Source organism: Dactylosporangium darangshiense, assembly GCF_039537565.1.
GTDB classification, from domain to species: domain Bacteria; phylum Actinomycetota; class Actinomycetes; order Mycobacteriales; family Micromonosporaceae; genus Dactylosporangium; species Dactylosporangium darangshiense.
Genome location: NZ_BAABAT010000007.1, coordinates 230687 through 286684, shown reverse-complemented (window position 1 = coordinate 286684; position 55998 = coordinate 230687). Strand labels below are relative to the sequence as shown.

56 protein-coding genes (2 of these 56 only partly in view) are annotated in these 55998 nt (G+C 73.0%); 32 read left to right on the top strand and 24 right to left on the bottom strand.

All coding sequences use genetic code 11. From position 1 onward, the window contains the following. Window positions 1–270, top strand: the 3' portion of a protein-coding gene (locus tag ABD901_RS16875; RefSeq protein ID WP_345127803.1) for a DUF6582 domain-containing protein. Its footprint begins 30 nt before the window's first position; the window shows 270 of its 300 coding nt (coding positions 31–300); the start codon falls outside the window, past its left edge; its stop codon occupies window positions 268–270. Here the strand turns inward: ABD901_RS16875 and ABD901_RS16870 are convergent. Continuing rightward, window positions 267–1391: an FAD-dependent oxidoreductase gene (locus ABD901_RS16870; protein ID WP_345127802.1), complete on the bottom strand. Its 1125-nt coding sequence runs from the start codon at window positions 1389–1391 to the stop codon at window positions 267–269. The genes ABD901_RS16875 and ABD901_RS16870 overlap by 4 nt on opposite strands. A gap of 101 nt (window positions 1392–1492) precedes the next feature. Between ABD901_RS16870 and ABD901_RS16865 the strand changes: the two genes are divergently transcribed. Next, entirely contained in the window at window positions 1493–2344 is an 852-nt protein-coding gene (locus ABD901_RS16865) for a helix-turn-helix domain-containing protein (protein WP_345127801.1), read from the top strand. Here the strand turns inward: ABD901_RS16865 and ABD901_RS16860 are convergent. Continuing rightward, window positions 2301–3521, bottom strand: a complete 1221-nt coding sequence (locus ABD901_RS16860; protein WP_345127836.1) for an MFS transporter — start codon at window positions 3519–3521, stop codon at window positions 2301–2303. The genes ABD901_RS16865 and ABD901_RS16860 overlap by 44 nt on opposite strands. Window positions 3522–3569: 48 nt before the next feature. Next, window positions 3570–5075 carry a CehA/McbA family metallohydrolase gene (locus ABD901_RS16855; RefSeq protein WP_345127799.1) on the bottom strand — a complete coding sequence of 502 codons (1506 nt, stop codon included), beginning with the start codon at window positions 5073–5075 and terminating at the stop codon, window positions 3570–3572. A gap of 75 nt (window positions 5076–5150) precedes the next feature. On the opposite strand from ABD901_RS16855, the gene ABD901_RS16850 reads away from it, so the two are divergent. From ABD901_RS16850 to ABD901_RS16825, 6 genes are all read left to right on the top strand, one after another. Next, entirely contained in the window at window positions 5151–5693 is a 543-nt protein-coding gene (locus tag ABD901_RS16850; RefSeq protein ID WP_345127795.1) for an SMI1/KNR4 family protein, read from the top strand. A gap of 59 nt (window positions 5694–5752) precedes the next feature. Continuing rightward, complete coding sequence (locus ABD901_RS16845) at window positions 5753–6025, top strand: GlsB/YeaQ/YmgE family stress response membrane protein (RefSeq protein ID WP_345127793.1); 273 nt, start codon at window positions 5753–5755, stop codon at window positions 6023–6025. Between the two features lie 86 nt (window positions 6026–6111). Continuing rightward, the gene (locus ABD901_RS16840) at window positions 6112–8172 is read left to right on the top strand and encodes a phosphocholine-specific phospholipase C (protein ID WP_345127792.1); all 2061 of its coding nucleotides are present in this window, start codon (window positions 6112–6114) and stop codon (window positions 8170–8172) included. Window positions 8173–8502: 330 nt separating this feature from the next. After that, window positions 8503–10071, top strand: coding sequence for a nucleotidyl transferase AbiEii/AbiGii toxin family protein (locus tag ABD901_RS16835; RefSeq protein ID WP_345127791.1), 1569 nt, complete (start codon window positions 8503–8505; stop codon window positions 10069–10071). Window positions 10072–10256: 185 nt separating this feature from the next. Beyond that, entirely contained in the window at window positions 10257–10607 is a 351-nt protein-coding gene (locus tag ABD901_RS16830) for a PadR family transcriptional regulator (RefSeq protein ID WP_345127790.1), read from the top strand. 56 nt (window positions 10608–10663) lie between these two features. After that, complete coding sequence (locus ABD901_RS16825) at window positions 10664–11671, top strand: hypothetical protein (RefSeq protein WP_345127789.1); 1008 nt, start codon at window positions 10664–10666, stop codon at window positions 11669–11671. Window positions 11672–11813: 142 nt separating this feature from the next. Here the strand turns inward: ABD901_RS16825 and ABD901_RS16820 are convergent, their stop codons facing one another. Then, window positions 11814–12221: a nitroreductase family deazaflavin-dependent oxidoreductase gene (locus tag ABD901_RS16820; protein ID WP_345127835.1), complete on the bottom strand. Its 408-nt coding sequence runs from the start codon at window positions 12219–12221 to the stop codon at window positions 11814–11816. A gap of 84 nt (window positions 12222–12305) precedes the next feature. On the opposite strand from ABD901_RS16820, the gene ABD901_RS16815 reads away from it, so the two are divergent. Together ABD901_RS16815 and ABD901_RS16810 are read left to right on the top strand one after the other, a co-directional pair. Next, window positions 12306–12755 (top strand): hypothetical protein, encoded by a 450-nt coding sequence (locus tag ABD901_RS16815; RefSeq protein WP_345127788.1) that lies wholly within the window; start codon window positions 12306–12308, stop codon window positions 12753–12755. A 20-nt stretch (window positions 12756–12775) separates the two neighbouring features. Then, window positions 12776–13729, top strand: a complete 954-nt coding sequence (locus ABD901_RS16810) for a hypothetical protein (RefSeq protein ID WP_345127787.1) — start codon at window positions 12776–12778, stop codon at window positions 13727–13729. On the opposite strand, the gene ABD901_RS16805 is transcribed toward ABD901_RS16810, so the two are convergent. Continuing rightward, entirely contained in the window at window positions 13726–14424 is a 699-nt protein-coding gene (locus ABD901_RS16805; RefSeq protein ID WP_345127786.1) for an SMI1/KNR4 family protein, read from the bottom strand. The two genes, ABD901_RS16810 and ABD901_RS16805, sit on opposite strands and share 4 nt — an antisense overlap. A gap of 139 nt (window positions 14425–14563) precedes the next feature. On the opposite strand from ABD901_RS16805, the gene ABD901_RS16800 reads away from it, so the two are divergent. From ABD901_RS16800 to ABD901_RS16790, 3 genes are all read left to right on the top strand, one after another. After that, entirely contained in the window at window positions 14564–15703 is a 1140-nt protein-coding gene (locus ABD901_RS16800; protein ID WP_345127785.1) for a glycoside hydrolase family 12 protein, read from the top strand. Window positions 15704–15852: 149 nt separating this feature from the next. Next, window positions 15853–18024, top strand: a complete 2172-nt coding sequence (locus tag ABD901_RS16795; RefSeq protein ID WP_345127784.1) for a discoidin domain-containing protein — start codon at window positions 15853–15855, stop codon at window positions 18022–18024. Between the two features lie 103 nt (window positions 18025–18127). Beyond that, a complete protein-coding gene (locus ABD901_RS16790) occupies window positions 18128–19165 on the top strand; it encodes a LacI family DNA-binding transcriptional regulator (protein ID WP_345127783.1) in 1038 nt (345 codons plus the stop codon). Here the strand turns inward: ABD901_RS16790 and ABD901_RS16785 are convergent, their stop codons facing one another. Further along, the gene (locus ABD901_RS16785; RefSeq protein ID WP_345127782.1) at window positions 19166–19534 is read right to left on the bottom strand and encodes an Mth938-like domain-containing protein; all 369 of its coding nucleotides are present in this window, start codon (window positions 19532–19534) and stop codon (window positions 19166–19168) included. Between the two features lie 40 nt (window positions 19535–19574). Between ABD901_RS16785 and ABD901_RS16780 the strand changes: the two genes are divergently transcribed. Beyond that, a complete protein-coding gene (locus tag ABD901_RS16780) occupies window positions 19575–20072 on the top strand; it encodes a pyridoxamine 5'-phosphate oxidase family protein (RefSeq protein WP_345127781.1) in 498 nt (165 codons plus the stop codon). A 25-nt stretch (window positions 20073–20097) separates the two neighbouring features. On the opposite strand, the gene ABD901_RS16775 is transcribed toward ABD901_RS16780, so the two are convergent. Together ABD901_RS16775 and ABD901_RS16770 are read right to left on the bottom strand one after the other, a co-directional pair. Continuing rightward, window positions 20098–21696: a serine/threonine-protein kinase gene (locus tag ABD901_RS16775; protein ID WP_345127779.1), complete on the bottom strand. Its 1599-nt coding sequence runs from the start codon at window positions 21694–21696 to the stop codon at window positions 20098–20100. A 284-nt stretch (window positions 21697–21980) separates the two neighbouring features. After that, the gene (locus tag ABD901_RS16770; protein WP_345127778.1) at window positions 21981–22907 is read right to left on the bottom strand and encodes a LysR family transcriptional regulator; all 927 of its coding nucleotides are present in this window, start codon (window positions 22905–22907) and stop codon (window positions 21981–21983) included. 93 nt (window positions 22908–23000) lie between these two features. Here ABD901_RS16770 and ABD901_RS16765 point away from each other — a divergent pair, with 93 nt between their 5' ends. The 6 genes from ABD901_RS16765 to ABD901_RS16740 are packed head-to-tail and all read left to right on the top strand — an operon-like array spanning window position 23001 to window position 29160. Continuing rightward, a complete protein-coding gene (locus ABD901_RS16765) occupies window positions 23001–23972 on the top strand; it encodes a cyclase family protein (protein ID WP_345127776.1) in 972 nt (323 codons plus the stop codon). A gap of 12 nt (window positions 23973–23984) precedes the next feature. After that, a complete protein-coding gene (locus ABD901_RS16760) occupies window positions 23985–25115 on the top strand; it encodes an FAD-dependent oxidoreductase (RefSeq protein ID WP_345127775.1) in 1131 nt (376 codons plus the stop codon). Between the two features lie 8 nt (window positions 25116–25123). Beyond that, the gene (locus tag ABD901_RS16755) at window positions 25124–26062 is read left to right on the top strand and encodes a VOC family protein (protein WP_345127774.1); all 939 of its coding nucleotides are present in this window, start codon (window positions 25124–25126) and stop codon (window positions 26060–26062) included. 13 nt (window positions 26063–26075) lie between these two features. Then, window positions 26076–27008 carry a fumarylacetoacetate hydrolase family protein gene (locus tag ABD901_RS16750; RefSeq protein WP_345127773.1) on the top strand — a complete coding sequence of 311 codons (933 nt, stop codon included), beginning with the start codon at window positions 26076–26078 and terminating at the stop codon, window positions 27006–27008. An 11-nt stretch (window positions 27009–27019) separates the two neighbouring features. Beyond that, window positions 27020–28189, top strand: a complete 1170-nt coding sequence (locus ABD901_RS16745; protein ID WP_345127772.1) for an alpha/beta hydrolase family protein — start codon at window positions 27020–27022, stop codon at window positions 28187–28189. After that, window positions 28186–29160, top strand: a complete 975-nt coding sequence (locus ABD901_RS16740; RefSeq protein ID WP_345127771.1) for a hypothetical protein — start codon at window positions 28186–28188, stop codon at window positions 29158–29160. Before ABD901_RS16745 ends, ABD901_RS16740 begins: the two co-directional genes overlap by 4 nt. Here ABD901_RS16740 and ABD901_RS16735 read toward each other — a convergent pair. Continuing rightward, window positions 29144–29995, bottom strand: coding sequence for an SAM-dependent methyltransferase (locus tag ABD901_RS16735; RefSeq protein WP_345127770.1), 852 nt, complete (start codon window positions 29993–29995; stop codon window positions 29144–29146). The two genes, ABD901_RS16740 and ABD901_RS16735, sit on opposite strands and share 17 nt — an antisense overlap. A 64-nt stretch (window positions 29996–30059) precedes the next feature. Between ABD901_RS16735 and ABD901_RS16730 the strand changes: the two genes are divergently transcribed. The 4 genes from ABD901_RS16730 to ABD901_RS16715 all read left to right on the top strand — a co-directional run bounded on the left by ABD901_RS16730 (window position 30060) and on the right by ABD901_RS16715 (window position 36365). Continuing rightward, the gene (locus ABD901_RS16730; RefSeq protein ID WP_345127769.1) at window positions 30060–31112 is read left to right on the top strand and encodes a LacI family DNA-binding transcriptional regulator; all 1053 of its coding nucleotides are present in this window, start codon (window positions 30060–30062) and stop codon (window positions 31110–31112) included. A 114-nt stretch (window positions 31113–31226) separates the two neighbouring features. Beyond that, complete coding sequence (locus ABD901_RS16725; RefSeq protein WP_345127767.1) at window positions 31227–33422, top strand: ricin-type beta-trefoil lectin domain protein; 2196 nt, start codon at window positions 31227–31229, stop codon at window positions 33420–33422. A 14-nt stretch (window positions 33423–33436) separates the two neighbouring features. After that, a complete protein-coding gene (locus tag ABD901_RS16720; RefSeq protein WP_345127765.1) occupies window positions 33437–35626 on the top strand; it encodes a carbohydrate-binding protein in 2190 nt (729 codons plus the stop codon). A gap of 214 nt (window positions 35627–35840) precedes the next feature. Further along, complete coding sequence (locus ABD901_RS16715; protein WP_345127763.1) at window positions 35841–36365, top strand: hypothetical protein; 525 nt, start codon at window positions 35841–35843, stop codon at window positions 36363–36365. A 4-nt stretch (window positions 36366–36369) separates the two neighbouring features. On the opposite strand, the gene ABD901_RS16710 is transcribed toward ABD901_RS16715, so the two are convergent. The 4 genes from ABD901_RS16710 to ABD901_RS16695 are packed head-to-tail and all read right to left on the bottom strand — an operon-like array spanning window position 36370 to window position 40109. Beyond that, window positions 36370–37365 carry an amidohydrolase family protein gene (locus ABD901_RS16710; RefSeq protein WP_345127762.1) on the bottom strand — a complete coding sequence of 332 codons (996 nt, stop codon included), beginning with the start codon at window positions 37363–37365 and terminating at the stop codon, window positions 36370–36372. Continuing rightward, entirely contained in the window at window positions 37362–38315 is a 954-nt protein-coding gene (locus ABD901_RS16705; protein WP_345127760.1) for a VOC family protein, read from the bottom strand. The genes ABD901_RS16710 and ABD901_RS16705 overlap by 4 nt, the downstream gene beginning before the upstream one ends. Before the next feature lie 17 nt (window positions 38316–38332). After that, complete coding sequence (locus ABD901_RS16700) at window positions 38333–39412, bottom strand: 4-oxalomesaconate tautomerase (protein ID WP_345127758.1); 1080 nt, start codon at window positions 39410–39412, stop codon at window positions 38333–38335. After that, the gene (locus ABD901_RS16695; protein ID WP_345127757.1) at window positions 39405–40109 is read right to left on the bottom strand and encodes a 4-carboxy-4-hydroxy-2-oxoadipate aldolase/oxaloacetate decarboxylase; all 705 of its coding nucleotides are present in this window, start codon (window positions 40107–40109) and stop codon (window positions 39405–39407) included. The genes ABD901_RS16700 and ABD901_RS16695 overlap by 8 nt, the downstream gene beginning before the upstream one ends. 190 nt (window positions 40110–40299) lie before the next feature. Here ABD901_RS16695 and ABD901_RS16690 point away from each other — a divergent pair, with 190 nt between their 5' ends. Beyond that, window positions 40300–41988, top strand: coding sequence for a tannase/feruloyl esterase family alpha/beta hydrolase (locus tag ABD901_RS16690; protein ID WP_345127755.1), 1689 nt, complete (start codon window positions 40300–40302; stop codon window positions 41986–41988). Here ABD901_RS16690 and ABD901_RS16685 read toward each other — a convergent pair. After that, complete coding sequence (locus ABD901_RS16685) at window positions 41985–43175, bottom strand: RNA polymerase sigma factor (RefSeq protein WP_345127753.1); 1191 nt, start codon at window positions 43173–43175, stop codon at window positions 41985–41987. The genes ABD901_RS16690 and ABD901_RS16685 overlap by 4 nt on opposite strands. Further along, window positions 43165–43509 (bottom strand): YciI family protein, encoded by a 345-nt coding sequence (locus ABD901_RS16680; RefSeq protein WP_345127751.1) that lies wholly within the window; start codon window positions 43507–43509, stop codon window positions 43165–43167. The genes ABD901_RS16685 and ABD901_RS16680 overlap by 11 nt, the downstream gene beginning before the upstream one ends. 155 nt (window positions 43510–43664) lie before the next feature. Here ABD901_RS16680 and ABD901_RS16675 point away from each other — a divergent pair, with 155 nt between their 5' ends. After that, window positions 43665–44117, top strand: a complete 453-nt coding sequence (locus ABD901_RS16675) for an SRPBCC family protein (RefSeq protein ID WP_345127750.1) — start codon at window positions 43665–43667, stop codon at window positions 44115–44117. Here ABD901_RS16675 and ABD901_RS16670 read toward each other — a convergent pair. Further along, entirely contained in the window at window positions 44112–44630 is a 519-nt protein-coding gene (locus tag ABD901_RS16670) for a TrmH family RNA methyltransferase (protein ID WP_345127749.1), read from the bottom strand. The genes ABD901_RS16675 and ABD901_RS16670 overlap by 6 nt on opposite strands. Before the next feature lie 90 nt (window positions 44631–44720). Then, window positions 44721–44951 carry a hypothetical protein gene (locus ABD901_RS16665; RefSeq protein ID WP_345127748.1) on the bottom strand — a complete coding sequence of 77 codons (231 nt, stop codon included), beginning with the start codon at window positions 44949–44951 and terminating at the stop codon, window positions 44721–44723. Here ABD901_RS16665 and ABD901_RS16660 point away from each other — a divergent pair. Continuing rightward, complete coding sequence (locus ABD901_RS16660) at window positions 44950–45066, top strand: hypothetical protein (protein WP_345127747.1); 117 nt, start codon at window positions 44950–44952, stop codon at window positions 45064–45066. The two genes, ABD901_RS16665 and ABD901_RS16660, sit on opposite strands and share 2 nt — an antisense overlap. Before the next feature lie 30 nt (window positions 45067–45096). Further along, on the top strand, window positions 45097–45483 hold the full coding sequence (locus ABD901_RS16655; RefSeq protein WP_345127746.1) for a hypothetical protein: 387 nt from the start codon (window positions 45097–45099) through the stop codon (window positions 45481–45483). Here the strand turns inward: ABD901_RS16655 and ABD901_RS16650 are convergent. Beyond that, complete coding sequence (locus ABD901_RS16650; protein WP_345127745.1) at window positions 45470–46432, bottom strand: glycoside hydrolase family 43 protein; 963 nt, start codon at window positions 46430–46432, stop codon at window positions 45470–45472. The two genes, ABD901_RS16655 and ABD901_RS16650, sit on opposite strands and share 14 nt — an antisense overlap. A 59-nt stretch (window positions 46433–46491) precedes the next feature. Here ABD901_RS16650 and ABD901_RS16645 point away from each other — a divergent pair, with 59 nt between their 5' ends. Beyond that, the gene (locus tag ABD901_RS16645; RefSeq protein ID WP_345127744.1) at window positions 46492–46980 is read left to right on the top strand and encodes a flavin reductase family protein; all 489 of its coding nucleotides are present in this window, start codon (window positions 46492–46494) and stop codon (window positions 46978–46980) included. Here the strand turns inward: ABD901_RS16645 and ABD901_RS16640 are convergent. Both ABD901_RS16640 and ABD901_RS16635 read right to left on the bottom strand, forming a co-directional pair. After that, window positions 46977–47993, bottom strand: coding sequence for a zinc-binding dehydrogenase (locus ABD901_RS16640; protein WP_345127743.1), 1017 nt, complete (start codon window positions 47991–47993; stop codon window positions 46977–46979). The genes ABD901_RS16645 and ABD901_RS16640 overlap by 4 nt on opposite strands. Then, a complete protein-coding gene (locus ABD901_RS16635; protein ID WP_345127742.1) occupies window positions 47990–48214 on the bottom strand; it encodes an ATP-binding cassette domain-containing protein in 225 nt (74 codons plus the stop codon). The genes ABD901_RS16640 and ABD901_RS16635 overlap by 4 nt, the downstream gene beginning before the upstream one ends. A 1092-nt stretch (window positions 48215–49306) precedes the next feature. On the opposite strand from ABD901_RS16635, the gene ABD901_RS16630 reads away from it, so the two are divergent. Further along, window positions 49307–49813: a hypothetical protein gene (locus ABD901_RS16630; protein WP_345127741.1), complete on the top strand. Its 507-nt coding sequence runs from the start codon at window positions 49307–49309 to the stop codon at window positions 49811–49813. Between the two features lie 140 nt (window positions 49814–49953). Further along, window positions 49954–51366 carry an aldehyde dehydrogenase family protein gene (locus tag ABD901_RS16625; RefSeq protein WP_345127740.1) on the top strand — a complete coding sequence of 471 codons (1413 nt, stop codon included), beginning with the start codon at window positions 49954–49956 and terminating at the stop codon, window positions 51364–51366. 2 nt (window positions 51367–51368) lie between these two features. Here the strand turns inward: ABD901_RS16625 and ABD901_RS16620 are convergent, their stop codons facing one another. The 4 genes from ABD901_RS16620 to ABD901_RS16605 are packed head-to-tail and all read right to left on the bottom strand — an operon-like array spanning window position 51369 to window position 55655. Beyond that, window positions 51369–51716: an STAS domain-containing protein gene (locus ABD901_RS16620; RefSeq protein WP_345127737.1), complete on the bottom strand. Its 348-nt coding sequence runs from the start codon at window positions 51714–51716 to the stop codon at window positions 51369–51371. Between the two features lies 1 nt (window position 51717). Beyond that, the gene (locus ABD901_RS16615) at window positions 51718–54126 is read right to left on the bottom strand and encodes a SpoIIE family protein phosphatase (protein WP_345127736.1); all 2409 of its coding nucleotides are present in this window, start codon (window positions 54124–54126) and stop codon (window positions 51718–51720) included. Between the two features lie 2 nt (window positions 54127–54128). Beyond that, complete coding sequence (locus ABD901_RS16610) at window positions 54129–54929, bottom strand: alpha/beta fold hydrolase (protein WP_345127735.1); 801 nt, start codon at window positions 54927–54929, stop codon at window positions 54129–54131. Window positions 54930–54986: 57 nt separating this feature from the next. Further along, complete coding sequence (locus ABD901_RS16605; RefSeq protein ID WP_345127734.1) at window positions 54987–55655, bottom strand: pentapeptide repeat-containing protein; 669 nt, start codon at window positions 55653–55655, stop codon at window positions 54987–54989. A 90-nt stretch (window positions 55656–55745) separates the two neighbouring features. Between ABD901_RS16605 and ABD901_RS16600 the strand changes: the two genes are divergently transcribed. After that, on the top strand, window positions 55746–55998 hold the beginning of the coding sequence (locus tag ABD901_RS16600; RefSeq protein ID WP_345127733.1) for a patatin-like phospholipase family protein. The gene runs 575 nt beyond the window's last position; 253 of the gene's 828 nt are visible here — the first part of the coding sequence; the start codon lies at window positions 55746–55748; the stop codon falls past the right edge of the window.

The following is a 55998-nucleotide window of genomic DNA, read 5'->3' as shown; positions in this document are numbered from 1 at the left end:
GAGCTCGACGCGGCCGAGCGCAACGCGATGCCGGCGCGCGAGTACGCGTTCCCGCGCGTGCGCAAGGAGCCGCTCAACGACGCGTCGCACGTGCGCAACGCCATCGCGCGGTTCGACCAGGTGCGTGACGTCTCCGACGAGGAGCGGCGGGAGGCGTTCGGGCGCATCCAGCGGGCCGCGGACCGCTTCGGGGTCGAGATGACCGCGTCGCGGTGGCAGGACCTGGGCAAGCCGGCGACCGGCAAGCCCAGATCCAAGTCGCAGTCCTAGGAGCCCGACGGGAGCATGGCCGCATCGGCGGCGCCGAGCAGGTCGAGGTAGCCCTCGATGAAGAAGGTCGCCTTGATCTGCGCGGTCTCCTGCGGGCCGAGCACGCCGGCCTCCGGCGCGTACGACATGCCGCCCGCCGGGCCGAGGGGCAGGACGATGGCGTCGGGCTGCGGGGCGTACACCTGCAGCTGCGAATCGCCCTCGATGAGCCGGCGGATGTTCGCGGCCGCGACCTCGGCGTGCTGCTGTGCCAGTCGGCCGGTCTTCATCTCCGGTACGCCGGTGACGTCGCCGACCGCGAAGACGGTCTCCTGCCCGGCGACCCGCAGGTGCTCGGTCACCTCGAGGCGCCCGTCGGCCCTTCGCGCCCCGGCCAGCTCGGCGCCCAGGTAGCCGGTGCCGGTCGCGGCGCCGTGGCAGGCGAACCACAGGTCGGCCGCGACGACGTCGCCGGACCGGGTGCGCACCGTGAACGGCGCGACCAGGCCCGGCGCGGTCGCGGGCGGCTCGGCCAGGCTCGTGCCGAGCAGCAGCCGCACGCCGAGGCCGGCCAGCTGCTCGCGCAGCCGGGCGCGGAACTCGCCGGGGAAGCGCCCCGACACCAGGTCCGCGTGCGGGTCCACGACCGTGACCGGCTTGCCGGGCCACTCGGCGGCGATCTCGCCGGCGAACTCCAGGCCGACCGGGCCGGCGCCGAGCAGTAGCACGCCGGAGGCGCGCTCGAGCTCGCCGCGCAGCCGGTGCAGCCGGTCCGCGGCCGCCGCGGCGTCCGTCGTGTCGATCTTGGCCGGGAAGGGGTACGTCGTCCCGGTCGCCAGCACGATGTAGTCCGCCGGCAGCACCTCGCCCGACTCCAGCTCGACCGCGCCCGGGCGCACGCTCGCGGCCCGGTCCCGCACGACCCGCCCGCGGGCCAGCAGCCCGTCGTACCGGATGAACAGCCGCGGCACCCACTCCGGGCGCACCGCCGCGCGCAGCGCGGCGACATTGTGCACGAACGTCTCGCGCGGCTCGACCAGCGTCACGTCCGCGACGTCGTCCAGCGCCTTCGCCGCCGTGATGCCCCCGTACCCGCCGCCCACCACGACAATTCGACTCGAGAGTCGCTTCGATAGCTCCATGCCCTCGACCCTCGCCGCGCGCCGGGCTTTCGGGGAGGCCGAGCCCAGGGTGGTACCGCGGGGGCCACCATCGCGGCGGCGGGCGCTGTTACGGTCGGTTCATGAGTGAGCTCGGCCTGTTCCTGCGCACCCGCCGAGAGGCGGTCACCCCCGCCGAGGCGGGCTTGCCGGCGGGACCGCGCCGGCGCACGCCGGGGCTGCGCCGTTCGGAGCTGGCGGGGCTGTCCGGGGTGAGCATCGAGTACGTGACCCGCCTCGAGCAGGGCCGCGACCGTCACCCGTCGGCGCAGGTCCTCTCCGCCCTCGCCGACGCGCTGCGCATGACGACGTCGCAGCGGCTGCACCTGTACCGCCTGGCCAAGGGGGCCGACCCGGGCTTCTCCTGCCGCGGGAAGGGCGCCGAGGCGCCGCGCACGGTCCGCCCGACCGTCCGCGCGCTGCTGGACCGCCTGGGCCCGACGCCGGCCGCGGTGCTCAACCGGCTCGGCGACGTCGTCGCGCACACCGACGCGTTCGAGCGGCTGGTCGCGCCGCTGGGGCTGCTGGACGCCCCGGCGCCGAACCTGGCCCGGTTCGTGCTCGCCGACGCCCGCGCCCGCGAGGCGTTCCCCGACTGGGAGCACGTCGCCGACGAGCAGGTCGCGGCGCTCAAGCACGGGCCGTTCCGCGCCGACCCACAGGTCGCGGCGCTGGCCGACGAGCTGACCGTGGTCGCGGGGCCGGCGTTCACCGGGCGCCTGGAAACGGTGCCGGGGCTGCCCCGCGCCTCGGGCGTGCTGCGCCTGGCGCACCCGGAAGCGGGGGCGCTGCGCCTGGCCTACGAGACCCTCGAGCTGCCGGCCGACGACGATCAGCGCCTGATGGTGTACCTCCCGGCCGACGCCGCCACCGAGGCCGCCCTCGCCGAGCTCACGGCCCCGCCACGGCAGCCGCTGCGGCTGGTCGCCGGCTGAGCGCGGGCCAGGTCGCGGCGAGCAGCAGCAGCATCAGCCCGCCGCCCAGGCCCAGCCCGGCCCGCGCCGACACCTGGGCGGCCGCGCCGGCGAGCAGGCCGGTGAGCGGGTTGCAGCCCGGCAGCGCCATCGCCCAGATCCCCATGATGAGCCCGCGCATGCCCGCAGGCGCCGCAAGCTGCACCAGGGTGTTGGCCGTCGCGATCAGCCAGATGGAGAAGAAGCCGACGACGACCATGCCGGCGAACGCGCCCGCGGCCACCGGCGTCAGGCACGTCGCCAGCACCGACAGCGAGGTGGCCAGGGCCAGGTTGCGCACCAGCCGCGGTGCGGGCGCGCCGTTCGTGCTCGCGGCCATGAACGCGCCGGGCAGGGCGCCCAGGCCGAAGCAGGCGGTGAACGCGCCGTACCCGCCGCCGCCGAGGTGCAGCGCCCGCGTGGCGAACAGCGGCGTGGTCACGGCCAGGTTGAACACCATGCCGCTCACGGCGGCCAGCACGATGCAGGACAGCAGCACCGGGTCGCGGCGCACGAGGGCCAGCCCGGCGCCGATGCGCCGCGGCTCCCGCGCGGGCGCGGTCCGCGGCGGCGGCGCGGCGGCCGGGCGCAGCCACAGCAGCAGTGCGGCCGTCGGCAGGTAGGTGGCGGCGTTGAACGCCAGGCACGAGGCGATCCCGGTGGTGGCCAGCAGCACCCCGCCGACCGCCGGGCCGAGCGCACGTGAGGCGTTGAGCACCACCTCGTACAGGCCCACGGCGCTGGTCAGGCGGGCCGGGCCGACCAGCTCGAAGACGTACACCTGCCGCGCCGGCTGGTCGAGGGCGAACACGGCGCCGTTGAGCGCGGCGAACGCGTAGAGCATCCAGAGCCGGATGCCGCCGCCGGCGATCAGGCCCGCCTGCGCGGCGGCGAGCGCGGCGAACGCGACGTTGGTGGCCAGCAGCAGCCGGCGCACGTCGACCCGGTCCACGAGAGCGCCCGCCCACGGGCCCGCGATCAGGGTCGGCAGGAACATCAGCGCCGTGATGAGGGCGATGTCGACCGCGCGGCCGGTCATGTTCAGCACCAGCCAGGACTGCGCCACCGCCGAGGTCATCGTCCCGGACGCCGACAGGATCTGGGCGAGGAACCACCAGCGGTACCGCGGATCGCGCAGCGACTCGAACGCTCGGAGCATCACGGCCGGGGACTCTACCTTACCGGTAAAGTCCCCGGCCGGCTTCGGTCAGTTGCCCAGGAAGATGGGGTTGGTCAGGGCCACCATCGTGTCGGCGGTGGTCGGGGTGGGTGTCTGGCGGCGGACCTCGGCGCGCACGTAGCGCGAGTTGCGCGCCACCGTCGTCCACGTCACCGCCGCCGTGCCCTCGGCCGGCAGCACGGTGGCGAAGCGCTGGCCCTGGTCGGTGACGATCCGCGCGGCGCAGCCGGGCGCGCCGGACACCTGCAGGGTCACCGTCACCGGGGCGTCGTCGGCGACCCGCAGCCGCTCGCCGATGCCGGCGCCGCGGCCCGCGGCCGTCGCCGTGAACGACAGGTCGACGGCGGCGGACTCGGCGATCCACAGCCGGCCCGCGCGGACGCCGTCGAGGATCGCGCGGCGGTCCAGGCCCGAGGCGTTGACCACGTTGTGCGGCAGCCCGACGACCTGCGGCTCGCTGTGCGCGTCGCTGTCGCCCACCGCCGGCAGCCAGTCCTCGCGCCGCTCCCGCACCGACGCGACCAGCAGGTTGTCCCAGCCGGCCAGCACCGCCTCGTCGTCGAGGGTCCACGGGCCGTTCCACACCTCGACGGCGTCCAGCCCCGCGTAGCCGAACTTCCAGCCGCAGGCGACGCAGGTGGCCAGCGGGTGCGCGGCGACGGCGAGGCCGCCGGCGCGGTGGATCTGCTGCACGAAGCGGGCCAGGGCGCCGTCGACCGCGCGGTAGCGCCAGTCGATCCACGTGCCGGGCGGCAGGCCCAGCGCGGTGAAGTGGCCGTTGCGGGTGGTGATCTCCTCGCCGTCGATGATGAGCAGGTCCGGGCCGGCGAACTCGCCCCAGACGCCGGCGGCGCTGGACGTGTTGTGCTCGGTGGAGACGATGAAGTCGAGCTTCGCGGCGCGCGCGGCGGCGGCGAGCTCGGCGGGCTGGCGCCGCCCGTCGGAGTGCACGGTGTGCAGGTGCATGTCGCCGCGGTACCAGGCGGCACCCCGGCCGGTCGCGCGCGACGGCGCCGGGTTGGGCCGGAACGCGGGGCCGTCGGGGCCGTACTCGAGCGTGATCGTGGCGGTCCAGTTCAGGCCCTGCGGGTGCACGGTGTACGGGCCGAAGATGATGTGCCAGGTGCCCTTGCGCACCGGGCCGGGCAGGTAGCCGGGCGTGGCGTCGGAGGCCGAGACGGTGAACCCGGTGCGGAAGCCGCCGGACCAGCCGCGGAAGCCGCGGTCGTCGCCCAGGTCGATGCCGTGCTCGTCGAACAGCCCGATGTCCAGGGCGTTGCCGTTCTGGCCGGGCGGCGCGGGCGGGCGGTCGTAGGAGTACTCGACGGTGAGCCGGTTGACCCCGGCCGGCACCTCGATCGGGACGTACACCCAGTCGGGCGCCCCGTACGCGATGTGGCCGGTGATCGTTCGCGACTGGCTGGTGGCGGCGGCCGCGGGGAACGCGACGGGGTCGAGGACGACCGCGCCGCCGGCGACACCGGCCGCGGCGCCCACCTTCGCGGTGCTGATGAGCAGTTGACGACGATCCATGTTCGCAGCCTGCCGCCCCGCGGTGGCCGCGTGGCGTCATCCAGGTGACGATCCACCTATGGCAGACTGCGCCGCGTGTACCCCACCCGCCGGTACCGCGGCCGCACGTTCTTCGGCCCGTTCGAGCCGGTCGACCCCGCCGATCTCGCGGCGGTCGAGGCGGACCTCGGCGGCCCGCTCCCGCCCGGCTACCGGGCGCTGCTGGAGGCGGTCAACGGCGGCACCGCCCACTACACGATCGACATCGGCGGCGAGCCGCTCGGCTTCGAGCTGTTCTCGGCGGCGGCCCTGCGCCGGGAGGTGCCGCGCCGCCCGCCGGGCGCGGACCTGATGCCGATCGCGGCCGACGGCGGCGGCTCGCTGCTGTTCCTCGCGCCGGACGGCCGGGTGGTCGCCTTCGTGCACGGGCTGCCGGCGTGGACCGGGCGCTCGCCGCAGGACGCGATGCACGAGGTCGCCGGCGACATCGAGCAGTACCTCGACCGGCTGGCGCTCGACGACGACACCGTCGAGCTGCTGTGGCAGGACGCGGAGGACCTGGAGCCGGACGACGAGTGGCGCATCGCCGTGGAGACGTTCCTCGACGCGGAGTCACAGGGCTGGCGTAACCGGTTTTGACGGCGCAGACCTGGGCAGGTGCAGGTCGTCCCCACGTTTCGCACCGCAGGAGGCACCAGGTGACTGTCGGCGGCATTCTTTCCGCGATCGTGGTCGGGCTCATCGTCGGCGTGCTCGGACGGCTCGTCGTGCCCGGCAAGCAGCACATCCCTATCTGGCTCACGATGGTCGTCGGCATCATCGCCGCGCTGATCGGCACCGCGATCGCGCGCGCGATCGGCGTCAGCACCTCGGGCTTCAGCTGGATCCAGCTCGCCATCCAGGTCGTGCTCGCGGCGGTCGGCGTGTGGGCCGTCGCAGGCTACTGGGGCCGGCGATCCGTCAGCAGATGAGCCAAACCCACAGTTTCCGCATCGCATGACAAGGGCGCCCCGAAAGGGCGCCCTTTGTACACCTGCCGGCCCTAGCGTGCCGGGTCATGGCCAACGTCGATCGTCGTACGTTTCTGCAGATGGCGGCGGCCGCCGCCGTCCCGCTGCCCTTCGAGCAGGCGCTGTCGATCCCGGCGCACGACAAGCACGGTTCGATCGAGGACGTCGAGCACGTCATCTTCCTGATGCAGGAGAACCGCTCGTTCGACCACTACTTCGGCACCATGCGCGGCGTGCGCGGCTACGCCGACCCGCACCCGGTGCGGTTGCCCTCGGGCAAGAGCGTGTTCCACCAGCCGGACGGCTCCGGCGAGGTGCTGCCGTTCCGCCCCGAGGTGCGCGACATGGGCAAGACGTTCCTGCCCGACCCGCCGCACGGCTGGAACGACACCCACGCGGCCTGGAACGGCGGGCGCTACGACGGCTGGGTGCCGAACAAGGGCGTCACGACGATGACCCACCACACCCGCCAGGACCTGCCCTACCAGCACGCGCTCGCCGACGCGTTCACGGTCTGCGACAACTACCACTGTTCGCTGCTCGGGCCGACGGACCCCAACCGGTACCACATGTGGACCGGATGGGTCGGCAACGACGGCAAGGCGGGCGGCCCGGTGATCACCAACGCCGAGGCCGGCTACGACTGGTCGACCTACCCCGAGCGGCTCGAGCGGGCCGGGATCTCCTGGAAGGTGTACCAGGACGTCGGCGTCGGCCTGACCGCCGAGGGCTACTGGGGCTGGACCGAGGACCCGTTTATCGGCAACTACGGCGACAACTCGCTGCTGTACTTCCACCAGTACCAGAACGCCGCCCCCGGCTCGCCCCTGGCGAAGGCCAAGCTCGGCACCGAGGTGAACAAGCTGGGCCGCAGCCCCGACGCCCTGCTGGCCGACTTCCGCGCCGACGTGCGCGCCGGCAAGCTGCCGCAGGTGTCGTGGATCGTCGCGCCCGAGGCCTACACCGAGCACCCGAACTGGGAGCCCGACTACGGCACCTGGTACGTCTCCCAGGTCATCAACACCCTGGCGGCGCACCCCGAGGTGTGGAGCAAGATGGCGCTGTTCATCACCTACGACGAGGAGGGCGGCTTCTTCGACCACCTCGTGCCGCCGACCCCGCCGGCGACCCGGGCCGAGGGCCTGTCCACCGTTGCGGTGACGAACGAGATCTTCCCCGGCTCGCCCGACCACCCCGCCGGCCCGTACGGCCTCGGCGTCCGCGTCCCGATGATCATCGTGTCGCCGTGGACCCGCGGCGGCTGGGTCAACTCGGAGCTGTTCGACCACACCTCGCTGATCCGCTTCCTGGAGCGCCGCTTCGCCCGCGGCCGCGCCGACCTGGTCGAGTCGAACATCACCCCGTGGCGGCGGGCCGTCACCGGCGACCTGACCTCGGCGTTCGACTTCAAGACCCCGAACGCCTCGCGCCGCGTCGACCTGCCCGGCACCGGCGACCTCAAGCCGGCGGACCTGACCCGCCAGCCCGACCAGGTCCCGGTCCCGCCCGCCGACGGCAAGCTGCCGGCGCAGGAGCGCGGCGTGCGCCCGGCCCGGGCCCTGCCGTACACGCTGCACGCCGACGCCCGCCCCTCGGCCGGCGCGTTCGCGCTGGAGTTGCGCAACAGCGGCGCGGCGACCGGCGTGTTCCAGGTCCGCTCGGCCGACCCGGCGCAGGACCCGCGCTCCTACACCGTCGAGCCGGCCAAGCAGGTCACCGACGTGTGGCCGGCCGACAAGGGCGCGGACCTGTCCGTGCACGGCCCGAACGGCTTCTTCCGCCGCTTCGCCACCGGCGCGGCGCACCCGGGCGTGGTGGCGCGCGCCCAGTACGACGCCCGGCACCTGACGCTGACGCTGGAGCTGACCAACCGCGGCGCCAAGCGGGTCGAGCTCGCCGTCGAGGACCGGTACACGGGCGACCACTCGCGCGTGGCGCTGCGCCCGGGCGAGACGCGCAGCGTCGACTTCGGCCTTTCCAAAAGCCGCGGTTGGTACGGCGTGACGCTGACCCTGCCGGGCGACGACCACTTCGCCGTGGAGTACGCCGGCCACCTCGAGAACGGCGAGCCCTCGATCAGCGACCCCGCGATGGGCGGGCTGCTTTAAGCTCGCTGCGCTCGCGGTGGGGCGCTGCTCCTAGGCTCGCTGCGCTCGCGGTGGGGGAGCTTCGCTCTACCCACACCCCCTCAAACCCGCAGCGGCGCGCCGGGAGGCGAGCGGGTTCGCTGTGCTCATCGGACCGGCTCGACGTATCGGCAGGAGATGCAGAACGATGGCCGTCACGCCCAGTGGCGGCCATCGTCCACAACGGTCGCCGAGGTCCTCAAGGGCTAGGTCGCCGCAATGGATGCAAGTCCCGAGCGCACATTCCCGCCTGATCCGAACGGGCAGCCTAGGCCCCACTGGGCGACGACTGTCGGCGGCTACGCTGGCCCGGTGGCCGAGATCACCGGGACGTTCGAGATCCATGTGACCGTCGAGGCGCGCCACGGCACGGACCTCGCCCGGTTCGCCGGGGAGCACGATGTCAAGTTCCTGCACATCGTCCTGGACCGCGGCCGGTTTCCGTCCCAGCCGATGCTCACCCTGCCCGCGCACGGCACCCTCGCCCAGGCGCGGAAGACGGCCGCCGAATGGCGGGAGCGGCTGCTCAAGCGCGGGCTCGCCCCGGCCCGGCTGAAGATCGAGGCGGCGCCGTGGTGCGACGGGCTGCCGCAGACCGACGACGAGGCGGCCGGGGAGCCGGCGGGGCGCTACTTCGAGCATCACGTGAAGCTTGCCCTGCCGGCTGCCCCGGTCGCCGCCATGCAAGCGGCCGCCGAAATCGGCGCGGCTCACGACGCCCGCCTGTCGCGCAACGCGCGGCGCCGCCACGACGGCGGCGGGCAGGAGCGGTTCCTCACCCAGCGCTGCCACCACGTCGGGCTGGACACCGCGACCCAGCGGCTCCAGCGGCTCACCACCGCGCTCCGCGACGCGGGCCTCGACGTGGTCAAGGTCGAGCAGGAGTACGTCGTCGAAGACTCCAACCTCGGCCACGACCGCGGCTGGATGACCCGCGAGACCGAGTCCTGGCGCGACGACGCCCGCGAGGCCACGATGCGCTCCGCGCCGGGCGGCTCCCCGCGCTACCCGCCCACCTACCTGCCGGTGCCGGCCGTCGGGCCGGTGCGGCAGACGGCGGCGTTCGATCCGGCCATGCGGCAGTACCAGAACGCATACCGGGCCGGTGAGCCCGCCTTCGCCGACGAGGGCACCGGCCGGCGGTGGCGGCAGGCCCGCCGCGCCGCCCTCGAGCACGCCCTCGGCGCGATCGCCCGCAGCCGCTGGGCCGGTCACCTCGTGCTGCGCGGCAGCGTCACGATGGCCGCGTGGGTCGGCGACGCCGCGCGCGACCCCGGCGACCTCGACTTCGTCGTCACCCCGCACACCATCGCCAGCGGCAGCGACCAGGCGCGGGAGCTGCTCGACGGCATCACCGACGCGCTCGCTGCAGACCCCGGCGCCGGCCTGCGGCCCGACCTCGTCGTCCACGCGGAGATCTGGACCTACGAACGCGCCGACGGCCGCCGCCTCGCCGTACCGTTCACCACCGGCGACCGCGGCCCCGGAGGCAGCATCCAGATCGACGTGGTCTTCGGCGAGCCGCTGCCGCTGCCGCCCGAGCCGATCACGCTGCCCGGCATCGAACGGCCGGTGCCGGCCGCGCCGCCCGAACTCGCCCTGGCGTGGAAGCTGCTGTGGCTGGCCACCGACACCTACCCCCAGGGCAAGGACCTCTACGACGCGGCGCTGCTGGCCGAACTCGCAGCACCCGAACTGCACTTCGTCCGCGACCTGCTGCGCCCCGAGCTGGGCGCCGAGGCCGACACGTTCTGCGCCGAGAGCGTGCTGGCGCTGACCGTCGACTGGCCGAACTTCACGGACGAATACCCCTGGGCCGACGGTACGGCGGAGCAGTGGCGCTGGCGCCTCGCGCTCGCCCTGGAGCGCGCCTGGGGGTAACGCCGCGGACTGGAACGCCCGCCGTGCCCTCTCGCTCATTGATCTTGAGGTCGATCTACCTGTCGGTGGTGCCGCGGTTGGGGACCAGTGCCGGCCACAGCATGTCGAGGGCGTCGGGCAGGATTGTCCGGTCGCAGGCGGTGGCGATGTTCCGCCATGCCTTCGCAGCCGATATATTGTGCCGCGTGGAAACCCCACTGCGTGAACCCACATTCCTGATCCTCACCGCCCTCGCCGGCGAGCCGATGCACGGCTACGGCCTGATCGCCGAGGTGGCCCGGCTGTCCGACGGCCGCATCTCGCTGCGGCCCGGCACGCTGTATGGCGCGCTGGACCGGCTGGTCGACGCGGGCCTGGTGGGCGTCGATCACGAGGAGATCGTCGCCGGCCGGCTACGCCGCTACTACCGGCTCACCGAGCCGGGCGGCGAGGTGCTGGCCGCCGAGACCGAACGCATGCGCCGCAACGTCAAGGCGGCAACCACCCGGCTGCGCGCCGCCAAGGCCGCGCCCCGCCTGAGTCGAGGACTCGCATGAGCCCGCCGGAAAGCCGTCCGGACCGCCCGGAAGGGCATGGCCGAGAAGGCCCTGCGATGACCGATCTCGAACGGCGCTATGCGCGCTGGACGGCGCTGTTCTATCCGGCCGACGATCGGCGGAGGCGTGGCTCGGAGCTGGTGGACACCTACCTGTCCCTGGCCGCGCCCGACCGCAGGAGACCCTCGCCGGCCGACATCGCGGACCTCGCGGCCGGTGGGCTGCGCCGGCACCTACGGACCGCACCCGGCCTCGGCCCCGGCTTCCGGCTCGCCGGCCTGCTCGCACTGACGACCACGAGCGCGTTCGCGAGCGGGTGGGCGATCTTCGAGGCGCTGGCACCCATAGTGTTCCGGTCTAGGTATACCGGGCCTTTCATGTCCCTCGGGGTAGCGGCGTGGGCGGTCTGGTTGCTGACGGCCGTCGTGTACGTCGTCGCTCCCGGCCGGTGGTTTCGTCGCCTGGCGGTCCTCGCCGTGCTGGTCACCGCCGGTGTCGTGCCGGCCGCGATGCTGACCGGAATACCCCGCCCACCGCTGATCGTGCTGCTGCCCCAGCTCGTCCTCGGTATCGTCGCGGTGGGCGCCGCCACACGGCACCGCCGGTGGGTTCGGCTGACGCCGCTCGCCGCCGCAGCATTGACCATGCCGGTCACCGTTGCCGCGGAACTGCGCCTGAACTTCTACGGCGACTACTATCTGCCCGCCGTAACAGCATCGCCGGCCGCCGGGGTGGCGCTGCTGATCGGCGCGACGCTGCTCGCGCTCGGCCTGGCCGCCCGGCACGACTACCGCGGTGTCTGGGCGCTGCTGATCCTGCTCACGCCGATCGGCATGCTCGCACTGAACCCGCTCGGCGCGATGCTCGACGACGCCGGCCCCGGCCGGCCCCTCGTCCCGGCGTGGTCATCCATGGCCGCCGCTGCGACACTGGTCGCCGCGGTGGGACCGGCACTGCTGCTCCTGGCCCTCGCCGCAAGTGGTCGACGCTCAGCAGGTCGCCGGCCGCTGCCCGCCGAGGCGGCCCATTGCCCAACCTGCGGCGCCCCGTCAAATCCCGCGTAGTCCACGACACCTGAGCCGGACGTTGGTCGGAGGCCGGCGGGGACACGACAACGGTGGTTGACCGGAGGAACCGATCAACCACCGTTCGGCACCGGTCACCTGGACCGGCAGGTCGCATGGCGCGGGCGGCCGTGCGCCTCTGCTACCGCGCCGGCTCGAGGATGACGACCGGGATCTGGCGGGTCGTCTTGGCCTCGTAGTCGGCGAAGCCCGTGTACGCGGTCTTCTGGGCGGTCCAGATCCGCTCGCGCTCGTCGCCCTCGGCGACCCGGGCGACCAGGTCGACGGTGCCGGTGCCGATCTCGGCCGTGACCTGCGGGTTGGCCAGCAGGTTGTGGTACCAGTCGGGGTTGGTCGGCGCGCCGCCCTTGGACGCGAACACGGCGTAGCCCCCGTCCACCTTCTGGTACATCACCGGGCTCACGCGCTCGGCGCCGCTCCTGGCGCCCACCGTGTGCAGCAAGAGCAGCGGCGCACCGGCGAACGGGCCGCCGACCTTGCCCTCGTTGGCGCGAAACTCCTCGATGATCTTGTCGTTCCAGTCGCTCACGAACGTCTCCTGTTTCATGCATCCGGTTGTCCCGATCTTCATTCTGGCGCACGATCGGGGCATCAACAGCCGATTGGGGCGCCCATGCCGCGGATCGAGTTCGAGCTCACCACCACCGTCGCGCCGGCCCGCTTCATCGCGGCCCTGACGGACTTCTCCCCGGCGCGCGCCGAGACCTGGCCCAACGTCGACGAGGAGCACCTGAAGGTCCACGAGGTCGGCCCCACGTGGGCCGACGTCACCGAGGGGTCCTCGCTCGCCGGCGGGGTGTGGGAGCGCAACCGGTACGACTGGTCGACGCCCGGCACGGTCCGCGTCGAGACGAGCGAGTCGAACACGTGGCTGCCGGGCAGCTCGTGGCTCTACGTGGTCGCGCCGGCCGGCACCGGCAGCCACATCAAGGTCGCCGTCGACCGCCGCCCGGCCAACCTGCGCGGCCGGGTCGTCGCGCTGCTGCTGCTGGTCGCCGGCAAGCGGGCCCTGCGCGGCGCCACCGAACAGGTCCTGCGCAAGCTGCAGCAGCCCGCCGCCTGAGGTCGACTATCATCGCCCGCGTGATCGATGAGCTGGTCCGGCGGGCCGGGGAAGACGACGAGGAAGCGATCGACGAGCTGGTCGCGATCGCCGATGCCGAGCCCGAGCGGCTCGCGCCGCACCACCTGCGGATGCTGGAGCTGGACGTCATCTATCCGCCGAAGTTGTACCGCAAGGCCGGCGACGACGTCGTGCGGCGCATCGTCGAGCAGGTCGACGGCGGGCAGCCGGGCGGTCGGCTCAACCACCTGCTCGTCGCGCTGGCGCACAGCGGCCACCCGCTCGCCGAGGAGGCGTTGCGGCGGTGGGCGGAGGCGCCGGCGCCCGGGTGGGAGGAGCTGTTCGTCGGCGCGCTGTCCTACGCGCGCGAGGGCGGCTGGACCGTCGACCCGGACGGCCGGCGGCGGGCATTGTGCGGTGACGTCGCCTACGAGTGGCTGCTGCGCCAGGCGCCCGTGCGAGCGGACCGGGGCACCTGCCCGTGGTGCGCGTCGCCGCTGTGGACCGCGGCCGAGCTCGACACCGCCGACGCGGACGTCGCCGCCGCGCTGGCGCACACCGGGTGGAGCGGGCGGCTCACGCTGGAGACCTGCCACTTCTGCTCCTGCTACACGACGCTCTTCAGCCGCGTCACCCCGGACGGCGGCGCCGCCTGGTGGGACGGCAATGTCCGGCCCGGCTACATCGGCAAGACCGACGAGCCGGAGGAGCCGCCGGCGCTACTGCCGGTGGTGGGCCCGGCCCGGCCGACCCCGTTCCAGGCCAGCGCCTGGGAGGACGGCGGCTCGACGCTGGGCGGGCAACCCGAGTGGATCCAGGACGCCACGCACCCCGACTGCCCGGGCTGCGGGCTGGCGATGGCCTACGTCGGGCTGATCGGCGGCTCCGACCTCGACGAGTACGGCGAGGGCGCCTACTACCTGCACGTGCACGAGCCGTGCGGGTTCGCCGCGGTGAACTACCAGCAGAGTTAGGCGTACGGGTCGACGGCCTGGACGCCGCGCAGCCAGGCCGGGCGCTCGCCGGTGAAGTTCGGGCCCGTGCCCCACTCGCAGGCCGGGCCGGCGCCCTGGCCGATGTCCAGCGCCGAGCCGGCCGGGTCCTCGAGGTAGCGCTCGAGGTCCTCGGCGTAGGCGAGCAGCAGGCCGGCCCACGACGGGGCCAGGACGTCCCACATCGAGCACTCGACGTCCACCCGGACCACCTGGCCGGGGGCGCCGCCCGGCGGCGGGTCGAGGTCGAGATACCAGTGGACGTCGCCGTTCATGGTGCCGACCGGGACCTGGCCCGGCGCGCCGACGAGGGGGCGGACCGGGCCGTTGACGTGCAGGTCGGACCGGTCGATCCGGTACGCCCAGACGCCCGGCGTGTCGAAGACCGGGTCGTCGGAGGCGTTGTCGCGCCAGTGCCCGGTCCACTCGACCAGCTCCGCCGCGTCGTAGATCTGGTCCAGCGGCACCGGGCTCGGCTTGCCCCAGGTGGTGCCGTTGTGCACGAGCAGGCTGGCGCGGAAGTCGGCCGGCAGCCGCACCCCGAGCGCCGCCTCGGCCGCGTCCACGTCGGCCGCGGCGGCCGGTGCGGGCAGGAACTCGAGCGACTCCGGCAGCGCCCGGGCCAGCGCGGTCTCGATCCGCGCCCAGGCGGCGGCGACGCGCTCATCGTCGGGCATGCCGCGCAGTCTGCCACGGCCCGGGGCATCTTCGCCTGTAAGTTTCCGGGCTCTTGAGGTACAAAATCCGCCAAAACGCCCGTCGAAAACGCCCTCCCTTCGTTCAGCACTCATGGTGCTCGATGGAAGGGAGACACCTATGCGAGGAAGAGTCAGGGCCGCGTTGGCCGCGGCGGGGCTGCTGGTGGCGACGGGCGCCGCCATCGTGCTCACCACCGGTGCGGCGCAGGCCGACACCACGATCTGCGAGAAGTACGGCTCGACGACCATCCAAGGTGGACGGTACGTCGTGATGAACAACGTCTGGGGCACCGACCAGCCGCAGTGCATCAACGTCACCAGCACCGGGTTCAGCATCTCGCAGGCCAACCACAACGTGCCGACGAACGGCGCGCCGGCCTCGTACCCGGCGGTCTACTACGGCTGCCACTACGCCAACTGCAGCTCGGGCAGCATCCTGCCGCTACGGGTCAGCGACTCGCGGTTCGCCGGCATCCAGACCTCGGTGGGCATGAGCTTCCCGGGGTCGGGGCAGTGGGACGCGGCGTACGACATCTGGTTCGACCCGACGGCGCGCACCGACGGGCAGAACACCGGCGCCGAGATCATGGTGTGGGTCAACCACGCCGGGGCTCCGCAGCCGGTCGGTTCCAGGGTCGGCACGGCGAACATCGCCGGCGGGACCTGGGACGTGTGGGAGGGCAACATCGGCTGGAACGTCATCTCGTACGTGCGCAACCCGGGCACGAACTCGGTGAGCTTCGCGCCGTCCGCGTTCTTCAACGACGCGGTCTCCCGCGGTTACGCGCAGACGAGTTGGTACCTCACCAGCATCCAGGCCGGCTTCGAGCCGTGGACCGGCGGTCAGGGCCTGGCCGTGAACACCTTCAGCGTCACCACGAACGGGCAGCCGCCGGTCTCCACGCCGCCGGTCTCGACGCCGCCCGTGTCCACTTCCCCGTCGACTCCCGGTGGCGGGGGCGTCGGCAAGTGCTCGGTGACGTACACGAAGAACGACTGGGGCAGCGGGTTCACCGCTGACGTCAAGGTCACCAACACCGGCTCGTCGGCGCTGAGCGCCTGGACGGTCGGCTGGACCTTCTCCGGCAACCAGCACATCACCAACTCGTGGAACGCCAACGTGACCCAGTCGGGCAGCGGCGTCACCGCGAAGAACATGCCGTACAACGGCACCATCCCGCCGGGCGGATCGACGACGTTCGGTTTCCAGGCGACGTACTCCGGATCGAACCCGGTGCCGTCGCTCACCTGTTCGTAACCGGTTACGGAGAGCGCTCCCCGATCATGGAGAGCGCTCTCCGATTTATTCCAAGCCATTGACAGGTCTTGACCGAGGCTTCATTGTGGCTTCCTGAGAGAGCGCTCTCTCACACCGCTGTAACACCCCCGCCACGAAGGAGTCATCCAATGGACTGGTCGGTCTCCGCCCCCGGCCATCGATCCGGCAGATCGCTGGCGAGCAGGCGCACGCTCCGTTACGGCATCATCGCGCTCGCGGTGGCCGCCATGCTGTGCGCGTACATCGTCGCGGTCGTGACCCGCGCCAATGCCGCCGAGACCCTGTTGTCGCAGGGCAAGCCGACGACCGCCTCGTCGGCCGAGAACGCGGCCACCCCCGCCTCGAGCGCCACCGACGGCGACGCCGGCACCCGCTGGTCCAGCGCCTTCACGGTGCCGCAGTGGCTGCAGGTCGACCTCGGCTCCCAGCAGCAGATCACCCGGGTCGCGCTGAACTGGGAGGCGGCGTACGCGACCGCGTTCACCATCCAGACGTCCAACGACGCCGCCAACTGGACGAACATCTACTCCACCACGACGGGCGCCGGCGGCAACGTGAGCCTGCCCGTCACGGGCACCGGGCGCTACGTGCGGCTCAACGCCACGGCGAAGGCCACGCAGTACGGCGTGTCGCTGTGGGAGTTCCAGGTCTTCGGCGGCACCCCGACCACGCCCGGCAGCTGCGGCAGCGCCAACGCCGCGCAGGGCAAGCCGGCCAGCGCCTCCTCGACCGAGAACGCCGGCACCCCGGCCGCGTCCGCGTTCGACGGCAACACCGGCACCCGCTGGTCCAGCGCGGCCGCCGACCCGCAGTGGCTGCAGGTCGACCTGCAGTCGGTGCAGCAGATCTGCGGCGTGACGCTGAACTGGGAGGCGGCGTACGCGACCGCGTTCTCGATCCAGACGTCGACCGACGGCACCAACTGGGCGACGGCGTACACCACGACCACCGGCACCGGCGGCGTGCAGAACCTCAACGTCACCGGCACGGGGCGCTACGTGCGGATGAACGGTACCGCCCGGGCCACGCAGTGGGGCTACTCGCTGTGGGAGTTCCAGGTGCGGGTCACCGGCGTGCCGTCGACCACCAACGACACCCCCAGCAGCCCGAGCCAGTCGCCGTCCAACCCCGGCAACGCGGTGCTGCTGTCGTACAACAAGCCGGCCGTCGCCTCGACCTTCCAGAACGACGCCAACTGCAACCCGTGCACCGCCGACAAGGCGTTCGACAACGACCCGGCCAGCCGCTGGGCGACCAGCCCGACCAACGGGTGGGTCGACCCGGGCTGGATCTACGTCGACCTCGGCGCGCAGGCCCACATCACGCAGGTCGTCCTGCAGTGGGACCCGGCCTACGCCGTGTCGTACCAGATCCAGACCTCCAACGACGCCGCCAACTGGACGAACATCTACACCACCACGACGGGCAAGGGCTTCAGGGAGACCCTGACCGTCGACGGCAACGGCCGTTACGTGCGGATGTACGGCACCCAGCGTTCCAACGGCTACGGCTACTCGCTGTGGGAGTTCAAGGTGTACGGCACCGGCGGCGCGCCGACCCAGCCCCCGGCCCCGCCGGCCGACCCGATCTTCCCGGCCACCAACCTGGTCTGGAGCGACGAGTTCAACACCGGCACCAACGTCGACACCTCCAAGTGGACGATCGACGCGGGCACCGGCCAGAACGGTGAGATCCAGTACTACAGCAACCTGGCCAACACGAGCATCCAGGGCGGTTCGCTGGTCATCGAGGCCCGCAAGGAGACCGCCGGCGGCCGCGACTACACCTCGGGCCGCATCAACACCAGCAACAAGTTCTCGACCCAGTACGGCCGCGTCGAGGCCCGGATCAAGGTGCCGAAGGGCAACGGCCTGTGGCCCGCGTTCTGGATGATGGGCACCGACTTCCTGACCGGCCGCCCCTGGCCGTACAACGGCGAGATCGACATCATGGAGATCCTGGGCAAGAGCACCGTGGACGTGTACTCCACGCTGCACGCCCCCGCCTACAACGGCGGCGGCGGATACGGCCAGAAGCTCACGACCGTCGACCTGTCGCTGGACTACCACGTGTACTCGGTCGAGTGGGACAGCAAGCACATGACGTTCCGCGTCGACAACCAGGTGATCCTCGTGGCCAACAAGGACACCGTCGAGACGACCCGGGGCCCGTGGGTCTACGACCACCAGTTCTACATCATCCTCAACCTGGCCGTCGGCGGTGACTTCCCCGGCCCGATCGACGCCACCACGCCGTTCCCGTCGCGGATGTACGTCGACTACGTCCGGGTCTACAAGTAAGTCCCCAGGAAACCCTCCGAACCAGCCGCGGGTGGACGTGACGCGCCGAATCCGTCCACCCGCGGCTCCTCATCGCATCGGGGCACGATCTACCGTGGCATCCATGACGGGCAGCGACTCGCGACCGCCCACCCTCGAGCAGGTCGCCAACTACGCCGGGGTGTCCCGGGCCACGGTCTCCCGGGTCATCAACGGCGTGCAGACCGTTGACCCCGAACTTCGCCGCACGGTGGAGCGGGCCATCGCCGCGACCGGGTACGTGCCGAACCTGGCCGCCCGGTCCCTGGTCACCCGGCGTACCGACTCGATCGCGCTCGTGGTCTCGGAGCCGGAGAACCGCGGCTACTCGACCCCGTTCCTGACCCGCATGTTCACCGACCCGTTCCTGGGCCGCGTGACCGCCGGCGCGCAGGAGGTGCTGCGCCCGCTCGGCATCCACCTGGTCATCTTCCTGGCCGACCCGCCCGCGCGGCCGCATCTGCTGCGGTACCTCAGGCAGGGCCACGTCGACGGCGCCCTGCTGATCTCCAGCCACGTCGACGACCCGCTGCCCGCCCAGCTCGTGGAGCTCGGCGTGCCGGTCGTCCTGTCCTGCCGCCCCGGCCACCCGGTGACCATCAGCTATGTCGACGTCGACCAGCGAGCCGGCGTCCGCCTGGCCGTCGACCGCCTGGCGGCCCTCGGCCGCCGCAGCATCGCCACGATCACCGGCCCGCTCGACATGCCGGCCGCACAGGACCGCCTGGCCGCCTTCGAGGAGGCCGCGGCCGCACACGGCCTGACCCCTTCGCACGTCGAGGGCGACTTCACCCGCAACGGCGGCGAGCGCGCCGCGGCTCGCCTGCTCACCGAGCTCCCCGACGTCGACGGCGTCTTCGTCGCGAACGACCTCATGGCCGACGGCGCGCTGCGCGTGCTGCAGGAGGCCGGCCGCCGGGTCCCGGAGGACATCGCGGTCATCGGCTTCGACGACAGCACCGCCGCCCTGGAGTGCCACCCGCCGCTGTCCACGGTCCGCCAGCCGGTCGAGGAGATGGCCGGCGAGATGGCCCAGCTGCTGCTCACCCGCATCCGCGAGCCCGGCCGCTCCCCGCGCTCGGTCATCTTCAACCCCGAGCTGGTCGTGCGCGCCTCCGCCTGACTAGCAGGTGGAGTGGAACAGGCCGCCTACCGCCGTGGTGGCGACCAGGCCGTTGTAGATCTCGACGGCCTGCTTCGTCTCGGCGGTGTGGACCTCGATGCCGCGGGAGCGCAGCAGGGTCAGGGTCTCCTCGGGCACGCCCAGGCGCTCCTGCATGCCGCGGGAGAGGACCAGCGTCGTGGCGCCGGCCTCCAGGAGCTCCTCGACGTCGGCGGGCTGGATGCCGGGGTAGTGGCGGGTGCCGGTCTCGTCCCAGTCCCACTCGCGGGCGCCGCCCGGCCAGCACTTCGCGTCCTTGGCCTCGCCCAGGGATTCCACCTCGATCCTGCCCCACGCTATCGAGAGGATTCGCGGGGACCGTGCGAGCATCGGGCGTACACCACCTTTTTGCGAGCATAGGAGGACTCACGTGCCGAAAAGCATGCTCGACACACGGTACAGCGATCCGTCCGCCGAAGCGGTGCCATGGGGGGTCGTCGCGGAGCGGCTCGAGAGGGCCGGGGTCTACTGGATCACGACCGTGCGTGACAGCGGGCGGCCGCACATCACGCCGTTGATCGGGGTCTGGCTCGGCGACGCGATGTTGTTCTGCACCGGCGGGCAGGAGCAGAAGGCGCGCAACCTGGCCGGGAACCCGGCGGTGGCGCTGACCACCGGGACGGACGCGCTCGATCGCGGGATCGACGTCGTCGTCGAAGGCGACGCCGTGGTGCTGCGCGACGAGGAGGCGCTGCGGGTTGCTGCCGAGGCGTGGGCGGCCAAGTACGGGGAGACGTGGCGGTTCGAGGTGCGCGACGGTGCGTTCCACCACGCCGACGGCGGGGCCGCCGACGTGTACCGGGTCGCGCCGCGGGTCGTGTTCGCGTTCGGCAAGGACCCGTACTCACAGAACCGCTACACGTTCTGACGACGACGAGATCATCCTCGAATGGCTATGACACGAGTGCCAGGTCCGCGTCGCCGCAGACCGTGAGGCCCGGGTCCGGCACGTCGTCGGGGCCGCCGAGGAAGTAGACCTCGGGCACGAAACCCCAACGGCCGGGGTGCTCGTCGCCCTGCGTGAGTGCCCACCACACGTGGTGGGCGTGCGGCCAGCCGTACTGCGGCGGGAAGTCGTAGGAGGCGCCGCTGACGTGGCACTTGAAGTACTGCGCGCCGGCCGAGCGGTACAGCTGGTTCACCGCCGCCTCCGGCCCCAGCCCCTGCGAGGTGAAGGTCGCGAACACCGGGATGCGGGTCATCGCGCCCGAGGTGCGCGAGGAGTCCCACAGCAGCGGGCAGCGGTACGACAGCGCCCGCTTGTTGGCGGGCCGGCTCTCCCACACGCAGGGAGCCTGGTCCCGGTCGGCGGCACCCGCGGTCTCCTGGATGCCGTCGCCGGGGCCGGTGTCGACCGCGGCCGGGGTCTGCTGCGGCGGCGGGGTCCTGGTCGTCTTGACCGTGAGCGGCCGCTCGGGTCCGACGGTCGCGGTGGCGGTCGCGTGTGGCCGGGACGAGAACGTGTCGCCGAGGGCGGCGACGGCGCCGGCCGCCACGACCGCGGCGATGACGGACACGATCAGGGCCGCCCGGGCGGCTCGGCCGAGCGACGGGATCCGGGTCGCCGGTACCGGGGCGGGCGGCGGCGCCGGCTCGAGCATGACGTGCGGCGTCGGGTCGGCGGCCAGCCGCGCCAGCTCGCCCTCGCCGTAGGCGATCCCGGCCATCACGTCGGCGGGCAGCCACGCCGGGCCGAAGACGCTCTCGACCGGGCGGCCGTGCGGCAGCAGTACCTCGAGCAGCCCGTCCGGCGTCGGCCGGCGCTCCGGGTCGGGGCCGGTGCAGGCGAGCACCACCCCGCGCAGCGGCTCGGGCACGTGCGCGAGGGCGGCCGCGTCGATCGGCGTGCCGGGCGTCGCCCCGGTGAGCGCGAAGCTGAGCACGGCGCCGAGCGCGTACACGTCGCCGGCCGGGGTGGGCGGGTCGGCCGGCGCGCCGTAGTACTCGGGCGGCACGTAGCCGGCGGTGCCGTACCGCGGGCCGTCCAGCGGCCGGCTCGCCTCCAGCACGCCCGAGATGCCGAAGTCGATCACCCGGGGCCCGTCGGCGAGCAGCAGCACGTTGGCCGGGGTGAGGTCGCCGTGCACGACGCCGGCCCGGTGTATGGCGACGAGGGCGTGGCACAGGCCGGCGGCCAGGGCGAGGACCGTGGCCGGCGGCAGGGCGCCGGCGCTGCCGACGGCGTGCAGCAGCGACGGCCCCGGGTAGTAGTCGGTGGCCAGCCACGGCGGGGAGCCGTGCGGGTCCATGCCGCGGATGTGCGCCACATACCGGCCGCGGACCCGGCTCGTCGCCTCCATCTCGCGCCGGAACCGCTCGGCGGCCCCCGCGTGGAGGCCGAAGGCGGGGCCGGCGGGGACCACCTTGACCACGAGGATCGAGCCGTCCTCGGCCTGCGCGAGGAACACGTCGCCCATGCCGCCGGGTGCGAGGCGGCGCAGCAGGCGGTAGTTGGCGATGTACGGCCGGTCGGTCGCGTTGAGCGGACGCATCGCGGCTCTCCCTGGTCGGCGGTCTAACGCACGGTAATCCCAGCGGAACCGGTGTGGTATCGGCCGAGACGACACGCACGGTGCCCGTACGCCTACCCATCGCTCGATCGGGGGGCACCCGATCGGTCAACCGGCCCGGGCCGCCCGGACGGCCCGGACCGCCGGTGCGGCCGCGAGGGCGACGGCGCCGACGACGAGCAGCGCAACGTCCAGCCCGCCGAGCGCGCCCTCTTGCACGGGGGTCACAGCCAGGAGTGTGTGCGGGCCGCTACCGGGCGCGGAAATCACTTCTCCTGAGGCGGGGTATCCACCAGATCGATGGCCCGCGTGACCAGGTCGCGCAGGTATCGATGCTCGGGATCGTCGTCGTACATCGGGTGCCACCACATCGCCTCGACGAGCGGCCCGGCCTCGAACGGCGGCGCCAGTGCCCGGATGCCGGTGTTGAGCGGCAGCAGGTCGACCAGGCGCCGCTGCATGAGCCCGATCCGCTCGCTGCCGGCGACCAGGCCGGGCACGGTCAGGAAGCTCTCGGTGACGACCTGGACGTGCGGCTCGATGCCGAGCATGCGCATCTGCCGCCCGGCCGGCGTCGAGGCCGTCGGGCCGTGGTAGGTCACCACCCACGGCAGGTTGCGCAGGTGCTCCACCGTCAGCGCCGGCCCGACGGCGGCGTTGTCGGCGGAGACCACGCACACCCACTCGTCGCGGTACAGGTCCCGGTGCGACAGGTCGGTGACGAACCCGTGCGGCATGACGAGCAGGTCGGTGCCGAGCAGCGCCTGCGCGGCCCGGTCGACGCGCTCCGGGGTGTTGGCCGAGTACCGCAGCCGGCACCGCGGCGCCTCCCGGGCCAGCAGCTGCGCGATCGTGTCGCCGAGCACCGCGACCATGTAGTCGCTGACGAACATCGAGAACTCGCGGGTCGAGGACGCCGGGTCGAACTCGGGCTGCGCCGCGAACACCCGCTCGACGCCGGCGAGGGCAGCCCGCGCCCGTTCGCGCAGCTGCGCCGCGAGCGGGGTGAGCTGGTAGGCGTTGCCGACCCGGGTGAGCAGCTCGTCGTCGAAGTGCCGGCGCAGCCGGGCCAGGGACGCCGACAGCGCCGGCTGGCTGAGCCCCATCTGCGCCGCGGCCCGGGTGACGCTGCGCTGCTGCAGCAGCGCGTCGAGGGCCACGAGCAGGTTGAGGTCCAGGCTCGCGAGGTTCACCGGGCCAGCCTACGGCGGGTATCCACCGCGCTGATGACACACATCGGAAATCTCGTCTTCCCGAACCGGTCACGCCCGGCGGACCGTGGTGGCATGCCGGAACTGGACCGCCGCGACCCCGAGGGCGCCGTCGCCGAGGCCGCGAAGCGCTGCTCCAACTGGGGCCGCTGGGGCGCCGACGACGTGCTCGGGACGCTGAACTTCCTCGACGACGCCAAGCGCCGCGAGGGCGCCGCCCTGGTGCGCCGCGGCGCCGCCTTCTCCCTGGCCCAGTCGTTCGACATGAACGGGCCGCAGCGGGGCTGGCGGCGGCGCACCAACCCGGTGCACACGATGCTCGACACGGGCGTGGACGCCGAGCGCGGCACACAGGGCTTCCCGCACGGCATCGGCGGCGCCGACGACGTCGTCTTCATGCCGCTGCAGGCCTCGACCCAGTGGGACGGCCTCGGCCACATCTTCGACCACGGCCGGGCCTGGAACGGCCGCCGGGCCGGCGACGTGGTGACCAGCGACGGGGACCGGGTGACCGGCATCGAGACCGCTGCCGCGCGCATTGCCGGCCGCGGCGTCCTGCTCGACGTCGGGCGCGCGCTCGGCGCGGACGGGGAGCTGCCCGACGGGTTCGCCGTCACGGCCGGGCACCTCGCCGCCACGATCGCGGCGCAGGGCGGCAGCGCCCGGGTCGGCCGCGGCGACCTGGTGTGCGTGCGCACCGGCCGGCTCGCCCGGGCGCGCCGGGAGGGCTGGGGCGACTACGCCGGCGGCGCCTCGCCGGGCCTGTCGTTCACCACCGCCGGGTGGCTGCACGGCACCGAGATCGCGGGGCTGGCCACCGACACGTGGGGCTTCGAGGTACGGCCCAACGAGTTCGACGACGCCTTCCAGCCACTGCACCAGGTCGCGATACCGCACATCGGGCTGTACATCGGCGAGATGTGGGACCTCGACGCGCTCGCCGCCGACTGCGCCGCCGACGGCCGCTACGACTTCTGGCTCACCGCCGCGCCGCTGCCCGTCACCGGCGCGGTCGGCGCGCCCGTCAACCCCATCGCAGTGAAGTGAGGAGGGCCTGACATGCCCGCCGTGAACACCGTCCTCGTCGTCGGCAGCGGCCTGGCCGGCACCGCCGCCGCGATCCGCCTCGCCGCCGCCGGCGTCGCCGTCGACCTCGTCGAGATCAAGCCCGGCGGCGCCGCCATCGGCTCCGGCATCACCTTGCAGGGCAACGCGCTGCGGGAGCTGCGCGCGCTCGGCGTGTGGGAGCGGGCCCTCGAGCACGGCTACCCGTTCGACGTCACCGGCATCCGCGCGCCCGACCCGCACGGCTCCCTCGTCGCCGAGATCCCCGACGCGCGCACCGGCGGGCCGGACCTGCCGGCCGCGATGGGCATGCCGCGGCCCGACCTGGCGCGCATCCTGCTCGAGCGGGCCGCCGACCTCGGCGTGAAGATCCGCACCGGCACCACGTTCACCGAGCTGGAACAGCACGGCGACGGCGTCGCGGTCACCTGCTCCGACGGGTCCGCCTGGCGGTACGACCTCGTCGTCGGCGCCGACGGGGTGCGCTCCTGGACCCGCCGGGCCCTCGGCGTCAACCTCGAGACCCGCGCGGTCGGGATGGGCATCTGGCGCGCGTTCGGCCCGCGCCCGGCGAGCGTGACCCGCACCGACCTGTACTACGGCGGCCCCTCCTATATCGCCGGCTACTGCCCGACGGGCAAGGACTCGCTGTACGCCTACATCGTCGAGGAGGCGCAGGACCGCAGCGGCCTCGATCCCGCCGCCCAGCTGGCCGTCATGCGGGAGCTCGCCGGGGCGTACCACGGCCCGTGGGACGAGATCCGCGACGCCCTCACCGACCCGGGCCGGGTCAACTACACGTGGTTCGAGACCCACGTGCTGCCGGCGCCGTGGAACCGCGGCCGGGTCGTGCTCATCGGCGACGCCGCGCACACCTGCCCGCCGACCCTCGCGCAGGGCGGCGCGCAGGCCCTCGAGGACGCCGCCGTCCTCGGCGAGCTGCTCGTCGGGCGCGACGCCGTCGACCAGGACCTGTGGGACGCCTTCCACGCCCGCCGCTACGAGCGCGCCCGTGCCGTCGTCGACGCCTCCAACCAGCTCTGCCGGTGGCTCATCGAGCACGAGCGCGGGGACGTGCCCGGCCTCATGCGCTCGATCGCCGCCCTCGTCAGCCGACCCGCCTGAGGAACGCCATGACCGAACGCCTGATCACCCACCTGCGCCACGTCGACCTCGCCGTGCCCGACTACGACAAGCAGCTCGCCTTCTACACCGGCACCTGGGGGCTCCGGGCCGAGCACACCGACACCGGCCTGACCTTCCTCGCCGCCGAGGGCTCACCCGAGCAGTACGTGGTGCGCCTGCGCCGGGACGCGGACAAGCGCATCGACCTCATCGCCTTCGGCGCCGCCTCGGACGCCGACGTCGACGCCCTGGCCGCGCGGCTGGCGCGCGACGGCGTGCGCCTGGTCAGCGAGCCCGGCGACCTGCAGACCCCCGGCGGCGGGTACGGCTTCCGCTTCTTCGACAACGAGGGCCGCACCGTCGAGATCAGCGCGAGCGTCGCCGTGCGCCGGCACCGCCCGGTCGAGGAGGGCGAGTCGATCCCGGTGCGCCTGTCGCACGTGGTCGTCAACTCCGCCGACCCCGAGGGCACCCGCGCCTTCTACGAGCGGCACCTCGGCTTCGCGCTGTCGGACACGCTCACGCATCCGCGCATGGGCCAGATGATGTGGTTCATGCGGGTCAACGCCTGGCACCACAGCCTGGCGATCGCCCGGTGCCCGCACCCGTCGCTGCACCACGCCTCGTTCGAGCTGCGCGGGCTGGACGAGTACATGCGCGGCACCGGGCGGGTCCTGCGGGCCGGCGTGGAGAAGATCTGGGGCCCCGGGCGCCACCTCGCCGGGAACAACACCTTCAGCTACTTCCTCGACCCCAGCGGCAACACGATGGAGTACACCACCGAGCTGGAGCAGGTCGACGAGGACACCTGGCACCCGCACCTCTACGACTTCACCCGCCCCGAGGTCGCCGACCAGTGGGGCACCGCCAACGCCATGAACGAGTTCGTCGCGCAGCGCTCGTTCAACGACCCCGACCGCGGCCTGTTCGCGGCGCCACCTGTCTGATGGGGTTCCTCTGATGCGCTTCGCCACTTGGGAGGCCGGCGGCGGCGTGCGCGCCGGCGTGGTGTCCGGCGCGGGCCTGCACGAGCTGCCCGGCGGCGCCACCGTCCTCGACGCCGTCCGCGCCGGCCTGCCCGCCGCCCTCGGCCTCGGCGCCGAGGCGCTGTCCGCCCCGGCCGTTGCACTGGATTCGGTACGCCTGCTGCCCCCGCTGCAGCCGCCGACGGTCCGCGACTTCGTCACGTTCGAGGAACACGTGGCGGGCATCGCCGGCGCCGTCGTGCCCGAGTGGTACGAGGCGCCGACGTTCTACTTCACCAATCCGCACGCGCTCGTCGGCGCCCACGACGACGTGCCGGTGCCCCCGGGGTGCCGGCGGTTCGATTTCGAGCTGGAGGTGGCCGTCGTCGTCGGCCGGGACGGGGCCTCGCTGACCCCCGAACAGGCCCGCGAGCACATCTTCGGCTACACGATCTTCAACGACTGGTCGGCCCGCGACCTGCAGTTCAGGGAAATGAAGGTCAACCTGGGCCCCGCGAAGGGCAAGGACTCCGCAACGACGCTGGGCCCCTGGCTGGTGACCGCCGACGAGCTGGAGCCCTTCCGCGACGCCGACGGGTTCCTGGCGCTGGACCTGCGGGTCCTGGTCAACGGCGCCGAGGTCGGCCGCGACCTGCTGTCCAACATGGGCTGGCCGTTCGAGGAGCTCGTCGCCTACGCCTCCCGCGGTACCCGGGTCGTGGCCGGCGACGTGCTCGGCTCCGGCACCTGCGGCAACGGCGGCTGCCTGGCCGAGCTGTGGGGCCGCCACGGCGCCCAGGCCCCGCCGCCGCTGCGCCCGGGCGACGTCGTGGAGATGACCGTCGAGGGCATCGGCACGATCCGCAACCGCGTCGTGGCCGGCACTGATCTCCCGCCGGTCCGCCCGGCCCGCCGGCGCCCGCACTGAAAGGAAGCGCAGTGTTCGAGTACTTTCCCGGCAACTACGTATGGAACCTCGGCGTCGTGGCGACGCTGAACTCCGGCGGGCTCATCGACGAGGTCGACCGCGCCTGCCGGCCGATCCGCGAGGCCGCGACCCGCGGCGAGGACGCCGGCACGGGCGACTTCCTGCGCGCGTGGACGGCGCTGACCGACCGCCTGACCGAGCAGGCCGCGGCGCAGGAGAAGGCCGGGCACGCCCGCACCGCCGGGCAGCTGTACTTCCGGGCCACGAACTACCTGTGCCAGGCCGAGCGGATGCTGTCGCGCTCCGATCCGGACCGCATCCCGGCGTACCGCCGCGTCCTGGAACTGGCCGCCCGCTCCTTCGCGCTGCGCGACCCGTCGGTGTCGCGCGTCGAGATCCCCTACGAGGGCGCAACGCTGCCGGCGTACTTCAGCGCCGCGCCCGGCGGCGGCCGCGCACCGGTGATCGTGCTGGTCAACGGCCTGGACTCGACCAAGGAGCACATGTACACCTCGTCGCACTGGCAGGAGCTGGCCGCGCGCGGCATCTCGTGCCTCATGCTCGACCAGCCCGGCACCGGCGAGGCGCTGCGCCTGCAGGGCCTGACCGCGCGCATCGACGCCGAGGCGTGGGCGGGCGCCGCGGTGGACTGGCTGGAGGCCCGCGACGACGTCGACGCCGCGCGCATCGGCATTGCCGGCTGGTCCCTCGGCGGCTACTACGCACCGCGCGCCGCCGCCTTCGAGCCGCGCTTCGCGCTGTGCGTGGCCTGGGGCGCCAACCACGACTGGGGCGCGGTGCAGCGCCGCCGGCTGGAGCGCGAGGGCGAGCGGCCGGTGCCGCACTACTGGGAGCACGTGCTGTGGGTGTGGGGCCACGACGACCTGCCGGCGTTCATCGACTTCGCCGGCGCCGTCAACCTCGACGGCGTGGTCGAGCGCATCACCGTGCCGTTCCTCATCGCGCACGGCGCCGGCGACCGGCAGATCCCGCTCGAGTACGCCCACCGCTCCTACGACCAGGCGGTCAACAGCCCGAAGCGGGAGCTGCGGGTCTTCACCGCCGAGGAGGGCGCCACCGAGCACATCGGCCTGGACCATCTGCCGCACGTGAGCGCCTACATCGCCGACTGGGTGGCGGACACCTTCGCCGAGTTCGCCCGCGTACGCTCCCGGGCGTGAGCGAACGCGTGACGCTGGGCGAGATCACCTGCCCCTCGGGCGAGCTGGTCCTGATGGACGGCGGGTACCTGCGGCTGTGGTCGGGCTCCCGGCCGCCCGAGGACGGCCGGCCCGGCGACATCCCGCCCGGCGTCGACTTCGAGATCGACGGGCCCGACGCCGACGCGGCGGCACGCTCCTTCGACCGGCAGCACGGGCGGACGCTGTACGACATCCCGGAGCACGCCGCCGAGACGTTCGCGGCCGGCTTCGACGCGCACTGCCGGGAGCACGGGCACGACGCGCACCTGCGCCGGCTCGAGCGGCAGGTGCCCCACCGCGAGCGGGTGCGCCGGGCGATCGCCGGCGGCGAGCCGGGCTTCATCGTCAGCGGGGTGCCGGTGGTGCCGCTCGGCGGCGTGCCCGCCGACCGCCCGCTGCGCGTCACCGCGGAGCCGGACGAGGAGGGCTGCTGGCTGTCGATCCGCATCGACGCCGGCGGCGGCCCGGTCGCGCGGCGCCTGGAGATGGCCCACCTCGGCGTCGACAACGCGCGGTTCGTCTTCGCCGACGCGGGCGCGCTCGACGAGTGGCGGCACGACGAGCCCATCGACGGGCTGGCCGACCTCGTCTTCTGGGGCCGCGAGGCGGCGCAGCTGGCCGCCGAGCTCCGCGTGCCGAGCATCGGCGACGGCGAGTTCGGCTGGCGCGACCTGCCCGCCTTCGTGGCCTACCAGCGGGCGCTCAACCTCGAGGAGCGACGCGAGCGCATGCAGCGGCCGATGTTCAACTTCGACTTCCGCCCGCACTCGCACCACTTCCAGGTGATGGCCCTGGTGCGGCCCGCCGAGCACCAGGCCGGCGTGATCCGGGTCGGCGGCGCCGACGTGATGTTCGCGATGACCACGGTCGGCGACGGCTACTTCCCGGTGCACGCCGAGTGGGACGCCGCGGGCCGGCTCGTCGGCGTCGAGATCACGATCGCTTACTGAACCGCAGCACCCGGTACTCCAGCAGGCCGTTCAGCAGGCACCACTGCAGGGCGTCGCCGCCGGAGAGCATGCGCCAGTACTCGCCGCGCAGCGGCAGGGGCCGGCCGGTGACCACCATGGCCGCGATGAACCGGTCCCGCGGGCGGCGCAGCTCCAAGTAGGGCGTCAGGTCCAGGTCGTCATCGAGGGTCAGGCCGTGCCCGGCGGCGGCCGCGGCGACCCGCTCGACCGGCAGCAGGGAGCCGACCCGCCAGCCGTCGCGGAACTCGGCCAGGCGGCGGGCCTTGCGCGCGGGCAGGCCGGGCGCCGCGGCGGCCGGGGTGAGGAAGTCGTCGCAGACGATCAGCCGGCCGCCGGGGCGCAGCGTGCGCGCGGCCTCGCGGAAGTAGCCCTCGGCGTCGGGGCTGTGCAGGAACGCCTCGATGGAGAAGACGACGTCGGCGGTGCCGGCCAGGTCGTCGGGGACGGCCAGGTAGTTGCCCTCCCGGCAGCGCACCCGGTCCGCCAGGCCCGCGCCGTCGAGCAGGCGGGTGGCGCCCTCGGCCTGGCGGGGGCTGATCGTCAGGCCCTCGCCCCGGATCGGCGCGCGCCCGGCCAGGTACATCAGGCTCGCACCCAGCCCGCAGCCCAGGTCGACGACCGTGGGGTCCGGCACGCCGCTGGGCAGCGCGGCCAGGATCAGCTCGTCGACGTGGTGGAACGACTCGGCGCGGGTCGTCACGCCCGGTGCCCACACGGCCCGGTGGATCGACGCGCCGCCCTGGCCCAGCCGGTCGAACGCGGCGGTGTTGCGGTCGTAGTAGCGCCGGACGGCCTCGGCGTGTGCTGCGGTCACACCCCTATGTACTGCCAAAACGGCGGAACGGTTCAACGCGGCGCGCGGGTTACGCTGTCAGGCGATGAAACAGAGCGATGAAACAGAGCAGGACGCGCGCGTCACGATCCGGGATGTGGCGGCGCAGACCGGGCTGTCGATCGCGACGGTGTCGCGGGTGCTCAACGGGCGGGCCAACGTCGCGCCGCAGACCCGCGACCGGGTCCTCGAGGCGATGGGCGGGCTCGGGCGGCGGGCGCCGCGCCGGCGCGGCGCCGGGGTGCCGAAGGCGGACAACGGGGTGTACGTGCGCTGCCCCTACGTGCTCACCGACTACTTCGGGCTCATCGTCTCGGCGATCACCGAGGCCCTCGACGTGCACGGCATGCACGCGGTCGTCGACGCCGGCGAGTCGGCCTGGCGGCGCACCGACGTGCTGCCGACGCTGACCGGCTGGCCGCAGGTCACCGGCGCGATCCTGATCCTGCCGCCGGAGCCCGAGCGGGACCTGGAGCGGCTGCGTGACCAGGGGTTCCCGTTCGTCGTGGTCGACCCGCGCACGGCGCCGCCGCGCAACATCGCGGCCGTGTCGGCGGCCAACTTCGCCGGTGCCCGGCGGCTCATGGCGCACCTGGTCGAGCTCGGGCACCGCCGCGTCGGGGTGCTCGGCGGGCCGATGGACTGGACCGCGATGAGCGACCGCATGGCCGGGTACACGGCGCCGCTGGTCGGGGTCGGGGTGTACCCGGCGCCGGAGCTGCTGCGCACCGTCACCGACCCGACCGTGGAGGCCGGCCGGGCCACCGCCGGCGAGCTGCTCGACCTGGCCGAGCGGCCCACCGCGCTGGTCGCGTTCAACGACAAGATGGCCGTCGGCGCGCTGCAGGCCGCGGCCGAGCGCGGGCTGCGGGTGCCGGAGGACCTGTCGGTGGCCGGCTTCGACGACATCGACGTCAGCCGGGCCACCCAGCCGCAGCTGACGACCGTGCGCCAGCCGCTGGGGGAGATGGGGCGCATGGCGGTGAGCCTGCTGTCGCGGATGCTCACCGGGCACGAGCTGGACGCGCTGCACATCGAACTGGCCACCGAGCTGGTCGTCCGCGGATCGACGGGGCCCGTGTTGACGCGTGTTTCATAAACACTTCCGCCAAGAGTCGAAGAAAGTTACAGCGATTCATTGACATGCCCGGTCCGGGGCGTGTTTTCTGGCGGTACCCCACCACCCCGCCAGTGGAACCGGACAGGACCCCCAATGCCCCGAACCGGACGACGCGTCCGGCGCTTCGCCCTGCTCTCGATCGCGGTCACGGCCGCCGTCGTGGGCACGGTCGGCGCCGTGGCGATGACCACCGCCTCCGCCGCGAGCAGCGGCGCCATCTCCAGCTCCGCCAACAACAAGTGCCTCGACGTCACCGACGGCTCGACCGCCGACGGCAACCAGCCGCAGATGTGGACCTGCTACGCCGGAAGCCAGAACCAGACCTGGACGCTCGCCGACAACGGCTCCGTGCAGGCCCTCGGCAAGTGCCTCGACGTGGCCAACGGTGCCACCACCAACGGCGCCGTCGTGCACATGTGGACGTGCTACGACTCGGTCGCCAGCCAGAAGTGGACGCTCAACGCGAGCCACGACCTGGTGAACACCAACTCGGGCAAGTGCCTGGACATCAAGGACAACAACCTGGCCGACGGCGCCAAGCTGCAGATCTGGGCGTGCGCGGGCACCGCCAACCAGAAGTGGAACTTCAGCGGCGCCACCAGCCAGCCGACCGCGACGGCGACCGGTGTGCCGAACAACCCGAACAACCCCGACCTCGGCCCGAACGTGACGGTCTTCGACCCGTCGATGTCGCAGGCCACCATCCAGAGCAAGCTCACCTCGGTCTTCAACGGCCAGGTCAGCAACCAGTTCGGCAGCCAGCGCTACGCCCTGCTGTTCAATCCCGGCACGTACAACGTCGACGCGAACGTCGGCTTCTACACGCAGGTCGCGGGCCTCGGGCTGACCCCGGACGCGGTCGTCATCAACGGCGCCGTGCACGCCGAGGCCGACTGGTGGCCGGACGGCACGCAGAACGCGACGCAGAACTTCTGGCGCTCGGCGGAGAACCTGTCCGTCACCCCGACCGGCGGGCTGGACCGCTGGGCGGTGTCGCAGGCGGCGCCGTACCGGCGCATGCACGTGCGCGGCAACCTCGCGCTGTCCGACGGCGGCTGGTCCTCCGGCGGCTTCATCGCCGACAGCAAGATCGACGGGCAGATCCAGTCGGGCACGCAGCAGCAGTGGCTGACCCGCAACTCGGCCATGGGCAGCTGGACCGGCTCGAACTGGAACCAGGTCTTCGTCGGCGACACCGGCGCACCGGGCAACAGCTTCCCCAACCCGCCCTACACGACCGTCGGCACCACCCCGGTCGTGCGGGAGAAGCCGTTCCTCTACGTCGACTCGGCCGGCGCCTACCAGGTCTTCGTGCCGGCGCTGCGCACCGACACCTCCGGCACCAGCTGGGCGAGCGGCTCGCCCGCCGGCACGAGCCTGCCGATCAGCCAGTTCCAGGTCATCCGGCCCGGCGACACCGCCGCGACGATGAACGCCGCGCTGGCCGCGGGCAAGAACCTGCTGATCACGCCCGGCGTGTACCACCTGAACCAGACGCTGAACGTGAACCGCGCCGACACCGTGGTGCTCGGCCTGGGCCTGGCCACCCTGGTGCCCGACGGCGGCATCACCGCGCTGAGCACCGCCGACGTCGACGGCATCAAGATCGCCGGCCTGCTCTTCGACGCCGGCACCACAAACTCCGCGGTGCTCGCCGAGATCGGCCCGTCGGGCTCGACCGCGAGCCACGCGGGCAACCCGACGTCGCTGTCGGACGTGTTCTTCCGCATCGGCGGCGCCGGCGTCGGCAAGGCCACGGTGAGCCTGCGGATCAACAGCAACGACGTCATCGGCGACCACTCGTGGATCTGGCGCGCCGACCACGGCTCCGGCGTCGGCTGGACCTCGAACACCGCGCAGAACGGCCTGATCGTCAACGGGAACAACGTGACGTTCTACGGGCTGTTCGTCGAGCATTTCCAGCAGTACCAGACCATCTGGAACGGCAACAACGGCCGCACGTACTTCTACCAGAACGAGATGCCGTACGACCCGCCGAACCAGGCCGCCTACATGAACGGCTCCACGCAGGGCTGGGCCGCCTACAAGGTCGCCGACTCGGTGACCACCCACGAGGCGTGGGGCCTGGGCAGCTACTGCTACTTCAACGTCAACTCGTCGGTCGTCAACGCGCACGCGTTCGAGGTGCCGGTGAAGCCGGGCGTGAAGTTCCACGACATGGTGACCGTCTCGCTCGGCGGCACCGGAACCATCTCGCACGTCATCAACAACACGGGCGCGGCCGTCAACAGCGGCCACCAGGTCGAGTACCTGGTCAGCGGCCCGTGACCGGGGGAGGGAACATGCGACGCATCATGACCATCGCATCGACCGCGGCACTGTCCATTGTGGTCGCAGCGGCGCCGGCCACCGCCGCGCCGGAGCATCACCGGGGCGCGGTCGTCACGGGCACCTACTCGACCGGCGCGGCGGCGGCCTGGCAGCCGCTGCCGGCGGTCCGGGTCGGTGACAACCCGGCCGCCGCGGCCGACGCCACCGTCGTCGTCGACCCGAGCCAGATCCGGCAGCGGTACTCCGGGATCGGCTTCTCGCTGGACGAGACGAGCGTGTCGAACCTGTGGAAGCTCACGCCGCAGCAGCGCGAGGACGCCATCCGGCTGCTCGTCGACCCGCGCACCGGGGCCGGGCTCAGCCGCTTCCGGCTCACCATCGGCAGCCCCGACCTCATCGAGCACCTGCCGTTCTGGTCCGAGGACGACCTGCCGGCCGGCGTCGCCGACGACTTCGGCCTGAAGTACTTCTCCATCCAGCGCGACGTCGACCTGCACATCGTCGACACCATCAAGCTGATCCAGAAGTACAACCCGCACGCCACGTTCTTCGCCTCCGCCTGGAGCGCGCCGGCGTGGATGAAGACCAACAACAAGTTCCTCGGCGAGGTCGCGCTCAAGCCGGGCAGCAGCACCGACTACTACCAGGTCGGCAAGCTGCGCGACGACTGCATCGACGTCTTCGCCCGCTACTACGCGAAGTACGTCGAGGCCTACGCCCGCAAGGGCATCCCCATCGACGCGCTGACGCTGCTCAACGAGCCCGGCATGGACGTGGTCTACCCGGCCATGGACATCAGCGTCGAGCAGCAGCAGAAGCTCGCCGTGGCGATGCAGCGCTACCTGCCCAGGGACGTCGAGGTGTACGTCCACGACTTCAACTTCTGGGACTGGCGCGACCCGAACAGCACCGCGACGAAGAACTACTACCGCATCATGAACGACCCGGCGGCGGCCCGGGCGGCCGACGCGATCGCGTTCCACCCGTACTGGGGCGACCCGACGGTCATGCGCGACGCCTACGAGCAGTACGGCAAGCCCGTGCACATGACCGAGACCAGCGACCTGTCGCCGGCCACGATCCTGAGCTACTTCCGGCTCGACGCGTCCTCGTACGTGATGTGGGCGCAGGCCACCGACCAGGACGGCGGCACCCTGCACTGGACGCCGCTGCGGGACAACAACGTCGACTGGGACCAGATCGCGGCCACCACCAAGTGGCCCGACCGGCTCGTGAAGGTCGACACGAACGCCCGCACGTACTCGGTGCGCGACGAGCTCTACTCCATGGGGCAGTTCGCGAAGTACCTCACGCCGCGGCACACCCGGGTCGAGTCCAGCGCGACGTCGGGCGGGGTCGGCAACGTCGTGTACCGCGACGGCGACGACTTCGTGGCCGTCGTCGGCAACGCCAACGCGGAAGCTCGGAAGGTGCGGGTCGTGCTGGGCGGCCAGCAGTTCGTCGAGACCGTCCCCGCCGGCGCCTACGCGACGTTCCGCTGGCACGCCGACGTGCCGAGCTCGCACGGCAACCACGCGCCTTCGCTGGCGCCGGTGCCGGACGTGACCGCGGACCAGTACACGACGACCACGTTCCGGCTGCGGGCCACCGACCGCGACCGCGACGCCCTCGCGTACTACGCCGTGGACCTGCCCGAGGGCGTCACCGTCGACGCGGCGACCGGCGAGGTCAGCCTGCACCCGACGACGGCCGGCTCCCTGGACCTCAAGTTCCGGGTGACCGACGGCGCGGCGAGCGACGAGGTGGCCGTGCACGTGACCGTCAGCCCGCACGGTGCGCCGGTCGGCGAGAAGGTCGAGGCGGAGGCGTACGTCGCCGAGCACGGCTGGACCGACGGCGGCGCGAACTTCGTCGAGAACAACCCGGCGGCCAGCGGCGGCAAGAACGTCGGCTGGACGGCGGCGGGCAACTGGCTGCAGTACCGCCTCGACGTGACCCAGGCCGGCACCTACGACCTGGAGCTGCGGGTGGCCAACGGCACGGGCGCGGTCGCGGCGAACGCGATCTCGCTGCACGACGCCTCCGGCCAGGTCCTCACCACCGCGTCGGTGCCGGACACAGGCGGCTGGGGCTCCTATCAGTCCGTCCACGCCACGGTGACCCTGCCGGCCGGCGACCAGCTCGTCACGGTGTACTGCGAGACGGGCGGGTTCAACCTGGACTACTTCCGACTGTCCTGATCACAGGCGACGCGCCCGGCGCCAGGTTCCCGGCGCCGGGCGCTCGTGCGAATCCGGCCCGATTCGGGGCAGCCTGAAGTTGCCGGACCGCGTACCCTGTCACGTCGCAGGACACCCATGGGGAGGAAACGACGTGGATATCAGTGGTACGGGCGGCGATGTACTGCTCCTATTCTACATAGTAGGCGGTCTGGCCACGATTGTCAGTGGCCTGTTGCCCGGTAGCTCGAAGGGCTGGCGGATCTTCAGCATCGTCGCCGGCCTGATCTTTGTGGTCTGGGCCGGATATGTCCTGCTCTTCGGCGGCTGGATCCTCATCAGCCTCAAGATCCTCATCGCGCCGGTGCTGCTCGTCGTTCGCGGCGTCCGTGACTGGATCAAGAAGGGCAAGGAGTCCACCCAGCCGCAGTTCCAGGCGGCGGCTCCCGGCCAGCCGGGCGCGTTCCCGCCGCCTCCGCAGCAGCCGCAGGGTGCTTACCCCGCGCCGCAGCCCGGTTACGGGCCGCCCCCGGTGCAGCAGGGCTACCCGCAGCAGCCGGCCCCGCAGCCCGGTTACGGGCCGCCGGTGCAGCAGGGCTACGCGCCGCCCGTGCCGCAGCAGGCTGGTTACCCGGTCCCGCAGCAGGCTGGTTACCCGGTGCCGCAGCAGGGTTACGCGCAGCCGCAGCCGCAGCCGCAGCCGCAGCAGCAGGGCTACGCGCCGCCGCCGCAGGCGCCGTTCCAGCCGCCGACGGCCTGACGCGTCACGCCAGCCGGGGGTACACCCGGCGGGCGTTGAACTCGTAGACCTTCGCGCGCGCCTCGTCGTCCAGGCCGACGGCGTCGACGTAGCGGCGCGTGTCGTCGAAGTGGTGGCCGGTCCGCGGGTCGATCCCGCGGACCGCACCCACCATCTCCGAGCCGAAGAGGATGTTGTCGGGCTCGGCGACGGCGAAGAGCAGGTCGATGCCCGGCTGGTGGTAGACGCAGGTGTCGAAGAAGACGTTGCCCATCAGCGCCTCCTCCACCGGCGGGCGGCCGAGCATGTCGGCGAGGCCGCGGAACCGGCCCCAGTGGTAGGGCACGGCGCCGCCGCCGTGCGGGATCACCAGGCGCAGCCCGGGCAGGTCGCGGAACAGGTCGGCCTGCAGCAGCTGCATGAACGCGGTCGTGTCCGCGTTGAGGTAGTGCGAGCCGGTGGCGTGGAAGTTTCGGTTGGTGACCGCCGAGACGTGCACCATCGCCGGGACGTCGAGCTCGGCGAGGGCCTCGTACATCGGGTACCACGACCGGTCGGTCAGCGGCGCCGACGTCCAGTGCCCGCCGCTCGGGTCGGGGTTGAGGTTGCAGCCGACGAACCCGAGCTCCTCGACGCAGCGGCGCAGCTCCGCGACCGCGTTGCCGATCGGCGCGCCGGGGGACTGGGGCAGCTGGCAGACGCCGGCGAAGCGGCCCGGGAACAGCGCCACGACCCGCGCGACGAGGTCGTTGCAGGCCCGCGCCCAGGCCAGGCTGGTGGCCTCGTCGCCGGCGTGGTGGCCCATCGCCGAGGCGCGCGGCGAGAACAGGGTCAGGTCGACGCCGCGCTCGTCCATGAGCCGCAGCTGGCTGTCCTCGATCGTCGCGCGGATCTCGTCATCGGTGATGTCCGGGTAGGGCGGGGCCGGCTCGCCCCGCTCGAACGCGGCGAGCTGGGCGGTGCGCCACGCGGTGTGCGCCTCGGGGGCCGTCGTGTAGTGGCCGTGGCAGTCGATGATCATGAATGGTCCACGGGCGGGGTGCCGTGCGTGTGGAACGACGCGATCGTCTGCAGGCCCCACGCCTGGCCCTTGGCGCGCTCGGCCTCGGTCCAGTCGACCGGGCGCCAGTCGGGGGCGAGCACCAGGCGGGCGCCGGCGTTGCACAGCTCGATGCGGTTGCCGCCGGGCTCGTACACGTACAGGAAGAAGGTCTGCTGGATCGCGTGCTTGTGCGGGCCGGTCTCGATGAACACGCCCTGCTCCAGGGCGATGTCCGCGGCGCGCAGGATGTCCTCGCGGGTGTCGGTGGCGAACGCGACGTGGTGCAGCCGCCCGGCGGTGCCGGTGCGGTCGCGGGTGTAGACGACGTCGTAGCCCTTGCTGGTGTAGGTGGTCCAGCTGCCGGCGACGCCGCCGTCGTTCAGCACGATCTGCTCGGTGACGAGGGCGCCGAGCGTGTCGCGGTGGAAGTCGCGGTTGCCCTCGACGTCGACGCCGAGGTAGTTGACGTGGTCGAGGCGGCGCACGCTCACGCCGCGGCCCGGGTAGGCGCTCGCCTGGTTCTTCAGCGCCGGGGCCAGCTCGGCCGGCGGGCGGTACCACTCGCATTCGTAGAACAGGCCGAACTCGTGGCCGTCGGGGTCGGTGAACACGTAGGTGGGCCCGAAGCCGGGGTCGCCGTCGCGCCAGCCGAGGCCGCGGCCGGTCGCCTCGATCGCGGCCACCCGCCGCCGCAGGAACTCCGGGCTCGCCGCGCGCAGGTTGGTCCGCCCGACGCCGGATGTCGAGTGCCGCGTGAGCTTGATCGTGGCGTTGCTGTAGTCGTCCCAGGCGCGCAGGAAGACGGAGTCGCCGGCCTCGCCGTTGACGGACAGGCCGAGGTACCGGACGAAGAACTCGAGGCTCTCGTCGAACACCGGGGTGCGCAGTTCGATGTGTGCGAGGTGGGCGACGTGGTGCAGGGGCGGCATGGGCGGTCTCCGGGGGTTCACGCGCGGGGGAAGGCGACGCCGTCGAAGAGCTTGCGGGCGGTGCGCACCACGCCGGAGCGTAGGGCGCGGGGCGGGTCGGCGGCGACGTCCACGACGACGTCGACGAGCACGTGGCCGCTGGGGTGCTCGACGTCGACCCGCGAGCCGGGCGGCCAGCCGGCGGTGAGCTCGTGGCCGACCGAGCCGGGCAGGAGCAGGCCGGTGACGACGCTGACCGCGGCGAGCACGCCGATCGACGTGTGCGGCTGGACGGGGATGAAGGAGCGGGTGCCCACCTGGCCGCCGTCGCGGGGCGGGGAGACGAGGACGGTCTTCGGTACCGACGAATCACCGGCGTCGCCGAGGCCCATCAGCGCGCCGGCCTTGCGGCGGAACGCGTCGACGCGCTCCAGCAGCGCGGCGTCGGCGGCGAGCTCGGCGTGGGTTTCGGCGCCGGTGAGCCCGAACGCCTCCGCGGCCGCGACGACGACCGGCATGCCGTTGTCGACGCAGGTGATCGGGGTGCCGTCGAGCACGTCGCGGACGCTGCCGGTGGGCAGAAGGCGGCCGGTCGCGGAGCCCTCGGTGCCGGTGAACGCGAGCGTCACCGGCGCGGCGGTGCCGGGCACGCCGGAGATGGCGACTTCGCCGCGGTACTCGACCCGCCCGCCCGGCGTCGGGAACGTCGCGACGGCGAGGCCGCCGGAGTTCACCATGCGGATGCGCACGCTCGTCTCGGCGGTGCCGGCCGGCACGAGCCCGCGCTCGACGGCGAACGGACCGACCCCGGCGAGGATGTTGCCGCAGTTCTGCCGGTCACTCACGGTCGCGTCCGCCACGCCGAGCTGCAGGAAGAGGTAGTCGATGTCGGCGTCGGGGCTCGCCGACGGCCCGACGATCGCGACCTTGCTGGTCAGCGACGTGGCGCCGCCGAGGCCGTCGATCTGGCGCGGGTCGGGGGTGCCCATCAGCCGCAGCAGCAGCTCGTCGCGCTCGGCGGGGTCGGCGGGCAGGTCGGCGGGCTCGAAGTACAGCCCGCGGGAGGTCCCGGCGCGCAGCATGGTGCAGCGCACACCCGTCTCGTCGTAGTCAGTCACGGGCGTGGAAGTCGTCGTAGGCCACGTACTCGATGCCCAGGCCCGGCAGCATGGCGCGCAGCCCGTAGCGGTCCAGGCCCAGCTCCCCGGCGGCGAACGCGGCGCGGCTGGCGTCCTCCTTGTCGACGCGGGCCTGCGCGGCGACGAGGGCCCGGTCGACGTCGGCGCGGGGCACGACCATGACGCCGTCGTCGTCGCCGAGGATCACGTCGCCGGGGTGGACCGTCTGCCCGCCGAGCACGACCGGCAGGTTCACCGAGCCGGCCGTCGCCTTGACGGTGCCCTGCGCGCTGACGGCCCGCGACCAGGCCGGGAAGCGCATGTCGCGCAGCGCGCCGACGTCGCGGACGCCGGTGGCGAGCACCACGCCGCGCACGCCGCGGGCGCGCAGCGAGACGGCGAACAGCTCGCCGAAGAGCCCGTCGGTGGACGGCGCGGCGGTGGCCACCACGAGCACGTCGCCCGGCCGGCACTGCTCGACGGCGACGTGGATCATCAGGTTGTCGCCCGGCCAGCACAGCACGGTGACGGCGGTGCCGCCGACCCGCGCGCCCGCCCACGCCGGGCGGAACTCCGGCCCGAGGTAGCCCGAGCGGCCGATGGCCTCGTGCACGGTCGCCACGCCGAACGCGCCGAGCCGCTCGGCCGCGGCGACGTCCGCCCGCGGCGGCCCGGTCACGACCACGGTCCTCATCATGCGCCCAGCCTAGGCTGCCCAGCAATATTGTCAACAATCTCGTGGACGTCACGGCATGCCGCCTAGGGTGCTGGTGGTCAATTGTCAACAATATTGGCGCACATCTTGTTTCGCCGATGTCCTCAGTCGTACGGTGGGCCGGCACGCCCGGGCCGCCACTCGCGTCGACTGGTCATCAAGGGAGATCACCATGCGTGCCAAACGTTGGACAACGGCGCTCGCCTGCGCCGTCGCGATCCTGTCCGCCACCCTCTCACCGGCCGCGGGCTCGCCCGCGGCGGCGCACGGTCGCGGCCCGCTGGGCGCCATCGCGCCCGTCATGGACTGCGCCGCCGTCACCGGGCTCGACCTCACCGGCGTCACCGACGCGCCGGTCACCATCACCTCCGCGGTCGTGTCCACCGCCGGGGCGCCCGCGCCCTACTGCGCCGTGCAGGGCACCATCGCGCCGGCGAACACGTTCGTCATGCGGCTGCCGGTGCAGGGCTGGACCCAGCGGTACCTGCAGACGGGCTGCGGCGGCCTGTGCGGCAGCTCGAACATCAACTACACGCAGGCCGACGGCTGCGCGCCGATCACCGACGGCACCATCGCCTCCGCCACCACCGACATGGGCCACCAGGGACGCCCGGACGGCTCGTGGGCGGCCGGCAACCCGCAGGCGCTCATCGACTTCGCGTACCGCGGCGTGCACGTCACCGCCCAGGTGGCCAAGGCGGTCATCCAGCGCTTCTACGGCCGGTCACCGGCGTACAGCTACTTCGACGGCTGCTCCGACGGCGGCCGCGAGGCGCTCATGGAGGCCCAGCGCTACCCCGGCGACTTCGACGGCATCGCCGCCGGCGCGCCCGCCAACGACCTCGTCGTGCAGAACACCTTCCACCACGCGTGGAACGTGCTGGCCAACCGCGACGCCGCCGGCAACCCGATCCTGCTCGCCGGCAAGCTGCCGCTGATCCACAGCGCGGTCATGGCCGCCTGCGACGGCATCGACGGCCTGGTCGACGGCCAGCTCGACGACCCGCGGGACTGCCGTTTCGACCCGGGCCGCCTGGCCTGCCGGCCCGCACAGGACCCCGCCACCTGCCTCAGCACGGCCGAGGCCGGCGTGGTGCGCCGGCTGCACGACGGCGCGACGACCGCCGACGGCGTGCGCCTCGAACAGGAGATCGCGCACGAGTGGGGCTCGGAGCTGGACTGGACGCTGTTCGTGCCGGCCGCGCCCGGGCAGACGACGTTCAGCGAGAACATCGCGCTGTCGTTCCTGCGGTACCTCGCCTACCGCAACGTCGCCGACCCGGCGTACCAGCTGTCGGACCTGCAGTTCACCGTCGAGTCGTTCCGGCGCACGGTGCGGACGTCGGACTACCTCGCCGCCACCGACCCGGACCTGTCCCGCTTCGCCCGCCGCGGCGGGAAGCTGGTGCTGTGGCACGGCTGGTCGGACCAGCACATTACGCCGCAGTCGACACTGGAGTACTACGACGCGATGCGCCGCACCATGGGCGGGCGCACGGTGGACGGGTTCGCGCGGCTGTACCTGTTCCCGGGCATGGCGCATTGCGCCGGCGGCCTCGGCCCGGACCGCTTCGACGTCATGAGCCCGCTCATGGCGTGGGTCGAACGGGACACCGCGCCCAGCCGGCTCGTCGTGTCGCGGGTGGAGAACGGCGCCGTCACCCGCACCCGTCCGGTCTTCCCCTACCCGGCGGTCGCCCGCTACGACGGCACCGGCAGCATCGACGACGCGGCGAACTTCGTGTCGTACACGCCGCGGCGCCCGTCCACCGTCGGCTACGACTGGCTCGGCCACAACCTGTACACCCACGGTTACCAGGCAACGTGCCGCGTCGTGAACGGCAGGCTCGTCTGCGACTAGTGGGTCCCGGTTTCGCCGAGGCGGTCGCGAAGGTACCGCTGCTCGTGCTCGGTCTGCGCGAGGTCCAGCGCGCGCCGGTAGGCGCGGTGGGCCTCGCCGTGCCGGCCGGCCCGGCGCAGCAGGTCGGCGCGGGTGGAGTGGAAGTAGCGGTAGTGGCCGAGGTCGAGCCGGTCGAGGATGGCCAGCCCGGCCTCCGGCCCGTCGATCTCGGCCACGGCGACGGCCAGGTTCAGCTCGACGATCGGTGAGCCGGTCAGGCGCACGAGCCGCTCGTAGAGCGCGGCGATCTGGCGCCAGTCGCGCGGCTGGTTCAGGTGCAGGTCGGCGATTGCCGCCTGGACGAGGTAGGGCCCGGTGCGCCGCCGGTCCATCGCCCGGCGCAGCAGCGCCCGGCCCTCGCCGATCTGCGCCTCGTCCCACCGCGACCGGTCCTGCTCGTCGAGCGGCACAACCCGTCCGTCGCGCAGCCGCGCCGCCCGCCGCGCATCGTGCAGCAGCATCAGCGCGAGCAGCGCGAGCGCCTCGCTCTCGTCGGGCATGAGTCCGGCAAGGGCCCGGCCGAGCCCGATCGCCTCGGCGGCGAGGTCGACGCGGCCGCCGCCCCAGCCCTCGTTGAAGATGAGGTACACCACCGCGAGCACCGCGCCCAGCCGCTGCGGCAGCCGGTCCTCGGGCGGCACCGCGAACGGGATGCCGGCGTCGCGAATCTTGTGCTTGGCCCGGACCAGCCGCTTGCTCATCGTCTCGAACGGCACGAGGAACGCCAGGGCTATCTCCTCGGTCGACAGGCCGCCCAGCGCCCGCAGGGTGAGCGCCACCTGCGCGTCCAGGGCGAGCGACGGGTGGCAGCAGGTGAAGATCAGCTCGAGCCGTTCGTCGGGGATCGTCGCGGCGTCGTCCGGGTCGGCCTCCGGTTCCTCCGGCCCGGATTCGAGGTCCCGGGCGAGCAGCTTCGTCTTCTCGGCCAGGACCTTACGGCGGCGCAACTGGTCGACGGCGCGGTTACGTGCGGTGGTGACCAGCCAGCCGACGGGGCTGGCCGGCTCGCCGTCACGCGGCCACCGCTCGGCGGCGATGGCGAACGCCTCGGCGGTCGCCTCCTCCGCCAGCTCGAAGTCGCCGAGGATCCCGATCAGCGTGGCCAGGACGCGGCCCCACTGCTCGCGGAAGACGGCATCAAGCGCCATGGAACCGGCCCTCGATGACGGGCCGCACCTCGATCGCGCCATTGCTGCGGGTCGCCTGGAACGCCTCGGCGATGGCCAGCGCCCCGTCGAGGTCGTCGGCGTCGATGACGATGAGGCCGGCGATGTACTCCTTGCTCTCGACGAAGGGCCCGTCGGTCAGCAGCGGCGCACCCTCCCCGTGGTGCAGCGTCGTGGCCGAGCCCGCGGCGTGCAGGCGGGCCCAGCCGGCGACGCAGGGCCGCCCGAGCATCTCGGCGACGTCGGCCGGCACGGTCTGCGCGGCCCGCTCGGCGGGCGACTCCTCGGCGTCGTAGATCAACAGCGCGTACTGCATCGGTTGCCTCCGGTGGTGGTCGGTGCGGGTTCGAGTATCAGACGAACGGCGCGCGCACCGACGGACACCGAGTTTTCCGGCTCGCAGGTGTCCGTCGGGGGCGTGGCCGTTCGTTGCTGCCCTGAACCGTCCTTACCGAACGAGGGGACAGCCTCATGCCCGACATCCTGCACCGCATCAGCGTCGACGCGCCCCGGGAGCGTGTGCACGACCTCGTCGCGAGCGCCGACGGCATCGGCCGCTGGTGGACCGGCCGGCCGGCCGACGGTGAGCACGCCGTCGGCGCCCGATTCGGCGTGTACTTCGGCGACGCCGAGAAGCCCGCCGCCGTCATGGAGGTGGTGGCCGACGCGCCGGACGAGATCATCTGGCGCGTGACCGACGGCCCAGGCCCGTGGCTGGGCACCCGGATCACGTTCGCGCTGCGCCCTGCCGCGGGTGGCGGGACGACGCTGCTGTTCACCCATGCCGGCTGGGCCGAGCCCAGCGAGTTCATGGGCGGCTGCAGCACCAACTGGGGCGCGTACCTGACCAGCCTCAAGACCGGCGCGGAGAGCGGCGCGTTCGCCGCCTACCCGGCCGGCGAGATCAGCCGCTGGGACTCATAGGAGACCGGCCAGCTTGTACAGCACGAGCGAGCCGGCGACCGCCACGTTGAGGCTCATCCCGGTGCCGACCATCGGGATCTCGACCGCCCCGTCGAGCAGGTCGAGGGCCTCGGGCGGGATGCCGGTCCGCTCGTGGCCGAGGACGATCACCGTGCGGCCGCGGGCGGCGGGGAGGTCGGCGAGGCGCACCGCCTCGTCGGCCAGCTCGACGCCGACGATCCGGGCGCCGCCGGCGCGCTCGGCCCCGAGCCAGCGGGCCGGGTCGCTCACGCGGTGTACGCACGTCGGCTGCCACAGTGTGTTGCCGCGCGCGAGGGCTTCGTCGACCCACGGGAACGGCGGCGCCGCGAGGCACGCGCCGACGGCGTCGCAGGTGCGCAGCAGCGTGCCGAGGTTGGCGCCGTGCATGGGCCACAGCGGCGCGGCGATGAGGTGGCCCCAGCACCGGTGGCGGCGTGGGCGGCGGGACGTGCGAAGCTCGCTGCGGGTCCGCACCCGGATGGCGGGGGTCACCGCAGGGGAGCGCTCGCGCTCCGGCGTTCGAGAATCATGAGGGGCGTGCTTCTCGGCGCACGCGGGCCATCGACGACGACGAGGTCGCCCTCAGCATAGCGCGCGCGTCCGCTTAACCAGTCCCCGCGGGGCCGGCAGGGCCACCGCCAGGGACTCGTGGTCGACGGCCCGCACCCACGACTCCAGCTCGGGCAGACCCTCGGCCGCCCGCGTGGCGCGGGTCGTCGTGCGCTGGCTGCCCGCCGGCCCCTGCTCGACGTCGTCGCCGCGATCCCCGTGAGCGCGGAGACCTTCGCGGGCCGCCGGCGAGGCGGGCGTCATGCGCGACCTGCGCCGCCACCTGCGCGACGAGCGCGCCCGACCGCGCGAGCAAGCATCGGTCCGCGGCTACTGGCGCATCGGCACCGTCGGCGCACTGCCCCGCGAAGAGGACTGACCGGGCGCGGCTCCGCTACCATTGCCGACCGTGATCCTGGCGCTGCTGCTCGACCTGGCCAACATCGCCGGCGGGTTCCTGCTCGCCATCGCCCTGCTGCGGCGGCTACCGAGGGTCGGCGACGACCTCGGGAAGTTCGCCGAGCGGGCCGCGCCCTTCGGATGGGTGGTGGGCATCGTCGCCCTCGCCTGCGGCGGCGCCTATCTGCTCATGCATCTGCTGTCGGGCGGCAGGGTGTACCACTTCGAGATCGTCGGCATCGGCGTCGGCCTGGCGCTGCTGTGGGAGCGGCTCACCGGCCGCAAGACGCCCACCACAACGGGCCCGGACGCCCCCACCGGCGCGGCCCTGCTGCTGGCCGTCTTCGGCGTCGTCGCGATCCTCGTCGGCCTCCAGGGCCTCTTCACCTCGGACTGACGTTGTAATTTTCAGGCGCGTACGTGAAGCGCTCGATAGTGCTCGGCCCGTCGACCTGCTCGACGCCGACGACCCGGCCGGTGAAGCCCGCGGCGACCTCTGTCGACAGGTAGCGGCCGTCCAGCTCGGCCATCGCGACGAACTCGCCGCCGGCCAAGTGGCCCAGCTGCACTAGGTCCGGACCGGCGGCCGGACCGTCGGTCACCGGGTGCGGCACCGTTCGGATCGCGAGACTTACGCGACCGTCCGCGAGCGGTGCCCGCGCGAGCACCTGCGTCAGCGGTCCGACCGGCGGGTTGCCCGGGTGCGGCTCGAACGGCCCGGACGGCCGCCGGGAGCGCGCGAGCGTGACGGCGTGGCCGCGCTCCGTGCCGCCCTCGGCGAGCAGGAGGTACCACCATTCGCCGCGCCGGTACAGGTGCGGCCCCTCCGGATAGGCGAGCCCGGTGCCGGACCACAGCGTGACGGGTTCGTCGCGCAGCGCGCCGGTCAGCGGGTCGACACGCGCCTGCCGGATCGGGTCGGGCGCGCCGGGCACCGCCCACGTGAGGTAGCACGTGCCGTCGTCGTCCCACGCGAGGTCAGGGTCGACGCCGACCGCGCCGGCGGTGTAGACCGGCGCGCTCCACGGCCCGGCCGGGTCCTCGCTCCACACGATCAGGTGCCCGTCCGCAAACCGCGCGACGTTCGTGGTGACCATCCAGAAGCGCCTGCCGTGGTACCGCAGCGTCGGCGCGAAGATCCCGCCGCTGCCCGCCCCCGAGGGCAGTGTGATCTGTTCGTCGCGGTCCAGCACGTGCCCGATGTGCCGCCAGCGCACGAGGTCGCGGCTCACCGAGACCGGCACGCCCGGCAGGTACTCGAACGACGAGTTGACCAGGTAATACTCGTCGCCGACCCGGCAGATCGACGGGTCCGGGTGGAAGCCGGCCAAAATGGGTTCGGACATCACGGAATCCTATGCCCGGGGTTGACCTGAACCCGGGTTGAGGTTCTACCGTCGTGCGCGTGAGCGTGGACATCGGCACCGGCGTGGTGGAGCAGTTCAAGGCCGCCTTCCGGGGATACCCGACGGGTGTGGCCGTCATCACCGTGGCCGGCCCGGACGGCCCGGCCGGGCTGACGGCCTCCAGCGTCGCCTCGGTGTCGCTCGCACCGCCCGCGCTGTCGTTCTCGGTGATGGACTCCCCGTCAGCGCGCCTGATCGCGGCGGCCGACCGCCTCGTGGTGAACATCCTCGGCGCCGAGCACGCCGACCTGGCCCGCGACTTCTCGCGCCCGGGCGCGCCGCGCTTCACCCCCGAGCAGGGCTGGACGATCCTGCCGACCGGCGAGCCGATCCTCCCCGGCGCACAGGCCGCCCTGCGCTGCGTGACACTGCACCGCCTCCCGGTCGGCGCCTCGATGGTGGTCGTCGCCGAGGTCGTCGCGGCGGAGGTCGGCCCGCCGGGCGGTCGCCTGATCTACCACGAGCGCCGCTTCGTGACCGAAGGCTAGGGCACGGGGGTCACGACGACCTTGAGGCCGGTGCGGGCGTTGCCGGTCTCGAAGGCCGTGGCCACCTGCTCCAGCGGGTAGGAGTGGCTCACCAGGGAGCGGACGTCGGCGCGGCCCGAGGAGACCAGGGCGGCGGCCCTCGGGTACACCTCCTTCATCCGGCGCACCATCGCGAAGGTCAGGCCCTTGCGGCGGGCCGTCGCGGCGGGGAACGCGGACGTCTCGGTGCTCGGGATGCCGCCGAGCACGACCCGGGCGCCGGGGCGGGCGGCGATGATCGCGGCCTCGATCGCGGCGTCGGTGCCGGCGATCTCGAAGGCCACGTCCACGCCGCGGCCGTCGGTGAAGGCGGCCAGCGCCGACTCGTAGCCGGGCGCGGCGGGGTCGAGCACGGCGTCGGCGCCGTAGCGGGCGGCGGCCTCGCGGCGGTGGGGGAGCGGGTCCGCGGAGAGCACGCGCGCGGCGCCGGCCGCCCGGGCGACCTGGATGAGCAGCAGGCCGATCGGGCCGGCGCCGATGACCGCGACGTCGGCGCCCAGCGGGACGTGGCCGAGGTCGACGGCGTGGATCGCCACGCCCAAGGGCTCGAGCATGGCGCCGTCGGCGTCGGTCATCGTGCCGGGGAGCGGGAACAGGCGGTCCGTCGGCCAGGGCAGGTAGCGCTGCAGGCCGCCGTCGCGCAGGCCGTGGCCGGCGAAGACGATGTCGCGGCACAGGTTCGGGTGGCCGGCCCGGCACAGGTCGCAGTGGCGGCACGGGATGGCGGGGTCGATCGCCACGCGCACGCCGTCGAGACGTCCGCCGCGGACGATGCCGGCCATCTCGTGGCCACCGACGATCGGGTGGGCGATGCGGGCGTCGCCGATGCCTCCCTCGGCCCACCAGTGCAGGTCGGATCCGCACAGGCCGACCGCGGTCACCTCGACCAGGCTCTCGCCGTCGGCCACCGTCGGCATGGGCTCGTCGGCCAGGCGGACGTCGCCGGCGGCGTGGAAGCGGGCGGTGCGGTTCAAACTTCCTCCAGCGCGGGGCGGGGAGCACGAGGCAGCGGTACGACCAGCGGCGTGCCCGTCGCCGGGTCCGGCACGACCAGGGCGGACAGGCCGAACACCGACTCGAGCACCTCCACGGTGAACCCCTCGGCGGGCCGGCCCTGCGCGACGATCCGGCCGTCGCGCATCGCCACGACGTGGTCGGCGTAGCGGGCGGCGAGGTTCAGGTCGTGCAGCACCATCACGATCGTACGGCCCGGCGGGGATGCTTCTCCGGACGGCCGCCGGTGTTCGGCGGGGCAGCAGAGGCTCGACCAGGAACCACTGGTCGTCGGTCAGGTCCGAGGGGTAATGACAAGCTCTTGCCGCCCGGATGCGCTATCTGAAATGATCCGCGACCGGTCGGGGCAGCGATTTCGGCCGGGCTTTGAGATAATTTTCGTATGCGGCAGCTACAATTGTTCACCACGAAAGAATTGGCTGCCATGCGCGACCGAACCAAATCGCGGCGGTATTCTCCCGCGGGCGAGGAGTTCCGCCGGGAACACGCGCGGCAACGGACCTGGGGCCTGGCCAGACGTGTTGTGCGGCGCAGATTCGTCGGCCGCCGGAATCCGCGAGCGCCGGAAATTGGAATCGTGCAATTCATCGAATACCGTCCGCACGGCCCACCGACGCCAATTTCTCGGACGTCCATTCGAGCCGCACGGAAGCCCCAGACCTCGAGACGTATATCAACCTTGCCGCGTTACGGTCTGGACCACCGACTGATGACCCGTACGGATCCGCCGGCGGCAGACGGTCTGGAGGAATCACCTTGGGCAGCGGCGGACCTGGACCACTGTGCCCCATTGATAAGGGCAGGCCGAAGGCGCCCTCCACCATCGGCCGAGCGTCGTTTGTCAGCCCCTCGTCCAAGTGAACCAGCGGTCTTGCCACGACGGCCCGCCACGGCCGCGCGGATGGCGAGCGGAACAGGGGAGCGCCAGAGTCCGGGCCGTCGTCGCACGAGCGCAGATGCACCTGGACGAGGGGCTGAGCAACGACGCTCGGCCGATGGTGGCGGGCGCCTTCGGCCTGCCCTTATCAACGGGGCACAGTGGTTCCAGGCCAGACCTGCCCTACGGTCATTCCTCCAGGCCGTCTGCCGCCGCCGGGTCCGTGCGGGTCATCAGTCGGTGGTCCAGACCGTGAGCGGCAAGGGTGGTGTTCGTTTCATGGTTCGCGGCTTTCTTGCGGCCCGAAACCATGCCGGGCGCGCTGCCGTATTTGTGGGGTTTTGGATGGATTTTAGCTGCCCCACTTTGAGCGCAGTGAACTTGTAGACTGCGCCGATGCGCCGGCGCCTCATCGTGATCGTTTTGACGGCCGTCGTGGTGTTGCTCGGCGGGGCCGGGGCCTACGCGGTGGCCCACCGGGACGTGGCGCCGGCCGATGCGCCGCTCGCGCTGGGGACGACCGCCCTGCTGCGCACGGACGCCGGGGAGGCGCGCGTGACCATGCACTCGGCCGTGGCCCGGCGGACCGGGTGCGATCAGGTGCGGCCGTCGGCGGCGAAGGTGTACCTCGTCGCCGACGTGACGATCGAGGCGGTCATGGGGGCGTGGCCGGTCGCCGCCGACGACTTCATGTACTTCGCGCCCTACGACGGCTCGTCGCACAGCATGAGCCTCGCCGTCGGGCCGCTCGGCGCCGACTGCGGCAGCGACCTGCCGCACCGCACCCTCACGGCGGGGGGCAAGGTGCACGGCACCGTGTTCTTCGGGCGGGACGCGCACAGCGGCGAGATCTACTACTCGACGCACGAGATGCGCAACGGTGTCTCCTGGCGGGTCGGCTGAGGCTCGGCCGCTGGCCGGCATGCATCCGGGCGTGCGTCCACCTGCTGGTTCGCATCCTTGCGCGGGCGGTGGGCCGCGGCCACGCGTTCACCAGGGCCGGGAGCGGGTAGAGATGGCGGGCCCGAGCGAAGGAGGCGGCCATGTCACCGATCGCCACCGTCAACCCGTACACCGCCGAGACGGTCCGCGAGTTCGAGCCGATGGGTGCCGGTGCCGTCGACGCGGCCGTGCGCCGGGCCGCCCGGGCGTTCACCGGATGGCGTTCGACGCCGGCGACGGATCGGGCCGAGGTGCTGCACCGCGCCGCCCGGATGGCCGCCGACCGGGCCGAGGAGCTCGAGGCGCTCATCACCCTCGAGACCGGCAAGCTGATCCGGCACAGCCGCGCCGAGGTCGACCTGGCCGTGCGGACCCTGCGGTACTACGCCGACGAGGGGCCGGCCCTGATCGCCGACGAGCCGCTGAAGGTCGAGCGCGGCACCGCCGTGCTGCGCAACGATCCGCTCGGGCCGGTCCTCGGCGTGCAGCCGGGGCACTTCCCGTTCTTTCACGCCGTGCGCTTCGCCGCGCCGAACCTGGTGCTGGGCAACACCGTGCTCGTGCGGCCCGCCGCCGGCTGCCCGCAGACGGCCCTCGCGCTCGCCGAGGTGCTCGCGGAGGCCGGCGCCGGCGAGGGGTGCTTCGAGGTGCTGCTGGTCGAGGACCGCGACGTCGGCGCCGTCGTCGAGCACGAGCAGGTCTGCGCCGCGTCGCTCATCGGCGCCGAGGCGGGCGGCGACGCGGGTGGCGCCGGGCTCGCCGAGCGCGCCGGTCGGCGGGCCAAGAAGACCGTGCTGGACCTCGGCGGCCGGGACCCCTTCATCGTCCTGGACGGCGAGCATCTCGAGCGCACCGTGGAGGCCGCCGTCGCGAGCCGGCTGCACAACATGGGCCAGGGCGGCATCAGCGCGCGCCGCATGATCGTCGTGCGGAAGGTGTACGCCGAGTTCGTGGCCCTGCTGGCCGAGCGTTTTCACGCCCTGCGCCCCGGCGACCCGGCCGACGCCTCGACGACCCTCGCCCCGCTGTGCTCGGAGGCCGCGGCCGCGCGCCTGATGGACCAGCTCGACGACGCGTGCGAGCGCGGCGCGACGGCGGTGACGGGCGGCCACCGCATCGACCGGCGCGGCGCCTTCGTCGAGCCGACCGTGCTCACCGGGGTCCGCCCGGACATGCGCGCCTACCACGAGGAGCTCGCCGGCCCGGTGGCGGTCGTGTTCCCGGTCGCCGACGAGGAGGCGGCGGTCGCGCTGGCCAACGACTCGCCCTACGGCCTCGGCGGCGCCGTCTTCGCCGGCGACGTCCTGCGCGCGCACGCGGTCGCCGACCGGCTGGAGACCGGCATGGTGTGGATCAACCACCCGACGACGTCGGAGCCCAACCTGCCCTTCGGCGGCGTCAAGCGCTCCGGCTACGGCCGGGAGCTGGCGCACGCCGGCATCACCGAGTTCGCCAACCGCCGCCTGGTCGTGGAGAACTCGGCCTACGGCCCGGTCGGCGACGCCCTGGGCTGAGCCTAGAACGCCATCGCGGCCACCGCCGAGTCGACGTCCTCGGCCAGCAGGTCGGGCAGGAAGCCGATGAGGTCGAGGGTGAAGCGGACCATGCCCTCGGCCGGCGCCGCCACCCGCACGGGCGCGCCGCGGTCGCTGAACGCGGTCACCACCCGGTCGAGGCACAGCAGGCCCGCGCTGTCCAGGAACGTCGTCTCGGTGAGGTCCAGCACGACGCCGGTGTTCGCCCGCACGCTGACGAGCACGTCCTGCTCGACGAGGGGCGCGGTGGCGTGGTCGATCTCGCCGAGCAGCTGCACGACCTCGCAGCCGCCGGAGGTGTACACCCGGACCTGACGCTCGCCGTTCATCTCACCGCCTCCTGGCCTGGTCGCCGAACCTGCGGCGCATCAGGACCGTGGTCCCCGAACCCCGGTCGATCACCAGGTCGTCCATGAGGCGCCCGATCAGCGCCAGGCCGCGGCCGCGCTGCAGGGCCGAGCGCGGCGGGCGCCATTGCCCGGCGTCGGCGACCCGCACGGCCACGACGTCGTCGTCGACCTGGGCCAGCACGTTCACCGTGCGGCTTTCGTCGAGGCCGTAGCCGTGCTCGATCGAGTTGGCGACCGCCTCGGCGGTGGCCAGTACGATGCCGAACCGGTCGTAGTCGCCGATGCCCTGCGCGCCGAGCCAGCGGTCCAGCGCGGCGCGCAGCCCGGCCAGCTCCGACATGCGGGCCGGCACGTCGGCGCGGAACGGCGGCGCGTCGGCGTAGTCCAGCGCCAGCAGGCACATGTCGTCGTGCCCGCCCTCGCCGGGCAGCATGCCGTCGCTGAGCGTGCCGGCCAGCGACGCCAGGGGCGTCTGCCAGTGTTCGGCGGCGAGCGCGGCGAGGCGGTCGAGGCGCTGGTGCAGCCGCTCGCCGCGGCGCTCGACGAGGCCGTCGGTGTACATCAGCAGCCGCGACCCGCGCGGCACCGTGAGCGCCGCCTCGCGGCGACCCCGGCCGGCCGCGGTCGCGCCGAGCGGGCCGGAGCGCGCCCCCCACAGGAAGCTCGGCACCCCGCCGGGCTGGACCAGCAGCGGCGGCGGGTGCCCGGCGCACGCGTAGCGCAGCTCGCCGGTGTCGAGGGCCAGCTCGGCGTACGCCAGCGTCGTCATCTGCCCGGCGGCGAACGAGGCGACGAAGTCGTCCATGTGCCGCAGCACCTCGGCGGGCCCGTCGCGCGCGGTGGCGAGCGCCCGCACGGCGCTGCGCAGCTGGCCCATGGCGCTGGCGGCGTGCAGGCCGCGGCCCACGACGTCGCCGACGACGATGCCGACGCTCTCGGCCGACGTGGCGAAGACGTCGTACCAGTCGCCGCCGACCTCCAGCGAGTGCACGGCCGGGCGGTAGGCGGTCACCACCCGGTAGCGCGGGTCCTTCGGCCACTGCCCGGCCAGGAGGCTGCGCTGCAGGGTGTGCGCCACCTCCCGGTCGCGCTCGGCGAGCCGGGCGTTGTCCAGCGACAGCCCGGCCCGGTAGGCGAGGTCGGCGAGGAACTCGGGGCCGATGTTGCCGGCGGCGGCGACGTCGCCGGCAACGAGCAGCAGCGTGCCGAGGACGGTGTTGCGCGCCCGCAGCGGCAGCACCATGGCCCGGCGCCCATCGGTGGAGATCAGCGGCACCGCGGTCACCGGCCCGGCACGGCCGGCGGCGTGGACGGTGGCGCGCACGTCGTGCGGGATCGTCCAGCCGGCGGCGTCCCGGCCGTCGGTGGGCGCGGCCGCACGCCAGGCCGGCTCGCCGGCGGGTGCGAGGTCGATCTGGGCGTAGTCGGCGACGTCGGGCACGAGCAGCTCGACGAGCCGGCGCGCCCGGCCGTTGCACCCGACGGTCTCGTCGAGGTTGCGGCTCAGCCGGGCCAGGAACCCGGACTGCCAGGCCCGCCGGGTCGTCTCCTCCAGCAGCCGGATGCGGTCGAGGGCCTGCCCGGCCTGCCGCCCGATGGTGCGCATCAGCTCGATCTCGCCGTCGTCGAAGGACTGATCGGCGGTGAACATGAACGACACGACCCCCAGCACCCGCAGGTCCGCCAGCAGCGGCGCGACGATCCGCGCGCCGTCCTCGCCCGTGTGCCGCACGACCTCCAGCCGCGCGGCGGCGCGCGCCTCCGGGCCGGGGTCGTCGAGCGAGACCAGGTCGCCGTCCGGGTGCAGCGGGCGCAGCGCGGCCTCGGCCGGGTCCAGCAGCCAGACCCCGGTCCGCGCGGCCGCGAACGCCTCACCGCCGATCTGCACGATCGGGCCCGCGATCTGCTCGGCGTGCTCGATCGCCGCGCAGCTCACGACCAGCTCCTGCAGCAGCCGGACCCGGGTGGCGTTGCGCTCGGCGCGGCGCCGCTCGGCCAGCAGCTCCCGTTCGTAGGTGCGCCGGGTCGTCGCGTCGAACACGGTCATGCGCACCGTCGCCGGCGTGCCCGCCGGCCCGTCGCGCAGCAGCGCGTTGACGAGCGCGTCGAGCCGGGTGCCGTCGGCGCGGCGGAACTCGGCGGCGATTTCGCGGACCTCGCCCTGGATGTGCAGCAGCGGCGCGACGTGGGTCTCGTGGAAGATCCGGCTGCCGGCGGCGTAGATCTCCTGCACCCGCCGCCCGGCGAGCTGCTCGCGCGAGTACCCCGTCCAGTCCAGGAACGTGCGGTTGACCCGCACGATGGTGCCGTCGGGCCGCAGCGACAGGTACCCGCACGGTGCGCTGTCGTAGAGATCCTCGGCGCTGTCCTCGGGCGGCTCCGCCGGCACGGTCAGCCGTCCCGCAGGAAGGCGCGGATCGCCTCGTAGGTCTCGTCGGGCGCGCTCAGGTTGGGGCAGTGGCCGGTCGCCTGCAGCACGACGAGCGAGCTGCCGGGGAGGTTGTCGCGGACGTACTCGCCGACCTCGACCGGCGCGATGACGTCCTCGGAGCACTGCAGGATCAGCGCCGGCACGCCGACGCGGGGCAGGTCGGCCCGGTTGTCCGAGCGGAACGTCACCTCGGCGAACTGCCGGGCGATGGCCGGGTCGGTGCGGCAGAAGCTGTTGGTCAGCTCCTCGGCGAGCTCCGTCCGCCCGGCGTTGCCCATGACGACCGGGGCCATCGCGCTGGACCAGCCCAGGTAGTTGCTGTCCAGCGAGTCGAGCAGCTCGTCGATCTCGGACCGGCTGAAGCCGCCGCGGTAGCCGTCGTCGTCGAGGTACCGCGGCGACGGCCCGACGAGGACCAGCCGCCGGAAGCGCCCCGGCTCGTCGATCGCGGCCAGCATCCCGATCATCGCCGAGACCGAGTGCCCGACGAACACGACGTCGCGCAGGTCGAGTTCGGCGAGGATCTGCAGCAGGTCCTCGGCGTATCCGCCCAGCGAGGCGTAGCGGCGCGGGTCGTAGGCGGACAGGTCGGACCCGCCGTGGCCGACGTGGTCGAACAGCACGATGCGGTGGTCGCCGGCGAACCGCGGCGCCACGAACCGCCACATGTTCTGGTCGCAGCCGAAGCCGTGCGAGAAGACCATGGCGGGGGCGGATTCGGGGCCGAGCAGCCGGACGTTGTTGCGTTCGACAACGCTCACGGGCTGTGACGCTACTCGGGCAGGGCGTAAGTATTCAAGACGGACCTGACACTTGGGTCATCCGGTGGGGGACAAGTGCCCGTCGCAGGAGCCGCCGGTGGACTTGACGCCGTCGGGGCAGACGACGTTCACCCAGGTCGTGTCGGACAGGTCGGCGTCGGAGAAGCGCGCGCCGCGCAGGTTGGAGTCGGTCAGGGTGGCCGAGGACAGGTCGGCGCCGCGGACGTCGGCGCCGTGCAGGTCCGCGCGCACGAACGACACGGCGTGCAGGTTGGCCTTGTGCAGCCGGGCCTGTTCCAGCCCGACGTCGGTGAGGGTGCTCCCGCGCAGGTCGGCGCCGGCGAGGTCGGCGCGGACCAGCTTCACGCCGGTGAACTCGGCGTCGTGGGCGACGGCCAGGGTGAGGTCGGCGCCGCTGAGGTCCACGTCGGTCATGGCCGAGTCGCGCAGCGTCGCCCGGTGCAGGTTGGCGCCGCTGAGGTTGGCCGAGCCGACCGGGCCGTCCACTGTGGAGCGTTCGAGGTTGACGCAGCGCATCGGCCGGCCGTCGAGGTCGATCGCGGTGACGGTGCGCCCGCCCAGGTCGGCCGCGCGGGAGGCGGCCTTGGCGTCGGGGCAGCGGCGGCCGTGGTCCTCGCCGCCCCGGCCGCGGCCCAGCATCAACGCCCCGGCGACCAGGGCGGCCGCGATCAGGGCGATCGCGCCGACGCGCCGACGGGCCCGCATGCCTCCATGGTGCCCGCCGCTGCGGCGGCCGCCGGATGATCCGCCGGGGGAGGGTGGTCGCCGCGGTACCGCATAAGCTACCGTCCGGTAATGACGAGAGCGCTGGTGCTCGGCGGTGGCGGCATGACCGGCATCGCCTGGGAGTTCGGGATCCTCGGCGGCCTGGCCCGGGCCGGCGTCACCGTCGGCGACGCCGACACGATCGTGGGGACCTCGGCCGGCTCGGTGGTCGGCTCAGTGGTCGCCGCCGGCCTCGACCTCGCCGAGGCGATCGCCTACCAGCGCACGGTCGGCTCGCTCGGCGCCGCGCCGGCCGTCGACATCACCCCGGCCCTGGCGGCGT

Coding starts and splice junctions, on each gene's coding strand:
- ABD901_RS16660 (WP_345127747.1), top strand. CDS start 44,950: ATGCGCGACCTGCGCCGCCACCTGCGCGACGAGCGCGCCCGACCGCGC.
- ABD901_RS16620 (WP_345127737.1), bottom strand. CDS start 51,716: ATGAACGGCGAGCGTCAGGTCCGGGTGTACACCTCCGGCGGCTGCGAG.
- ABD901_RS16635 (WP_345127742.1), bottom strand. CDS start 48,214: ATGGTGCTGCACGACCTGAACCTCGCCGCCCGCTACGCCGACCACGTC.
- ABD901_RS16860 (WP_345127836.1), bottom strand. CDS start 3,521: ATGCTCCGAGCGTTCGAGTCGCTGCGCGATCCGCGGTACCGCTGGTGG.
- ABD901_RS16755 (WP_345127774.1), top strand. CDS start 25,124: ATGACCGAACGCCTGATCACCCACCTGCGCCACGTCGACCTCGCCGTG.
- ABD901_RS16750 (WP_345127773.1), top strand. CDS start 26,076: ATGCGCTTCGCCACTTGGGAGGCCGGCGGCGGCGTGCGCGCCGGCGTG.
- ABD901_RS16855 (WP_345127799.1), bottom strand. CDS start 5,075: ATGGATCGTCGTCAACTGCTCATCAGCACCGCGAAGGTGGGCGCCGCG.
- ABD901_RS16785 (WP_345127782.1), bottom strand. CDS start 19,534: ATGCTCGCACGGTCCCCGCGAATCCTCTCGATAGCGTGGGGCAGGATC.
- ABD901_RS16705 (WP_345127760.1), bottom strand. CDS start 38,315: ATGCCGCCCCTGCACCACGTCGCCCACCTCGCACACATCGAACTGCGC.
- ABD901_RS16625 (WP_345127740.1), top strand. CDS start 49,954: ATGTCACCGATCGCCACCGTCAACCCGTACACCGCCGAGACGGTCCGC.
- ABD901_RS16690 (WP_345127755.1), top strand. CDS start 40,300: ATGCGTGCCAAACGTTGGACAACGGCGCTCGCCTGCGCCGTCGCGATC.
- ABD901_RS16765 (WP_345127776.1), top strand. CDS start 23,001: ATGCCGGAACTGGACCGCCGCGACCCCGAGGGCGCCGTCGCCGAGGCC.
- ABD901_RS16605 (WP_345127734.1), bottom strand. CDS start 55,655: ATGCGGGCCCGTCGGCGCGTCGGCGCGATCGCCCTGATCGCGGCCGCC.
- ABD901_RS16725 (WP_345127767.1), top strand. CDS start 31,227: ATGCCCCGAACCGGACGACGCGTCCGGCGCTTCGCCCTGCTCTCGATC.
- ABD901_RS16795 (WP_345127784.1), top strand. CDS start 15,853: ATGGACTGGTCGGTCTCCGCCCCCGGCCATCGATCCGGCAGATCGCTG.
- ABD901_RS16790 (WP_345127783.1), top strand. CDS start 18,128: ATGACGGGCAGCGACTCGCGACCGCCCACCCTCGAGCAGGTCGCCAAC.
- ABD901_RS16825 (WP_345127789.1), top strand. CDS start 10,664: ATGACCGATCTCGAACGGCGCTATGCGCGCTGGACGGCGCTGTTCTAT.
- ABD901_RS16630 (WP_345127741.1), top strand. CDS start 49,307: ATGCGCCGGCGCCTCATCGTGATCGTTTTGACGGCCGTCGTGGTGTTG.
- ABD901_RS16870 (WP_345127802.1), bottom strand. CDS start 1,391: ATGGAGCTATCGAAGCGACTCTCGAGTCGAATTGTCGTGGTGGGCGGC.
- ABD901_RS16865 (WP_345127801.1), top strand. CDS start 1,493: ATGAGTGAGCTCGGCCTGTTCCTGCGCACCCGCCGAGAGGCGGTCACC.
- ABD901_RS16720 (WP_345127765.1), top strand. CDS start 33,437: ATGCGACGCATCATGACCATCGCATCGACCGCGGCACTGTCCATTGTG.
- ABD901_RS16840 (WP_345127792.1), top strand. CDS start 6,112: ATGGCCAACGTCGATCGTCGTACGTTTCTGCAGATGGCGGCGGCCGCC.
- ABD901_RS16730 (WP_345127769.1), top strand. CDS start 30,060: ATGAAACAGAGCGATGAAACAGAGCAGGACGCGCGCGTCACGATCCGG.
- ABD901_RS16650 (WP_345127745.1), bottom strand. CDS start 46,432: ATGTCCGAACCCATTTTGGCCGGCTTCCACCCGGACCCGTCGATCTGC.
- ABD901_RS16710 (WP_345127762.1), bottom strand. CDS start 37,365: ATGATCATCGACTGCCACGGCCACTACACGACGGCCCCCGAGGCGCAC.
- ABD901_RS16665 (WP_345127748.1), bottom strand. CDS start 44,951: ATGACGCCCGCCTCGCCGGCGGCCCGCGAAGGTCTCCGCGCTCACGGG.
- ABD901_RS16800 (WP_345127785.1), top strand. CDS start 14,564: ATGCGAGGAAGAGTCAGGGCCGCGTTGGCCGCGGCGGGGCTGCTGGTG.
- ABD901_RS16805 (WP_345127786.1), bottom strand. CDS start 14,424: ATGCCCGACGATGAGCGCGTCGCCGCCGCCTGGGCGCGGATCGAGACC.
- ABD901_RS16815 (WP_345127788.1), top strand. CDS start 12,306: ATGCCGCGGATCGAGTTCGAGCTCACCACCACCGTCGCGCCGGCCCGC.
- ABD901_RS16680 (WP_345127751.1), bottom strand. CDS start 43,509: ATGCAGTACGCGCTGTTGATCTACGACGCCGAGGAGTCGCCCGCCGAG.
- ABD901_RS16775 (WP_345127779.1), bottom strand. CDS start 21,696: ATGCGTCCGCTCAACGCGACCGACCGGCCGTACATCGCCAACTACCGC.
- ABD901_RS16760 (WP_345127775.1), top strand. CDS start 23,985: ATGCCCGCCGTGAACACCGTCCTCGTCGTCGGCAGCGGCCTGGCCGGC.
- ABD901_RS16675 (WP_345127750.1), top strand. CDS start 43,665: ATGCCCGACATCCTGCACCGCATCAGCGTCGACGCGCCCCGGGAGCGT.
- ABD901_RS16685 (WP_345127753.1), bottom strand. CDS start 43,175: ATGGCGCTTGATGCCGTCTTCCGCGAGCAGTGGGGCCGCGTCCTGGCC.
- ABD901_RS16695 (WP_345127757.1), bottom strand. CDS start 40,109: ATGATGAGGACCGTGGTCGTGACCGGGCCGCCGCGGGCGGACGTCGCC.